General features: G+C 72.4%; 35 protein-coding genes (1 of these 35 running past the window's edge). 23 read left to right on the top strand and 12 right to left on the bottom strand.

Annotation, left to right across the window (positions count from 1 at the left end; translation table 11 throughout):
* The coding region (locus FB157_RS26705) for a DEAD/DEAH box helicase (RefSeq protein ID WP_145883213.1) at positions 1–2121 on the bottom strand (2121 nt) is incomplete at its 3' end.
* A gap of 506 nt (positions 2122–2627) precedes the next feature.
* Between FB157_RS26705 and FB157_RS26695 the strand changes: the two genes are divergently transcribed.
* Positions 2628–3374: a ferritin-like fold-containing protein gene (locus FB157_RS26695; protein ID WP_145883182.1), complete on the top strand. Its 747-nt coding sequence runs from the start codon at positions 2628–2630 to the stop codon at positions 3372–3374.
* Positions 3375–3490: 116 nt separating this feature from the next.
* Here the strand turns inward: FB157_RS26695 and FB157_RS26690 are convergent, their stop codons facing one another.
* The 4 genes from FB157_RS26690 to FB157_RS26675 all read right to left on the bottom strand — a co-directional run bounded on the left by FB157_RS26690 (position 3491) and on the right by FB157_RS26675 (position 5326).
* A complete protein-coding gene (locus FB157_RS26690; RefSeq protein WP_145883181.1) occupies positions 3491–3760 on the bottom strand; it encodes a hypothetical protein in 270 nt (89 codons plus the stop codon).
* 171 nt (positions 3761–3931) lie between these two features.
* Positions 3932–4159: a DUF3107 domain-containing protein gene (locus FB157_RS26685; protein WP_186581689.1), complete on the bottom strand. Its 228-nt coding sequence runs from the start codon at positions 4157–4159 to the stop codon at positions 3932–3934.
* A 134-nt stretch (positions 4160–4293) separates the two neighbouring features.
* Positions 4294–4935, bottom strand: a complete 642-nt coding sequence (locus FB157_RS26680; protein WP_145883179.1) for a TetR/AcrR family transcriptional regulator — start codon at positions 4933–4935, stop codon at positions 4294–4296.
* Between the two features lie 166 nt (positions 4936–5101).
* Positions 5102–5326 carry a hypothetical protein gene (locus FB157_RS26675; protein WP_145883178.1) on the bottom strand — a complete coding sequence of 75 codons (225 nt, stop codon included), beginning with the start codon at positions 5324–5326 and terminating at the stop codon, positions 5102–5104.
* Positions 5327–5547: 221 nt separating this feature from the next.
* Here FB157_RS26675 and FB157_RS26670 point away from each other — a divergent pair, with 221 nt between their 5' ends.
* The 12 genes from FB157_RS26670 to moeZ all read left to right on the top strand — a co-directional run bounded on the left by FB157_RS26670 (position 5548) and on the right by moeZ (position 20427).
* Positions 5548–6660 (top strand): alpha/beta fold hydrolase, encoded by a 1113-nt coding sequence (locus FB157_RS26670; protein ID WP_145883177.1) that lies wholly within the window; start codon positions 5548–5550, stop codon positions 6658–6660.
* A gap of 8 nt (positions 6661–6668) precedes the next feature.
* Positions 6669–8297, top strand: coding sequence for a DUF3152 domain-containing protein (locus tag FB157_RS26665; protein WP_145883176.1), 1629 nt, complete (start codon positions 6669–6671; stop codon positions 8295–8297).
* 56 nt (positions 8298–8353) lie between these two features.
* The gene (locus FB157_RS49475) at positions 8354–8449 is read left to right on the top strand and encodes an Ms4533A family Cys-rich leader peptide (protein WP_315903842.1); all 96 of its coding nucleotides are present in this window, start codon (positions 8354–8356) and stop codon (positions 8447–8449) included.
* A gap of 180 nt (positions 8450–8629) precedes the next feature.
* Positions 8630–10348, top strand: coding sequence for an ABC transporter substrate-binding protein (locus tag FB157_RS26660; protein WP_145883175.1), 1719 nt, complete (start codon positions 8630–8632; stop codon positions 10346–10348).
* Positions 10349–10352: 4 nt separating this feature from the next.
* Entirely contained in the window at positions 10353–11363 is a 1011-nt protein-coding gene (locus FB157_RS26655; protein ID WP_145883174.1) for an ABC transporter permease, read from the top strand.
* Positions 11360–12358 (top strand): ABC transporter permease, encoded by a 999-nt coding sequence (locus tag FB157_RS26650; protein WP_145883173.1) that lies wholly within the window; start codon positions 11360–11362, stop codon positions 12356–12358. Before FB157_RS26655 ends, FB157_RS26650 begins: the two co-directional genes overlap by 4 nt.
* Positions 12355–13947 carry an ABC transporter ATP-binding protein gene (locus FB157_RS26645; RefSeq protein ID WP_145883172.1) on the top strand — a complete coding sequence of 531 codons (1593 nt, stop codon included), beginning with the start codon at positions 12355–12357 and terminating at the stop codon, positions 13945–13947. The genes FB157_RS26650 and FB157_RS26645 overlap by 4 nt, the downstream gene beginning before the upstream one ends.
* 241 nt (positions 13948–14188) lie before the next feature.
* Positions 14189–15853: a glycosyltransferase gene (locus FB157_RS26640; protein WP_261386556.1), complete on the top strand. Its 1665-nt coding sequence runs from the start codon at positions 14189–14191 to the stop codon at positions 15851–15853.
* Positions 15854–15906: 53 nt separating this feature from the next.
* Positions 15907–17274 (top strand): hypothetical protein, encoded by a 1368-nt coding sequence (locus tag FB157_RS26635; RefSeq protein ID WP_398947306.1) that lies wholly within the window; start codon positions 15907–15909, stop codon positions 17272–17274.
* A 217-nt stretch (positions 17275–17491) separates the two neighbouring features.
* Entirely contained in the window at positions 17492–18451 is a 960-nt protein-coding gene (locus FB157_RS26630; RefSeq protein ID WP_145883170.1) for an NAD(P)-dependent oxidoreductase, read from the top strand.
* Positions 18439–19188: a spherulation-specific family 4 protein gene (locus tag FB157_RS26625; RefSeq protein WP_145883169.1), complete on the top strand. Its 750-nt coding sequence runs from the start codon at positions 18439–18441 to the stop codon at positions 19186–19188. Before FB157_RS26630 ends, FB157_RS26625 begins: the two co-directional genes overlap by 13 nt.
* A 60-nt stretch (positions 19189–19248) precedes the next feature.
* Positions 19249–20427 carry an adenylyltransferase/sulfurtransferase MoeZ gene (gene moeZ, locus FB157_RS26620; RefSeq protein WP_145883168.1) on the top strand — a complete coding sequence of 393 codons (1179 nt, stop codon included), beginning with the start codon at positions 19249–19251 and terminating at the stop codon, positions 20425–20427.
* Positions 20428–20514: 87 nt separating this feature from the next.
* On the opposite strand, the gene FB157_RS26615 is transcribed toward moeZ, so the two are convergent.
* The 4 genes from FB157_RS26615 to FB157_RS26600 all read right to left on the bottom strand — a co-directional run bounded on the left by FB157_RS26615 (position 20515) and on the right by FB157_RS26600 (position 27503).
* Positions 20515–20892 carry a hypothetical protein gene (locus tag FB157_RS26615; protein WP_145883167.1) on the bottom strand — a complete coding sequence of 126 codons (378 nt, stop codon included), beginning with the start codon at positions 20890–20892 and terminating at the stop codon, positions 20515–20517.
* Positions 20893–21227: 335 nt separating this feature from the next.
* A complete protein-coding gene (locus FB157_RS26610; protein WP_145883166.1) occupies positions 21228–22784 on the bottom strand; it encodes an alpha/beta hydrolase in 1557 nt (518 codons plus the stop codon).
* Between the two features lie 165 nt (positions 22785–22949).
* On the bottom strand, positions 22950–24494 hold the full coding sequence (locus tag FB157_RS26605) for an alpha/beta hydrolase (protein WP_145883165.1): 1545 nt from the start codon (positions 24492–24494) through the stop codon (positions 22950–22952).
* 99 nt (positions 24495–24593) lie between these two features.
* The gene (locus tag FB157_RS26600; RefSeq protein ID WP_145883164.1) at positions 24594–27503 is read right to left on the bottom strand and encodes a lysylphosphatidylglycerol synthetase family protein; all 2910 of its coding nucleotides are present in this window, start codon (positions 27501–27503) and stop codon (positions 24594–24596) included.
* A 185-nt stretch (positions 27504–27688) separates the two neighbouring features.
* On the opposite strand from FB157_RS26600, the gene FB157_RS26595 reads away from it, so the two are divergent.
* From FB157_RS26595 to nudC, 5 genes are all read left to right on the top strand, one after another.
* Positions 27689–28075 carry an MGMT family protein gene (locus FB157_RS26595; RefSeq protein ID WP_145883163.1) on the top strand — a complete coding sequence of 129 codons (387 nt, stop codon included), beginning with the start codon at positions 27689–27691 and terminating at the stop codon, positions 28073–28075.
* 266 nt (positions 28076–28341) lie between these two features.
* On the top strand, positions 28342–31968 hold the full coding sequence (locus FB157_RS26585) for an ATP-dependent DNA helicase (RefSeq protein ID WP_186581688.1): 3627 nt from the start codon (positions 28342–28344) through the stop codon (positions 31966–31968).
* Between the two features lie 115 nt (positions 31969–32083).
* Positions 32084–35704, top strand: coding sequence for a UvrD-helicase domain-containing protein (locus tag FB157_RS26580; protein WP_145883160.1), 3621 nt, complete (start codon positions 32084–32086; stop codon positions 35702–35704).
* An 81-nt stretch (positions 35705–35785) separates the two neighbouring features.
* A complete protein-coding gene (locus tag FB157_RS26575; protein ID WP_145883159.1) occupies positions 35786–37189 on the top strand; it encodes a dipeptidase in 1404 nt (467 codons plus the stop codon).
* A gap of 155 nt (positions 37190–37344) precedes the next feature.
* The gene (nudC, locus tag FB157_RS26570; protein WP_145883158.1) at positions 37345–38289 is read left to right on the top strand and encodes an NAD(+) diphosphatase; all 945 of its coding nucleotides are present in this window, start codon (positions 37345–37347) and stop codon (positions 38287–38289) included.
* Positions 38290–38402: 113 nt separating this feature from the next.
* On the opposite strand, the gene FB157_RS26565 is transcribed toward nudC, so the two are convergent.
* Positions 38403–38645 carry a mycoredoxin gene (locus FB157_RS26565; protein ID WP_145883157.1) on the bottom strand — a complete coding sequence of 81 codons (243 nt, stop codon included), beginning with the start codon at positions 38643–38645 and terminating at the stop codon, positions 38403–38405.
* 184 nt (positions 38646–38829) lie between these two features.
* On the opposite strand from FB157_RS26565, the gene FB157_RS26560 reads away from it, so the two are divergent.
* The 5 genes from FB157_RS26560 to FB157_RS26540 all read left to right on the top strand — a co-directional run bounded on the left by FB157_RS26560 (position 38830) and on the right by FB157_RS26540 (position 42723).
* Positions 38830–41025 carry an ATP-dependent DNA helicase UvrD2 gene (locus FB157_RS26560; RefSeq protein ID WP_186581687.1) on the top strand — a complete coding sequence of 732 codons (2196 nt, stop codon included), beginning with the start codon at positions 38830–38832 and terminating at the stop codon, positions 41023–41025.
* A 164-nt stretch (positions 41026–41189) separates the two neighbouring features.
* Positions 41190–41510, top strand: a complete 321-nt coding sequence (locus tag FB157_RS26555) for a hypothetical protein (protein WP_145883156.1) — start codon at positions 41190–41192, stop codon at positions 41508–41510.
* Positions 41511–41684: 174 nt separating this feature from the next.
* The gene (locus FB157_RS26550; RefSeq protein ID WP_023546912.1) at positions 41685–42053 is read left to right on the top strand and encodes a WhiB family transcriptional regulator; all 369 of its coding nucleotides are present in this window, start codon (positions 41685–41687) and stop codon (positions 42051–42053) included.
* Positions 42050–42373, top strand: a complete 324-nt coding sequence (locus tag FB157_RS26545) for a hypothetical protein (RefSeq protein ID WP_145883155.1) — start codon at positions 42050–42052, stop codon at positions 42371–42373. The genes FB157_RS26550 and FB157_RS26545 overlap by 4 nt, the downstream gene beginning before the upstream one ends.
* A gap of 137 nt (positions 42374–42510) precedes the next feature.
* A complete protein-coding gene (locus FB157_RS26540; protein ID WP_145883154.1) occupies positions 42511–42723 on the top strand; it encodes a hypothetical protein in 213 nt (70 codons plus the stop codon).
* Positions 42724–42826: 103 nt separating this feature from the next.
* On the opposite strand, the gene FB157_RS26535 is transcribed toward FB157_RS26540, so the two are convergent.
* Together FB157_RS26535 and FB157_RS26530 are read right to left on the bottom strand one after the other, a co-directional pair.
* The gene (locus FB157_RS26535) at positions 42827–44188 is read right to left on the bottom strand and encodes an AarF/ABC1/UbiB kinase family protein (protein WP_145883153.1); all 1362 of its coding nucleotides are present in this window, start codon (positions 44186–44188) and stop codon (positions 42827–42829) included.
* Positions 44181–45033 carry the 3' portion of a TOMM precursor leader peptide-binding protein gene (locus FB157_RS26530; RefSeq protein ID WP_145883152.1) on the bottom strand. It continues 362 nt past the right edge of the window, so 853 of the gene's 1215 nt are visible here — the last part of the coding sequence; the start codon falls outside the window, past its right edge; its stop codon occupies positions 44181–44183. The genes FB157_RS26535 and FB157_RS26530 overlap by 8 nt, the downstream gene beginning before the upstream one ends.

Here is a 45033-nt window from a genome sequence, read left to right as displayed (position 1 = left end):
GGCCGTGTCCACGGCGGCCTCGGCGGCAGCAGCGGCGGCGGTCTTGCGGGTCCGGCGCGGCTTGGCCTCGACCTCGGCCTCCACCGTTTCCGGGGCGGTTGCCGCGGTCTTGCGGGTGCGGCGCGGCTTGGCCTCGGTGGCCTCGGCCGTGTCCACGGCGGCCTCGGCGGCAGCAGCGGCGGCGGTCTTGCGGGTCCGGCGCGGCTTGGCCTCGACCTCGGCCTCCACCGTTTCCGGGGCCGTGGCCACGCTCTCCGGTGCGGCGGCCGCGGTCTTGCGGGTCCGGCGCGGCTTGGTCGCCGGGGCGGCTTCCTCCGTGCCTTCGGCCGTCGTGACTGCCGTTTCGGTGGCCGGCTCGGCCGTCTTGCGGGTGCGGCGGCGGGGCTTGGCCTCGGTGGCCTCGGCCGTGTCCACGGCGGCCTCGGCGGCAGCAGCGGCGGCGGTCTTGCGGGTCCGGCGCGGCTTGGCCTCGGTCACCTCCGCCGCGGGCGCGGCCTCGGCCTCGGTCGCCGGAGCCTCGGTGACCTGGACCTCGGCCGCCTCGGCCGACTTCCGGGTGCGGCGACGGCGCGGCTTCTCCGGGGTCTCCAGCGAGGCCGGGCCCTCCGCCGTGTCCACGGCTGCTTCGGGGGTCACGGTCGCGGCAGCGGCCGGCACCGCCTCCGCCGGGGCTCCGCCGCGCGTGCGGCGACGGCGGCGCGGGGTGCGGGTCGCCGACGGCTCCTCCACGGTGCCGGTCTCGGCGGCCGGCGCCGAGGCGGTCGTAGCGGGGGCGGTCGTAGCGGGGGCGGCGGCGTCCAGCGGCGCACCGTTGCGGGTGCGGCGGCGACGGCGCGGCGTGCGCGCCGGGCGCTCACGCTCGGCCGTGGCGGACTCGGCACGGCCGTCGCGGCCGCCCCGGCCACCGCGACCGCGTGCGTTGCGGCCACCGGTCTCGCCCAGGTCCTCCAGCTCCTCCGCTTCGAGCCCGGCGCGGGTGCGCTCCGAGCGCGGCAGAGTGCCCTTGGTGCCAGCGGGGATGCCGAGGTCCGAGAACAGGTGCGGAGAGCTGGAGTACGTCTCCACCGGGTCGTTGAACTCCAGCTCCAGCGCCTTGTTGATCAGCTGCCAGCGCGGGATGTCGTCCCAGTCGACGAACGTGATGGCCGTGCCCTTCGCGCCCGCGCGGCCCGTACGGCCGATGCGGTGCAGGTACGTCTTCTCGTCCTCGGGAGACTGGTAGTTGATGACGTGGGTCACGCCCTCGACGTCGATACCGCGTGCGGCGACGTCGGTGCAGACGAGGACGTCGACCTTGCCGTTGCGGAAGGCCCGCAGGGCCTGCTCACGGGCGCCCTGGCCGAGGTCGCCGTGGACCGCGCCGGAGGCGAAGCCGCGGCGCTGCAGCTGCTCGGCGATGTCGGCGGCCGTCCGCTTCGTACGGCAGAAGATCATCGCGAGACCGCGGCCGTCGGCCTGCAGTATGCGCGCGACCATCTCCGGCTTGTCGAGGGAGTGCGCGCGGTAGACGAACTGCTTGATGTTCGCGACCGTCGCGCCCTGGTCGTCCGGCGCGGTGGCGCGGATGTGGGTGGGCTGCGACATGTAGCGGCGCGCGAGGCCGATGACCGCGCCCGGCATGGTCGCCGAGAACAGCATGGTCTGGCGCTTGGCCGGCAGCAGGTTGATGATCTTCTCGACATCGGGCAGGAAGCCCAGGTCGAGCATCTCGTCGGCCTCGTCGAGCACCAGGCTCTTGATGTGGCTCAGGTCCAGCTTCTTCTGCCCGGCCAGGTCCAGCAGGCGGCCCGGGGTGCCGACGACCACGTCGACGCCCTTCTTCAGGGCCTCGACCTGCGGCTCGTAGGCCCGGCCGCCGTAGATCGCCGTCACGCGCACGTTACGGACCTTGCCGGCCGTCAGCAGGTCGTTGGTGACCTGGGTGCACAGCTCGCGCGTGGGGACGACGACGAGCGCCTGCGGGGCGTCGGTGAGGGCCTCGGGCCGCGCGCGGCCCGCCTCGACGTCGGCGGGGACGGTCACGCGCTCGAGGAGCGGAAGGCCGAAGCCGAGCGTCTTGCCGGTGCCGGTCTTGGCCTGGCCGATGACGTCCGTGCCGGTAAGGGCGACGGGGAGCGTCATCTCCTGGATGGGGAAGGGGGTGATGATGCCGACGGCTTCCAGGGCTTCGGCGGTCTCGGGCAGGATCCCGAGGTCTCGGAACGTGGTAGTCAGGGTTATGCCTCTTCTGTGTGCGCGGTGCGAGGCGAGCGCGGGGGTCATGACTGACCGTGCCGGGGACGTCGGCTGCCGTACGGACGAGCCACTCGGGCAAGCCGTAAGACACGGGACCACTGCCGACGCTCTAGCGCTCGTACCGCTGAGGGTGTCCCTCCGGTCGTCGTACGTAATGAGCCGTACGGCCAGGGAGGGCTGTCGGGTCGGAGCCGATCGGGCCACCGACCGGGCATCCTCAATGCGTGCAGCCTGTCGGAAGACGTCGAACATCGTCGACGCACTCTCAGCAGGCGCATTACCACCATACCCCGGATTGGCGCACATGCGATGGCCGATTTGGTCACGTAGTCGTGGTCACAGTGGTCGGCCGGGGGCTTCCGAGGTACGGCAAGCGGGCTATTGTGCGCCTCATGACTAGCTCTGACAAGCCTGAGAACGCGTCCGCCGCACCCGCCGAGCACACCGGTGTCGCCGCCCAGGACTGGGCGCAGGCCTCCGCCGACCCGCAGTACCGTGCCGCGGTCGTGGACCTGCTCGGCGCGCTCGCGTACGGCGAGCTCGCGGCGTTCGAGCGGCTTGCGGAAGACGCCAAGCTGGCGCCTACGCTCGCGGACAAGGCGGAGCTGGCGAAGATGGCCTCGGCCGAGTTCCACCACTTCGAGAGGCTGCGGGACCGGCTGACCGAGATCGGCGAGGAGCCGACCGCGGCGATGGAGCCCTTCGTGGCGGCCCTGGACGGCTTCCACAAGCAGACCGCGCCCTCGGACTGGCTGGAGGGCCTGGTCAAGGCGTACGTCGGCGACTCGATCGCGAGCGACTTCTACCGGGAGGTCGCGGCCCGCCTCGACTCCGACACGCGCGAGCTGGTTCTCGCCGTCCTCGACGACACCGGGCACGCCGGGTTCGCGGTGGAGAAGGTGCGCGCGGCGATCGACGCCGACCCGCGCGTGGGCGGCCGGCTGGCGCTGTGGGCGCGGCGGCTGATGGGCGAGGCGCTGTCGCAGTCGCAGCGGGTGGTCGCCGACCGGGACGCGCTGTCGACCATGCTCGTGGGCGGCGTCGCCGACGGGTTCGATCTCGCGGAGGTCGGCAGGATGTTCTCGCGGATCACCGAGGCGCACACCAAGCGGATGGCCGCGCTGGGCTTGGCCGCTTAGCGCTCCGTGGGGGTGGGTTGAGGCTGAGTCGCGGCTGGGGGTGGGCGGGGGCTGGTCGCGCAGTTCCCCTGCCCCTGGGGGCTTGCGGCTGCGCCGCTGCCGCCCCTTCCCGGCCGCTACGCCGTCGCTGATCGTCGGCGCAGGCGGGCTGACGGGCGCAGGAGCAGGGACAGGGACGCCGCCGAGACGATCGCCGCGCCCAGGAGGTTCAGCAGGACGCTGCCCGAGCCGAGGGCGCTGTGGGTGACGAAGTCACCGAAAAGGGCTCCGGCGACGCCTGTCGAGAGCACCAGGGGCCGGGCGGGCAGGCGGTGTGACAGCCGGTGGGTCGCCGCCAAGGCGAGGATCAGACCGAGCACGGCGGATCCGATTGCTTCCAGGATCATCTCGGGGGTCCCTCCCAGGGCCGGCCTGTGCTTCACGGTCGTAGCCGGTCATACCCGTGACCTGCGGATTGCAATCCTCCTCCGTGGGCGACCCGTGCTCCTTCCGCGCGCGGGCCGCACAGCCGGAAGGGCCCGGCGGCACTGTGCCGCCGGGCCCTTCCCGAACCGGGTCTAGAGAGTGCCGAAGCCCACCTTGCGGACCGTCGGCTCGCCGATCTCCACGTACGCCAGGCGGTCCGCCGGGACCAGGACCTTGCGGCCGCGCTCGTCCACGAGGCTCAGCAGCTGCGACTTTCCGGCCAGCGCCTCGGCCACCACGCGCTCGATGTCATCGGCGCTCTGACCGCTCTCCAGAACGATCTCGCGGGGCGCGTGCTGCACGCCGATCTTGACCTCCACGGCTATGTCCCTCCGACGGTCAGTGATGTGCGCGATCTTCCGCGCCGTACCCAGCACACATTAGCCCGGTGAGCGGACGTACACGCTGCGGGCCGGAACGCCAACAGCGAACACGGGGCGGGAACAAACGAGCGTCAGTGGTTCTCGGTGCCGTGCAGCGGGAAGCCGGCGATGCCCCGCCAGGCCAGCGAGGTCAGCAGCTGCACCGCCTGTTCGCGCGGCACGGTGCGGTCGCTGTGCAGCCAGGAACGCGCCACCACCTGGGCGAGGCCGCCGAGCCCGGAGGCGAGCAGCATCGACTCCGAGCGCGAGAGGCCCGTGTCCTCGGCGATGACTTCGCAGATCGCCTCGGCGCAGTCGTTGGTGACCTTGTCGACCCGCTCGCGCACCGCGGGCTCGTTCGTCAGGTCCGACTCGAAGACCAGGCGGAAGGCGCCGCCGTCGTCCTCGACGTACGCGAAGTAGGCGTCCATGGTCGCCCGCACGCGCTGCTTGTTGTCGGTCGTCGACGCGAGTGCGCCGCGCACGGCCTGGATCAGCGACTCGCAGTGCTGGTCCAGCAGGGCGAGGTAGAGGTCGAGCTTGCCGGGGAAGTGCTGGTAGAGCACCGGCTTGCTGACGCCCGCCCGCTCGGCGATGTCGTCCATCGCGGCCGCGTGGTAGCCCTGTGCGACGAAGACCTCCTGGGCGGCGCCCAGCAGCTGGTTCCGTCGGGCTCGGCGCGGCAGACGGGTGCCACGCGGGCGCGCCGCCTCGGTTTGCTCGATGGCTGTCACGCCGCCTCCCAGAGTCGTCCACATGCGGTGTAAGCCGCGCGGCCATCGTACTTTTCGGTAACCGTGGTGTGCGCGGTGCGAGCGCAGAATTTCACGTACCGGACGGCGACGAAAGCCACAAAGCCAGGCTTGCACGGCCGGAGGGGTGTCGAGTGGCCCCACGTGGTCAGCGGTAGTCCTCTTCGTCGATCGCCACCACGCGCGCCTGTTCGATGAGATCGGCCTCGTTCGCGCGGTCCGGATCCACTCCCGTGAGCGGGTCGTCGCGCTCCGGCGTGACGTCGGCGTGCTGCTCGACGGCGTCGCCCTCCGGGGCCTCCACGTCGATCGACGGGATGTCGTCGGCCGGCAGATCCTCGATCACGTCGGGCTCGATGGGGTCATAGGCCATGGTGGGCTCCCTTCCTACGAACGTCCCTGGAAACCGCAGGGGCCACATACGGGTGCCCTCGGTACGAGCCTAGGAGACACCTGATCCGGACGCCATGCCATGGGCGTCCGTTCGCCGTGCGGTTCCCCGGTCCGGGTCCCCCTCACGACAGGTGCCAACCTGTGACGGCGAACACAGGCGAACACATGAGCCACAGCGTGATCGTCTCGTAACATTGCCGCATGTCTTCGACCGAGTCGCCGTCCGTGACGGCTGCCAGCGTCCTCCCGAGGGTGGCGCCCGTCCGGGTCGGTGAGGGCGAGCGGCTGAGGTCGGTGGGGCTGCCGGGGGTCACCCTGTCCGTCCGTTCGCGGCGCCCCGCGCGCGAGGGGCTGCCGCCCGCGCTGTACATCCACGGGCTCGGCGGTTCCTCGCAGAACTGGTCCACCCTGATGAGGGAGCTGGACGGCGTCGTCGAGAGCGAGGCGGTCGACCTGCCCGGCTTCGGTGACTCCCCGCCCCCGGACGACGGCAACTACTCCGTCACGGGGCACGCGCGCGCGGTCATCCGCCATCTGGACGCCGCCGAGCGCGGACCGGTCCACCTCTTCGGCAACTCCCTCGGCGGAGCGGTCGCCACGCGCGTCTCCGCCGTGCGACCCGATCTCGTACGCACCCTGACGCTGATCTCGCCCGCACTGCCGGAGCTGCGCGTGCAGCGCACCGCGATGCCCACGGCGCTGCTGGGCGTGCCCGGGGTGGCCGGGCTCTTCACCCGGCTCACCAGGGAGTGGACGGCCGAGCAGCGCGTGCGCGGCGTGCTGGGGCTTTGTTACGGCGACCCCGGGCGCGTGTCGCCGGAGGCGTTCCAGCAGGCCGTGGAAGAGCTGGAGCGGCGGCTGCAGCTGCCGTACTTCTGGGACGCGATGGCACGCTCCGCGCGCGGGGTGGTCAATGCCTACACCCTCGGCGGCCAGCACGGGCTGTGGCGCCAGGCCGAGCGCGTGCTCGCCCCGACCCTTCTGATCTACGGCGGCCGCGACCAGCTGGTCGGCTACCGCATGGCCCGCAAGGCCGCCCGCTCCTTCCCCGACTCCCGACTCCTGTCCCTGCCGGAGGCGGGGCACGTGGCGATGATGGAGTACCCCGAGGTGGTGGCCGGAGCGTTCCGGGAACTCCTCGCGGAGAAGGGGGAGTTCGTCGGCGAGGGCGAGGGCGAGGGCGAGGGCGAGGGCGAGGGCGAGGGCGAGGGCGGGACCGCCGGCGCGGCCCGGGGCGCGGACGCCGCGGCGCCCGGTGCCGGATCCGGCACGTCCGCCGAGGGCGACGTCGCCGCCACGGGCGCGGGGAGCTGAGGGCCGAGGTGGGACGTCACAGCCGCCGCGGACCGGCCCCCAAGGACGACTCCGCCGACATAGCCGCCCGGCGAGGGGGACGGGGCTCTGCCTCCTCCACCCCGCGCGAGACGCGACAGCCCACCCTGCCCGGCCAGCGCCAGGCACCCGAGGGCGCTCCCCAGGGCTACGGCCCGCCGCGCACCGCCCAGGGCGCGCCCGGCTCCCCGCCGGGGACCCCGCCGGGAGGCGCACCGCGCGTCCCCGGCACGCCTGCCCAGGGGGTTCCGCGTCCACCCGACGACACCCCCGCCTCCGGCGTGCCCCGGCTTCCGGACGGCACACCCGCCCGTGGCGTTCCCCGGATCCAGGGCGGGCCGCGGACGCGGGGCGGCCGGCGTGCGCCCGAGGGGACTTTGGCCCACGGGACCCGGCGCCTGCCCGACGGCACCCCTGCCTCCGGCGTGCCCCGGCTTTCCGACGGCACTCCTGCCCGCGGAGTGCCGCGGCCCGGCGGTGGTGCCGGGCAGGCCCGGGGCGGGCATCCCGAGCAGCGTGAAGCCGGCGGCGGCTGGGGGGAGTTCGCGGGTGCGGCCGGGGCCGGCGTCGGGGCTGCTCCCGGAGGGCGGCAGGGCTCCGGCGGGACCGGTGCGGCCTTTCCGCGGCAGCGACAGGGCGGGCCGGGCCGTTCCGGCGGCGGGCCCCGGCAGGACTACCTCGAGGCCTTCGAGGAGGGCGCCGACGTCTTCGCGCCCCGGTCCGGCCGTACGAAGTCCGCCGAGGAGCAGGAGTCGTACGACGCCGGTGCCGAGCCGGCGGCCGACGGAGGCGAGACGCCGCCGGCCGGCCTGCCCGCGCAGCGTGGCGGCGGCAAGGGGCGGGCCTTCACCGGCATCGCGGCCGCGGCCGTGACCACGGTGCTCGCGGTCGTCGTCGCCGGGCAGGTCGCCGACCGCCACGACGGCGCCGGGGTACGGTCGCAGTCCGCCGGCGACCTGGCGCGCGGCACCCGGGTCCCCGGGCAGGGCGCCCCGTCCGCCGCGCCGAGCGCCGCGACGCTGACGTACGAGCAGAAGATGGACCGGAAGTACCCGCTCGGCGCCACGCTGCAGGGCTCCGGGAAGTTCGACACCGTCCCCGGGTTCGACAAGGCGCCCGGCAAGGGGCAGAAGTACACCTACCGCGTCGACGTCGAGCAGGGACTCGGCCTGGACGGCGAGCTGTTCGCCGCCGCGGTGCAGAAGACGCTCAACGACAGCCGCAGCTGGGCCCACGGCGGCGCCCGTACCTTCGAGCGCGTCTCCTCCGGCAAACCCGACTTCGTGATCACGCTCGCCAGCCCCGGCACCACCGCCAAGTGGTGCGCCAAGTCGGGACTGGACACCACGGAGGACAACGTCTCCTGCGACTCGGCGTCCACCGAGCGCGTGATGATCAACGCCTACCGATGGGCGCAGGGCAGCAAGACATACGGGGACAAGATCCACCCGTACCGGCAGATGCTCATCAACCACGAGGTGGGCCACCGGCTCGGGCACGGCCATGTGTCGTGCCAGAAGGACGGCGAGCTGGCGCCGGTCATGCAGCAGCAGACCAAGTTCCTCGACCACGACGGAATCCACTGCCTGCCCAACCCCTGGCCCTACCCCGGGAGTTGACAGGAGCCGCTCGCGTCACATTGACATGAGCAGCAAGTTCGTTCATATTTTTGCGCATGTGGTCTAGTCATGCCGTTTCCAACAGCGCCGCCATCGAGCTGGCGCTGATCGGTGTGACCGCGCTCTGCGTGGCCGACATCCACTGTCACTGACGCCGCCTCCCTGGCGTTCGCGTCGCGACTTTTCCCCTTTTTCCGTCCGTGACCGTGTCACGGATTTTCCGACGACCCGACGCCGGGGCCGACGTCTGTCCGCAGCCGTCTCACTCCTCGTCCACATGTCTCACTCTTCGAGAATTCCTCGATCAGTTCCCCCGAGAGGTCGTCTTTCCGATGCGTCAACCGTCCGTCATAGCGCGCCGCGTGGCAGCGGCATCCGTCAGCCTGGTCGTGGCAGCGGGCGCCGCCGCCTGCGGCCCGAAGGACAACGATGCCAAGGGCTCCGGTGGCGACTCCGCGCCGCACAAGGGCGGCACGCTGACCGTTCTGAACTCCGAACCGCAGCAGGACTTCGACCCCGCCCGCCTCTACACCTCCGGCGGCGGCAACGTCCCCTCGCTCGTGTTCCGCACCCTCACCACCCGCAACCGGGAGAACGGCGCGGCCGGCGCCAAGGTCGTCCCGGACCTGGCCACCGACACCGGGCGCCCCAGCAAGGACGCGACCGTCTGGACGTACACCCTGAAGAAGGGCCTGAAGTACGAGGACGGCACCCCGATCACCTCGGCCGACGTCAAGTACGGCATCGAGCGCTCCTTCGCCCCCGAACTCTCCGGCGGCGCACCGTACTTGAGGGACTGGCTGGTCGGTGCGGCCGACTACCAGGGCCCGTACAAGGACAAGAAGGGTCTCTCGGCGATCGAGACGCCGGACGCGCGGACCATCGTCTTCCACCTGAACAAGCCCGAGGGCGAGTTCCCGTTCCTGGCCACGCAGACGCAGTTCACGCCCGTCCCGAAGGGCAAGGACACGGGCACCAAGTACGAGGAGCACCCGATCTCGTCGGGCCCGTACAAGGTCGTGAAGAACGAGAACGACGGTGAGCACCTGGTGCTCGAGCGCAACACCTACTGGTCCACGACGGTCGACGCCGAGCGCAAGGCCTACCCGGACACCATCGACGTCCGCTCCGGCCTCGACTCCTCCGTGATCAACCAGCGGCTGTCCGCGTCTCAGGGTGCGGACGCGGCCGCGGTCACCACGGACACCAACCTCGGCCCGGCCGAGCTCGCCAAGGTGACCGGGGACAAGGAGCTGGCCGCGCGCGTGGGCACCGGCCACTTCGGCTACACGAACTACATCGCCTTCAACCCGAAGGTGAAGCCGTTCGACGACATCAGGGTGCGGCAGGCGATCTCCTACGCCGTCGACCGCTCGTCCGTGATCAACGCGGCCGGCGGCTCCGCACTCGCCGAGCCCGCCACCACCTACCTGCCCGACCAGAAGTCCTTCGGCTACGAGCCGTACGACCTCTTCCCGGCGGGCAGGGCCGGCAACCCGGCGAAGGCCAGGGAGCTGCTGAAGGAGGCCGGCCACAAGAACGGGCTGACCGTCACCCTCACGCACTCCAACGACAAGAACTTCGAGACCAGCCCGGAGATCGCCACCGCCATCCAGGACGCCCTGAAGAAGGCCGGCATCACGGTCAAGCTCCAGGGACTGGAGGACAACGACTACCGGGACAAGATCCACAGCGTGAAGACCGAGCCGGGCTTCTTCCTCGCCCACTGGGGTGCCGACTGGCCCTCCGGCGGTCCCTTCCTCGCCCCGATCTTCGACGGCCGGCAGATCGTCAAGGACGGCGCGAACTTCAACACGGGCCTGCTCGACGACAAGTCGGTCAATGACGAGATTGACGCGATCAACAAGTTGACCGACCTTGGCGCGGCCGCCCAGCGGTGGGGTGCACTGGACAAGAAGATCGGCGCACAGGCCCTGACCGTGCCGCTGTTCCACCCCGTCTACAAGCGCCTGTACGGCAAGAACGTCAAGAAGATCGTGATCAGCGACTGGACCGGTGTTCTGGACATCTCCCAGGTCGCGGTCAAGTAGCGCCGTGAGCGAGGCACTTGTCGCCACCCAGGCCCCTGGGACGGCCGCGCCCGTCCCGGGGGCCTCGGGGGCCCGTCAGTTCTGGCGGCGGCTGCGGGCGCAGCGCGCCGCCCTCGTCGCGGCGGTCGTCGTCGCGCTGCTCGTCCTGGTCGCGCTCGCCGCGCCGCTGCTCACCGCACTGGAGGGCCAGGACCCGACCACCTACCACCCCTCCCTGATCGACTCCGCGCGCGGGGGCGTGCCCATCGGCTCCTTCGGCGGCGCCGGCGCGGGCCACTGGCTGGGTGTCGAACCGCAGACCGGGCGCGACCTGTTCGCGCGGCTGGTCTACGGAGCGCGGGTGTCGCTGGGCGTCGCGCTGGCGGCGACCGTGGTGCAGGTCGCGATCGGCGTCGTGGTCGGCGTGGCCTCCGCGCTCGGCACCCGATGGGTTGATCAACTGTTGAGCCGGGTCACGGACATCATCGTCGCCATGCCGCTGATGATCATGTCCCTGGCGCTGCTGGCGATCGTGCCGTCGAGCTTTCCCCGGCCCGTCCTCGTCACCCTCGTCATCGGCCTCATCGCCTGGGGCAACATCGCGAAGATCGTGCGCGCCCAGACCCTCACCCTCAAGGGCCTCGACTACGTCTCCGCCGCCCGCCTGAGCGGGTGGGGCACCTGGCGGATCGCCCGCCGCGAGCTGCTCCCGGGGCTGGCCGCACCCGTCATCACCTACGCGGCGCTGCTCGTCCCCATGAACATCTCGGTCGAGGCCGCCCTCTCCTTCCTCGGCGTGGGCGTGAAGCCGCCCACACCGTCCTGGGGACAGATGCTCACCAGCGCCGACGTCTGGTACCAGGCCGCGCCGCAGTACCTGCTGCTCCCGGCCGGCGCCCTGTTCCTCACCGTCCTGGCCCTGACCGTCCTCGGCGACGGCGTGCGCACCGCACTCGATCCGCGCGCGGCCTCCCGCCTGCGCGTCGGCACCGGCCGGAAGAGCCGGAGCGGGACCGCGAAGGAGGAGACCGCATGAGCGGCTTCGGTGGTTTCGTGCTGCGCCGCGCCGTCGGCATGGCGGTCACCCTGCTCGCCATATCGGTGATCGTCTACGTCGTCTTCTACGCCACACCCGGCAACGTCGCCCAGATCACCTGCGGCCCGCGCTGTTCGCCGGAACAGGTGCACCAGGTCGCCGCGCAGCTCAGGCTCGGTGACCCGCTCTACCTGCGCTACTGGCACTTCCTGGAAGGCCTCGTCGTCGGCCGGGACTACTCGACGGGCACCTCGGTGGCGCACTGCTCCGCGCCCTGCCTGGGGATGTCGTACCAGAGCGACCAGCAGGTCATGGACATCATCCTGACCAAGCTCCCGGTCAGCCTGTCGCTCGTCCTCGGCGCGATGGTGCTCTGGCTCCTGCTCGGCGTCGGCACCGGCGTGCTCTCCGCCTGGCGGCGCGGCCGGATCTCCGAGCGCCTGCTGACCGCCCTCACCCTCGCGGGCACCGCCACGCCCGTCTTCGTCATCGGCCTCGTGCTGATGATCGTCGTCTGCGGCGAACTCCAGCTGCTGCCCTTCCCGCAGTACGTGAACCTCACCGACGACCCGGAGCAGTGGGCGTGGAACCTGCTGCTGCCCTGGCTCTCGCTCGCCCTCATCGAGGCGGCCGCGTTCGCCCGGCTCACCCGCGCCTCGATGCTGGAGACGCTCGCCGAGGACCACATCCGCACCTTCCGGGCGTACGGCGTGGGGGAGCGCTCGATCGTCGGCCGGCACGCCCTGCGCGGCGCGCTCGCGCCCGTCATCGCGCTGAACGCCAACAACGTCGGCTCGGCCGTCGGCGGCGCCGTCCTCACCGAGACCCTGTTCGGTCTGCCCGGCATCGGTCAGGAGCTGGTGCACGCGGTGAAGGTCGTGGACCTGCCGGTGGTCGTCGGCATGGTCCTGGTCGTCGGCTTCTTCGTCGTCATCGCCAACGCCGTCGCGGACGTCCTGTACGCGGTGGCCGACCGACGGGTGGTACTCGCATGAGCCTGGTGGAAGTCACCGACCTGACGGTCGAGTTCGGCTCGCTGCGGGCCGTGGACGGGCTCTCCTTCCGGCTGGAGCAGGGCGCCGCCCTCGCACTGGTCGGCGAGTCCGGCTCCGGCAAGTCCACGGTCGCCGGCGCCCTGCTGGGCCTGCACCGGGGCACGGGGGCGCGGGTCGGCGGCTCGGTGCACGTCGCCGGCACCGACGTACAGCAGGCCCCGGACACGGAACTGCGGCGGCTGCGCGGCGCCAGGGCCGCCATGGTCTTCCAGGACCCGCTGTCCTCGCTCGACCCCTACTACGCGATCGGCGACCAGATCGCCGAGGTGTACCGCGTACACACGCGCGCCTCGCGCCGCGCCGCACGCGCGCGTGCCGTCGAGGTGCTGGAGAAGGTTGGAATTCCGGATGCACGACGCCGGTCCAGGTCCCGCCCGCACGAGTTCAGCGGCGGCATGCGCCAGCGCGCCCTGATCGCCATGGCGCTCGCCTGCCGGCCGGACCTGCTGATCGCCGACGAACCCACGACGGCCCTCGACGTCACCGTCCAGGCCCAGATCCTCGACCTGCTGCACACGCTGCGCGACGAGACCGGCATGGGCCTGCTGCTCGTCACCCACGACGTGGGCGTCGCCGCCGAGAGCGTCGACGAGGTGCTGGTCATGCGGCACGGCCGGACCGTCGAACACGGCCCTGTCGGCACGGTCCTCGCGGCGCCCGCGCACACGTACACCCGCGAACTGCTCGACGCCGTCCCGCGCGTGGACGCGCAGCGCGCCCCCTCCGAGACGTCCGACGAGGTCGTACTGGAGGCCACCGGGCTCCGGCGCGAGTTCGGGCGCGGCAAGCGGGCCTTCGCCGCCGTGGACGACGTCTCGCTGACCGTCCGCCGGGGCGAGACCCTGGGCGTCGTGGGGGAGAGCGGCAGCGGCAAGACCACACTGGGCCGCATGCTGGTCGGGCTGCTCGAGCCGACCGCCGGCGAGATCCACCACGCGGGGCGCCCGCGCACCGGCGTGAACCCGGCCGTCCAGATGGTCTTCCAGGACCCCGTCTCCTCCCTCAACCCCCGCCGCAGCGTGGGCGAGTCCATCGCCGACCCGCTCCGCGCGCGCGGAGACCGGGAAGAGGAGCGGATTCGGGGACGCGTGGTCGAACTGCTGGAGCGCGTCGGGCTCGAAGCAGCCCACTACGACCGCTACCCGCACGAGTTCAGCGGCGGACAGCGTCAGCGCGTCGGCATCGCGCGGGCGCTCGCCGCCGACCCGCGCGTCATCGTCTGCGACGAGCCCGTCTCGGCGCTCGACGTCACGACGCAGGCCCAGGTGGTCGAACTGCTCGGGGAACTGCAGCGCGAACTCGGCCTCGCGCTGGTGTTCATCGCGCACGACCTCGCCGTCGTCCGCCAGGTCAGCGACCGGGTCGCCGTGATGCGCCGCGGACGGGTCGTCGAGTACGGACCCGCCGACGCGGTGTACGACGCCCCGCGCGAGCCGTACACCAAGCAGCTCCTGGCCGCCGTACCCGCGCTCGATCCGCAGCTGGCGGCGAAGCGGCGGGCGGCCCGGCGGGAGCCGGCCGCGGCGTAACGTTTCGTACGTGGCCGATCACCGTCCGGCCTCCTAGCGCGACAGAACGCGACCCGCACGCGAAAGTTACGACCGTTCACCCCTTTTGGTGGCGCGATGGACAACCGTCCGTCGCGCCACCGCCTTGTCCGCATACGTTCGTCCCGCTGCGAGCCGCCAGGACCAGGGCGGCTCCCACTCACGGGAGATCGGGGGTGCAGACGTGCGCATCGGACTACTTACGGAGGGTGGCTATCCGTATGTGAGCGGTGACGCCGGGCTCTGGTGCGACCGGCTCGTGCGCGGGCTCGCACAGCATGAGTTCGACCTCTACGCGCTCAGCCGCAGCCGACAGCAGGAGGACGCGGGCTGGGTCCCGCTCCCCGAGCAGATCAGCCGGGTCCGTACGGCCCCGCTGTGGACGGCCGAGGACGACGAAGTCGCATACGGCCGGCGCGGGCGCCGGCGCTTCACCGAGTGCTACGGGGAACTGGCCGGGGCCCTGTGCGCCGCACCCGACACCGCCGCCGAGGATGCGTCCGCTCATCAGGCGGACCGTTTCGGCAGCGCGCTCTACGGTCTCGCCGAACTCGCCCGCGAGGAGGGCGGACTGGTCGGCGCGCTCCGCTCCGACACCGCCGTACGCACCCTGGAACGCGCCTGCCGCGCCCCCGGCGCGCTGCGCACGGCACGCGAGGCGCGCGTACCCGACCTGCTCACCGTCACCGCGCACCTCGAGCGCGCCCTGCGCCCCCTCTCCCTCGACTGGTACGGCGACGACGGACTCGGCGCGGCCGACCTCTGCCACGCCACCGCCGGCGGCCCGGCCGCCCTGCCCGGACTGCTCGCCCGGCACTTCGCCGACGTACCACTGCTGGTCACCGAGTACGGCGTGCAACTGCGCTCGCACTACCTGGCCCTCGGCCCCGACGCCGCGGCCCCCGCCGTACGAGCCCTGCTCGCCGCCTTCCACGGCCGGCTGGCCACGGAGGTCTACCGGCGGGCCGCGATCCTCACCCCCGGCAACGCGCACACCCGCCGCTGGCAGGAACGGTGCGGCGCCGACCGCACCAGGATCCGTACCGTCCACCCGGGCATGGACGCCTCCCGCTTCGCGGAGGTCGGCGAGTCCCCGGACCGCGCCGACCCGGACACGCTCGTCTGGGTCGGACGCGTGGAACCCGCCAAGGACCTCGTCTCCCTGCTGCACGCCTTCGCCGAGGTCCGCAGAGAGGCGCCCAAGGCCCGCCTGCGGATCGTCGGCGCGCCCGCGGGCCCCGAGGGCCCGGCCTACCTGCGCCACTGCCGGGCCCTGGCCGCCCAGCTCTTCCCGGACGAGGCGGAGGGCGTGCACGCGGTCGGCGACAACCCGGTCTCCTTCGAGGAGATCGGCGGCCCCGAGGCCCCGACGCTGCCCGACGCGTACGCCGGCGGCTCCGTCGTCGTCCTCTCCAGCGTCGTCGAGGGCTTCCCGATCAGTCTGGTCGAGGCCATGTTCTGCGGACGCGCCACCGTGTCCACCGACGTCGGCGCGGTGGTGGAAGTCGTCGGCGGCACCGGCCTCGTCGTGCCCCCGCGCAATCCGCGGGCGCTCGCCGAAGCATGCGTGGCGCTGCTGCACGACCCCGAGCGCCGTGAGCGCCTCGGCGCCGCTTCCCGCGCCCGCGCGCTCGAACTGTTCACCGTCGAGCAGAACATCGCGGCATTTCACGGCATTTACCTGGAGATCGTCTCGCGCTGCCCGGTACGCCGCGTCGTCCTCGACGAGGCGGGCGCGCCCCTGCCGTTCGCCGCGCCGGCCGAGGCCCACGTCCCCGTCCGCTGGACCGGCCCCACGGCCCACGTACTGACCCGGGGCGTCCCGGGCTGGGCGGCGGGCGGCCCGGTCCGCGCGACCCCGCTGGCGGCTCCCGAGGGGGCGCGGTGAACGGCTCCGGCGGGCTGGACGACGCCCACGACACCCGCGACGACCGGGACGTCATGAGCCGGCAGGGCCGGCAGGACAGCCCCGCGATGCCGGGCGCCGCCGACGCCTGGGACGAGCGGTCGGGGGAGTGGCTGGCCGGCGCGGAGACGCGCGGCGGCGCGAGCGGTGCGGGAGCCGTGCGGGCGGAGGCTTCCCCCGGCGCGGAGCCCAAGCCGACCCCGGCGGCGGAGACTTCCTCCGGAGCGGCTCGCCCGTGGACGCCCTCGGTGCCGGTGGGGGCCGCAGCGGACTCCGGGTCCGGCAGAAGCCGCAGGCCCACCGCCCGGCGCGGTGCCGACCCCGTGAAAGCCCTGCTGCACCGGCACCGGGAGCTGTGCGAGCGGGCCGTGGACCCGCTGGAGATCGCCGCCGGGCTGGAGGCCCACGGCGTCACCGACCGCACCGCCGCCGGCTTCCGGCACCGCGACGTCTTCTCGCTCGCCGAGGAGCTGTACGCGCGCGTGCCCCGCGACGGCATCCCACGCCCCCAGCCCCAGCTCCTGCGCGCACCCCGTGTCCGTGCCGACTGGGTCCTGCTCACCCTCCTGCCCGGCGCGCTCGGCGCGGCCGTCGTGACCGGGCTGCACCTCACCCAGGGCCGAACCCGCCTTCCGGTGGTCCTCGGCGGCCTCCTGGCCGTCGGCCTCGCGGTCCGCACGGTCCTGCGCCGCGGCCCCCTCGCCACCGGACCCGGCACACCCCCGTGGCGGACGGCGACCGGCACGCGCGCGTGCACCCTCTGGCTGCTCGGGTACGCCCTTCTCGGCGACGGACTCCTGCACGCCGTCGTGGCAGGCGGCCCCGACGACCTGCCCACCGGCATCCCGGACGGCCCCTGGCCGGCAGCCGTCGCCCCCGCCCTGGCGCTCACCCTGGCCTGCGCCCCGGCCGCCTGGTGCGCCCACCTCCTCACCGCCGGTGCCCGCCGCAGGCTCGCCGGAAGCCGAGGTCTGGAGGACTTCACGGCCGCCGCCCGGCCCCTGCTGCTCGGCGCGGTCGCCCTGTTCCTGGCCGCCCTCGCCGCACTGCTCGCCCTGTGCGGCGCCGTCCTCGACGAGAGCGCGGCCTACCCGCAGTCCCTCACCCTGGGCACCCTCCTCCTGCTCGCCCGGCTCCTCACCGTGCACCACCACCGGCACGCCCCCGCCCTGACCCTGGGGGCGGCGGCAGCCGTCGAGGTGGCGGCCCCCGCCCTGCTCCTGGCCGGCCGGCTGCCCGGCTGCGCCTTCCTGGCGACCCCGGTCGAGACCCTGGTGGACGCCTGGGGCCCGGCCGCCGTCCCGGCGCTCGCCTGCGGCACAGCGGCCGTCGCCCTGCTGCTCCACGCCCTGCGCACCCTCACCCAGGCCTCGGCCCACGCGCCGACGGGAGCACCCGGGTGAACCTTCCGCCACCGCCCCGAACCGAGCCCGCCGCCACCCGCCCCGAGCGCGTGGCAGCACCTGGCCGCGGTCGAGGCCGCAGGCGCCCGGCCCACCGCCGGAGGCAACCGCATGACCCCTTCGAAGGAGAAGACGAGATGACCACCTCCCGACACGGAGCGCCCGGAGCGTCCGGAGCCTTGGGAGCAGCCGGAGCGCACACCCCGGGAGGCACCCGATGAGGGTCCTGCTGATCGGAGCCAACGGATACATCGGCCGCTTCGTCGCCGACCGCCTGCTCGCCGACCCGGCCGTCCAGCTCACCGCGCTCGGCCGCGGCGACGACGCCGACGTCCGCTTCGACCTCGCCACCGGCAGCCCCGGAGCGCTCACCCGCTTCCTGGACGCGGTCCACCCCGGAGTCGTCGTCAACTGCGCCGGCGCCACCCGCGGCGGCGCCCGCGATCTCACCCGGCACAACACCGTCGCCGTCGCCACCGTCTGCGAAGCCCTGCGCCGCAGCAGTTGCAGCGCCCGCCTGGTGCAGATCGGGTGCGGCTCCGAGTACGGCCCCAGCCAGCCCGGCTCCTCCACCGCCGAGGACGCCGTGCCCCGCCCCGGCGGCCCGTACGGCGTCAGCAAACTCGCCGCCACCGAACTGGTCCTCGGCTCCGGCCTCGACGCCGTCGTCCTCCGGGTGTTCTCACCCGCCGGACCCGGCACCCCGGCCGGCTCCCCGCTCGGCCGGCTCGCCGAGGCCATGCGCCGCGCCATGCAGTCCGGCGACGGTGAACTCAAACTCGGCGGCCTCGGCGTCCAGCGCGACTTCGTCGACGTCCGTGACGTCGCCCGCGCCGTGCACGCCGCCTCTCTCTCTGCAGCGCAGGGCGTCATCAACATCGGCTCCGGCCGCGCCGTCCGGCTCCGCGACGCCGCCGCCGTCCTCGCCCGGGTCGCCGGATACGGCGGCGCCCTCCACGAACTCGACGCCCCTCCCGGGCCGTTGCGGGGCACCATCGGGCACCCCCGCACCGACGCCGACCACGCCTCTCCCGTCGCCTACCCCTACCCGGACGGCTGCGGCAGCTGGCAGCAGGCCGACGTGCGCACCGCCCGCGACCGGCTCGGCTGGCGTCCCCGGATCAACCTCGAAGAATCCCTGGCCGACATCTGGATGGAGGCGGCATGCCGCATCTGACCAGCACCACAGCAGGTACCACCAGCACCGGCATCCGTACCGCCCTCGGCGTCCCCGGCTACGCGCATCCGCTCGTCGCCCCGGCCCAGTGGGCCGAACTCGCCCGCCCCGGCACCCCCCTGGACTGGGTCGTCCTCAACGTCGCCGCCGGGCCCGGCACCCGGCCCGACCCGCACTGTCTGGAAGCCGCGGGCCGGCTGCGCAACGCGGGCGTCCGCGTCCTCGGCCATCTGGACCACACCCACGGTGCCCGCCCCCTCGCCGGCCTGCTCACGGACGCGCACCGCCACCTCGACTGGTACCGCGTCGACGGCTTCCTGCTGGACCGCACCCCCGCGGACCGCGCCGCACTCCCCGAGGTCCGCCGCGCGATCGGCGCGCTCCGGTCGATCAGTGACACGCCCCACATCGTCCTCGGCCACGGCAGCCACCCGTACCCGGGTTACGCGGAGAACGCCGACCAGCTGGTCACCTTCTCCGGGCCCTGGTCCGACTACCGCTTCTCGCAGGCCGCCGAGTGGACCGCCGACTACCCGCCCGACCGCTTCTGCCACTTCGTGCACGGTGTGCCCCTCGGTCATCTGGAGGAGGCGCTGCGCATCGCGCGGTGGCAGGGCGCGGCGACGATCTACTTCACGGACCGCACCGACCGCGGTGGGCGCAGCGACCCGTGGGAGACGATGCCCGGCTACTGGGACGAAATCGTCTCGCGGGTCGGAACGGGTGTCTCGGAATGAAGAAGGCCGTGGCAGTGTTACGGGGAGAACCATAGTGATTGACCGACCAACGGAGTCCCCGTGTCGCTGCCACCCCTGGTCGAGCCAGCTGCTGAGCTCACCGTAGACGAGGTCCGCCGGTACTCCCGCCACCTGATCATCCCCGACGTCGGGATGGACGGGCAGAAGCGGCTGAAGAACGCCAAGGTGCTCTGTGTGGGCGCCGGCGGCCTGGGCTCGCCGGCGCTGATGTACCTGGCCGCCGCGGGCGTGGGCACCCTCGGCATCGTGGAGTTCGACGAGGTCGACGAGTCGAACCTGCAGCGCCAGATCATCCACAGCCAGGCCGACATCGGCCGCTCCAAGGCCGAGTCCGCGCGCGACAGCGTCAAGGGCATCAACCCGTACGTGAACGTGATCCTTCACGAGGAGCGGCTCGAAGCCGACAACGTGATGGACATCTTCAGCCAGTACGACCTGATCGTCGACGGTACGGACAACTTCGCGACCCGCTACCTGGTCAACGACGCCTGTGTGCTGCTGAACAAGCCGTACGTGTGGGGCTCGATCTACCGCTTCGACGGCCAGGCCTCGGTCTTCTGGTCCGAGCACGGCCCCTGCTACCGCTGCCTCTACCCCGAGCCCCCGCCGCCGGGCATGGTCCCCTCCTGCGCTGAGGGCGGCGTGCTGGGCGTGCTGTGCGCGTCCATCGGCTCCATCCAGGTCACCGAGGCGATCAAGGTCCTCACCGGCACCGGTGAGCCGCTGGTCGGCCGCCTGATGATCTACGACGCCCTGGAGATGCAGTACCGCCAGGTCAAGGTCCGCAAGGACCCGGACTGCGCGGTCTGCGGCGAGAACCCGACCGTCACCGAGCTCATCGACTACGAGGCCTTCTGCGGCGTCGTCTCCGAGGAGGCCCAGGAGGCGGCGCTCGGCTCGACGATCACTCCCAAGCAGCTCAAGGAGTGGATCGACGACGGCGAGAACATCGAGATCATCGACGTCCGCGAGCCGAACGAGTACGAGATCGTCTCCATCCCGGGCGCCAAGCTGATCCCGAAGAACGAGTTCCTCCTGGGCACGGCCCTGGAGGGCCTGCCGCAGGACAAGAAGATCGTCCTGCACTGCAAGACGGGTGTCCGCAGTGCGGAAGTCCTCGCCGTCCTGAAGTCCGCGGGCTTCGCGGACGCCGTCCACGTCGGTGGCGGCGTGATCGGCTGGGTCAACCAGATCGAGCCGCAGAAGCCGGTCTACTGATCAACCCCAATGGCGGGCCGCGGAGTTGCTCCGTGGCCCGCCGTTTTGCTGGGCTCTGGCCGTCGCCAACTGTGGTCGTCCGTGCGCCTACTTGATGTTCAGCGGGACCGAGTCGCCTTCGGTGAGGTTGTCCTGCGAGATCGTTCTGGAGAACGTCTGGGGCTTCTTGCCCGGTGCCTTGCACGTGACATCGACCGTGAGGCTGAAGCTTGAGTCCAACGGGGCGTCGAGGCTGATCGGGCCGAACGTCGCCCTGCGGTCGGCCGGGTTGTTGGTGGGACCCTGCGCATCGTCCTCACCGCTGTCCAGCGACACCCGGGTGGGGACAGAGTTGTTGGGGGCCGGGAATGCACTCTTGCAGGTCACCTTGCCACTGAAGGACACCTGCCCGACCGGAGGCGCTGCCGAGGCGGGACTGGCCGTCAGGAGACCCCCGGCCAGCACCGCGGTGACGATCGGGGCCATGGCTGCGAGAGTACGATTCCTGCGAGACATGCGCGTAGACATGGGAATCACCTGCTCGTTGGTTTATGACTAGTCCTGAGTAGGCCGACCCGGATGCCGGAATGACATGCGTGGCTCAGAGAGCGCTAGGTTTCGTGGGGTCGTCCGTGAAGGGGCGGGGAGCCGGACACCGTACTTTCACCAGCGCTTCGGCAGTCCCATAGGCCCGTCATTTACCACGATCCTACGGTGCCCACCGGCCTGCAACCGGAACGGATTCCTGATGCACCGCGCCCCTCATGACGAAGGGGTGCGTATTTGACTCTCCGTCATGGGCAGGCACCCGCAGGCCGTCGTCATGAGCAGACCGTGCCGTCCTTCGGTACCGACCCGTCGAGCAGGTAGGCGTTCACCGCCGAGTCGACACAGTCGCTCCCATTGCCGTACGCCCCGTGCCCCTCGCCCTTCCAGGTGAGCTCCACACCGACGCCCCTGCCCAGCTCGTCGGCCATCCTGCGGGCACCCTCGTACGGCGTCGCCGGGTCCCCGGTGTTGCCGACCAGGAGGATCGGTGCCGCACCCGGCGCGCTGACCTCGGGGGTGTCGTACTGGCCGGGCACCGGCCAGTCGTGGCACCAGCCGGCCGTGTCCCAGCCCAGGAAGTCCCCGAAGACGGGCGAGATCCGCTCGAACTCCGGCAGCAGCTTCTTCGTCCGCGCGAGCGTCGGCCGCTGCCTGTCGTCCAGACACGATATGACCCGTTGGGCATGGCCCCTCGTGCCGTAGTGCCCCGAGGCGTCCCGCTCGTTGTAGTCGTCCGCGAGCGCCAGCAGCTGCGAACCGTCACCCTGCTCGGCCGACTTGAGCGCGCTGGTCAGCCGAGGCCACCCGGCCTCGCTGTAGAGCGGCACGATGATGCCGGTGACCGCGAGCGTCTGGTTCAGCTTCCGCCCGGACGACGTCGGCAGCGGCTTCGAGTCGAGCCGCCGGAGCAGGTCCACGATCTTCCGCGAACCCTGCTTCGGGTCCTGGCCGGTGGACTTCAGGTAGTCGTCCAGGGCCCGTTGGAAGCCGCGGGCCTGGTTCTCGGCGTGGCCCACCGCGTCAGCGGTCGGGTCGACCACCGCGTCGAGGATCAGTCTGCCGACCTGCTTCGGGAACAAGTGGGCGTACACACCGCCCAGTTCGGTGCCGTAGGAGATGCCGAAGTAGTGCATCGTCCGGTCGCCGAGCACCTGCCGCATCAGGTCCATGTCGCGTGCGGTGTCGGTCGTCGAGACGTGCGCCATCAGCGGGCCGGCGGCCTTCTGGCACCCCTTGCCGAAGGCGGTGGCGTCCTGCAGGTACGCCTTCTCCTCCGCCGGGGTGTCCGGGGTGATGTCCACACCCTCCGCCGCCTCGATGTCCCGGTCGCCACGGCAGCGGATGCCCTCGCTCGCGCCGACCCCGCGCGGGTCCCAGCTCACCAGGTCGTAGTGCTCGCGCAGCTTGGAGACGGTGGCGCCGTAGTACGGCATGACCGACACGCCCGAGCCGCCGGGACCGCCGAAGTTGAACAGCAGCGAGCCGATCCGGTCGCTCCCGGTCGCCCTCGCGCGGACAAGAGCGAGGCCGATCGTCCTGCCCGCCGGCTTCGACCAGTCCAGCGGGACCTTGAGCGTGGCGCACCGCCACTCGTCGCTCGGCGCGCCCGAGTCCCCGGTGGCCTTGCAGCGGCGCCAGTCGAGGTGCTGGGAGGTGAGCGAGGCGGGGAGGTCCGCCGTGGACGGTGGCGCCGGTGCGGGAGTCCGGCCGGTCCCTGTGGCCGAGCCGGTCCCCTTGCCCTCGCCATGACCCCCGTCCGGCGAGCCGCCGCATCCGGCCACCAGCAGCGCCGCGGCCGCGGCGGCCGTCCACCGCAGGAATCGAGACATGCGCACCCCCTCGCAGGCCCTCCGCGTCGTGCCGCAGCGGGCGTTCAGGCCATGGTAGGCGGAGCGGGATCAGCCTGCGCGAGCCTGTGGATAACCATCTGACCTGCGGCTTTGCGAGGGTGGTCGGGTGTCCGTTCCGGGATTGCCGACAGGGATTGCCGGATTCTAGGAGCAGACCGTGCCGGCCTTCGGCACCTTCCCGTCCAGCAGGTAGTCGTTCACCGCGCTCTGCACGCACTTGTTCTTGCTGTCGTACGCCCCGTGCCCCTGGCCCTTGTACGTCAGCTCGACGGCGACGCCCTTGCCGAGCGCGTCCACCATCTTCTTCGCGCCCTCGTACGGGGTGGCGGGGTCGCCGGTGTTGCCGACGACGAGGATGGGCGCCGAGCCCGGCGCGCTGACGTCGGGGTGCTCGGCGGCCCCGGGCACGGCCCAGTCGGTGCAGCTGACCATCCCCCAGGCCAGATAGTCCCCGAACACCGGGGAGGCGGCACGGAACTCGGGCACCGCCTGCTGGACCTGGTCCGCGCTGTACCGCGGTTTCTCGTCGGCGCAGTTGATGGCGATGTTGGCCGCGGTGATGTTGCTGTACTCGCCGTTCTCGCTGCGCCCGTTCATCGAGTCGGACAGCAGCATCAGGATCTTGCCGTCGCCCTCGTAGGCCTGCTCGAGCCCCTCGGTGAGGTACTCCCAGAAGTCCTTGGAGTACAGGGACTGTGCGATGCCGTTGGTCGCCGCGGTCTGGGTCAGCTGCCGCGGGAAGATGCCGGGGATCGGCTTCTTCTCCAGGTCCGCCAGCAGCTTGGCGATGCGGTCCTTGACCTCCTGCGGGGTGTCGCCGATGGGGCACTCGGTCGTCTTCGAAGTGCAGTCCTCGGCGAAGTTGTCGAGCGCGAGCTGGAAGCCCCTGGCCTGTCCGAGCGCGCTCTGCTCGGGGTTCAGGGTGGGGTCGACGACCGCGTCGAAGACGGCCCGGCCGACGTTCTTCGGGAACAGGTGGGCGTAGACGCCGCCGAGTTCGGTGCCGTAGGAGATGCCGAAGTAGTGCAGCTTGTCGTCACCGAGGACCTGGCGCATCAGGTCCATGTCGCGGGCCGCGTCGGTCGTGCGCACATGCGGCAGGATCTTCGTGGAGTTCTTCTCGCAGGCCGAGTTGAACTGCCTGGTGCGGTCCAGCAGCTGGGCGCGTTCGGCGCTGTCGTCGGGGGTCGCGTCCTGCTGGAAGAAATCGTCGAGTTGGGCATCGCTCTCGCACTTCACGGGCGCGCTGCGGCCGACCCCGCGCGGGTCGAAGCTCACCAGGTCGTAGCGGGTGTTCAGGGCGGCGTAGTCCGCGCCGAAGGCGGGCAGCGTGGTGACGCCGCTGCCGCCGGGGCCGCCGAAGTTGAACACGAGCGAGCCGATCCGCCGGCTCGGGTCACCGGTGGCCTTGGCACGGATCAGGGCGATGTCGATGGTGGGGCCCTTGGGGTCGCTCCAGTCCCGGGGGGCCTTCATGGTGGCGCACTGCCACTTGGCGCCGCTGGGCAGCGGGGACGGAGAGGTGCCGCCGCCCTCCGCCGCGGACGGCACCGGGCAGTCCTTCCAGTCCAGCTTCTGTGCCGGCAGGTCCCCGTCCTTGGCACCCTCGCTGCATCCGGCCAGCAGAGCGGCCAGCACCACGGCGCTGGTGGTCAGAGCAGCGGCACGCAGCCGGAAGGGGTTCGCCATACATCCATCCTGCGCGCGCGCCCGCCGGGGCGCGCGGGACGCGAGCCGTACGAGGTACGCCCCTGGCCTGCTGTGCAGGCCTGTTCCGCGCCGCTGCTCCTACAGGGCACCCTTGCGCGTGAGCTGGTTGAAGGCGAGCCAGCCGGGCAGCACCGGCAGCCACAGCGTCAGCAGCCGGAACAGCAGGACGGCCGGCGCGGCGACCTCCTTGGGGAGGCCGACGGCGATCAGGCCGAGCGTCAGGCTCGCCTCGACCGCGCCGACGCCGCCCGGGGTGGGCGCCGCGGAACCGAGCGCGTTTCCGGCGAGGAAGACCACGGCGACACTGGCGATGCTCAGCGAGGTCGAGTTGTCACCGAACGCCCGGATGGAGGCGTCCAGGCACATCACGAAGCAGAAGGTCAGCAGCAGCATGCCGCCGATGCCGGTGACCAGCTTCTGCGGCCGCTGGAGCACGTCGAGCATGCGCGGCACGACACCGGCGAACAGCGACCTCACGCGCGTGGAGACGAATTTCCGCAGGAACGGCACCGAGGTCACCACGAGCACCAGAACCGCCACGGTCAGCAGCCCCGCGATGACCGTCCGGGACGGCGACAGCGACGGCGTCTTCTCGGTACCGGTCAGGTAGCCGAAGGACAGCAGCATCAGGATGTGGCAGCCGAGCCCGAACAGCTGCGACGCGCCGACACTCGCCACCGCGAGCCCCGGACGCACGCCCTGGCGCTGCAGGAAGCGCGTGTTCAGGGCGACACCGCCGACCGCCGCCGGCGCGACGATCTTCACGAAGGACCCGGCGACCTGGGCCGCCGCCGTCCGCAGGAACGGCACCCGCTCCGGTACGAACCCCAGCAGGGCCATCGCGGCGGCCACGTAGCTGAGCGCGGAGAACAGCACCGCGGCGAGCACCCAGCCCCACTGGGCGTTGGCGATCAGCGGACCGAACTCGATGTGGGTGAGCTGGGTCAGCAGGAAGTACGCACCGATGGCACCGGCGATGAAGCTGATCAGTGTGCGCGGCCGCACCCGCTCCAGACGGGCCGGCTCCACGGGGGCCTGCGGTCTGATCCGCAGCACCTCGTGGCGGATCTGCGTGAGCAGATCCTCCTCGCGGGCCTCGTCGAGTGCCTCGTCCAGGGCCCGCTTCTCCGCCCGCTGCTCGGCCCGGACCGTCTTCTTGTCGCGCTTCTCGAGCACGGGCCCGGCCGTCTCGGAGGCCTCCGCCGGCCGGGCCTGCTTGGCCTGCCGGGACGCCTCCAGCACCGCCTCGCGTTCCCGCTCGGCGCGCTCGCGGGCCAGCTTGCGCAGGGTCGCGCGCGTGGAGCGCGTCAGCGCGATGGGCTGCAGCATCGGCAGGCAGTCGGCGACCGCGTCCGGGCCGAGCACCCCGACGGCCGAGGCCACGGCCCGCTCGGCGCCCACCCGCAGACCGACCGTGGTGACCAGCTGCGCGACGTCCATGCGCAGCAGCAGATCGCCGGCCGCGATCTCGCCGCCGCGCAGCTCCGTGAGGATCACCTTGCCGGAACGATCCACCAGGATCGCGTCACCGGCCAGCCTGCGGTGCGCGATGCGCCGGGACTGCAGCGCCCGCACCTGGTGCCAGGTGTGGCGCAGCAGCTCGTCGGTGATCTCCTCGTCCGGCAGCGAGTCCAGCGTGCGCCCGCCGGTGTGCTCGTAGACGAGCATCACCGCGTCCGGACCGAGTTCCGAGGTGGCGATCAGCTTGGGTGCGTTGGCACCCGCGGCGATCGCCGCGTACGCGAGCAGAGCCTCCTGCTCCAGCGCCTGGCGCAGCGACTGGAGACTGGAGCGGGTGGCGAAGCCGCGCAGGGTCAGGTTGCGCCAGGCGCGGTAGAAGAAGCCCTGGGCCTGCTGCTCCCGGTCGACGACCGTGACGTCCAGCGGCGGGCCGTCCTCCAGGGTGACGAAGTAGCGCCGTCCGCGGTCGCCGTTCTCCGACTCCACGGACTCCTCGCGGGCCGCGCTGACCGGGTGGAAGCCGACGTGCCTGAGGCCCGCCATCAGGGTCCGGCCGGTGGGGCGGACATTGGGGGAGCCGACCGCGTACAGCGTGCCGTAGGCGACGGTCCAGCCGATCAGCACCGTCAGGATGATCGAGAACGGAGTCGTGTAGCCGGTGACCAGCATCGAGAACGCGTCGAGCAGCAGCACGATCCACAGCACCGCGCGCCATCTCGGTCTGCGGGACATGCCGACGGCCGTCATATAGGCGATGACGGGCGCGAGATAGCCGTGCACCGGGTCGGTCAGGGCGTGGATGTCGCCCGGTGAGGGCTGGGTCAGCGCCTCCTGGATGGAGTCCGGTGCGGCCTGGGCGACCCACAGGTCGGTGGCGAGGGTCACTCCGTGCGCGAGGACGGCCGCCAGGACGCCGTCGGCGATCCGCAGCCCGTCCCGTTTGATCAGCCGCTCGATCGCGAAGGCGACCGGCACCAGGAGGATCGCGATGCTGGACGCCAGTCCCGCGATCTTGATCAGCAGGTCCGGGGCCTGTCCGGTTCCCTTGTTGATGTCCTGTTCGAGGCCCGAGGTGGTGCCGTGCGCGAACGCGGCGATCGCGAGCAGCACGACGACGGCGAGCACGCCCACCAGAAAGCGCATGAGGTCGGAGGGACGGTGCACGCGCGCGGGGAGCAGCGGTTCGTCGCCCTCGACCTCCTCCGGATGAGGATCTTCGTCACCGGAGCCCGGGCCCTCGTCGGGGCGCGGGTTCCCGGGGACGGGTGCTTCCTCGGCGGCGCCGGTGACGTCGCCGCGCGCACGCGTGCCGTCGTCGCGCGCGCCGTCGTCCGTGTGCACGTCCTCGCCCGGAGTGCCCGGAGTGCCCGGAGTGCCCGGAGAACTGGTGTCGTCCGGGCCCGGAGAACCGGCCTCGTCCGGGGCCGTGGCGCCGGTGCCGACCTGGCCGGAGCGGGCGGTGTCGGGACGCGCGGCAGCGTCAGAGGTGCCCTCCGCGCCTTCGGGGTGCACGCCCTGCTGCATCATGGTCTCTTCTTGGTCTCGTATCACCGGTCACCGCCCGCACGATGGTGGCATGCCCCACCGGCACACGCGGGCATCAGGGTGCGGATGGGCGGTCGGACAGTCTGCCGGAAGCGCCGCGCGAGGGCGAGAGGGCCGTACCCGGACTTCGCGCCACGTTGTCGGTGGGGTGCGGCAGGATGGGGCGAATGAGCGAGCAGAGCCCTGCCGAGGACACCCGAGAGGGGTACGAGGACGCGTTGCCGGAGTACGCCGAGCGGGTCCTGGAGGTCGCCGAGCGCATTCCGCCGGGCCGGGTCATGACGTACGGCGATGTCGCCGAGTGGCTCGAGGAGGGCGGCCCGCGCCAGGTCGGCCGGGTGATGGCCCTCTACGGCGGAGCCGTCCCCTGGTGGCGTGTGGTGCGCTCCGACGGAAAGCTGCTCCCCGGCCACGAGCTGCGTGCCCTCGATCACTACCGCGCGGAGGGCACGCCGCTGAAGGAGGCGGGCAGGAGCACCGAGGGCCATCTGCCGCGGCTCGACATGAGACGCGCGCGATGGGACGGCGGCACGGTCGCGGAGGGTCACACCTGACAGCTTCCGCCATCGGATGCCGTCGAGGGGAACCCGTGGCCCGTACGAGGGACACGGGGGACGTCCGTGGCATGACGTACGTTCGTGTGGTGAGGGACCCACGTGACACGAGGGCCACGAGAGCCGCGAGGGAAGAAGCGGAAGCCCTGCTTCCGTCCGAGGTGGCGGCGTAGCGTCGGCTGCACGTGTCCACCTCACCCCGCGGCCACCGCCTCGCACGCGTGACCGCCTGCCCACCAGCACAACCACCAGGACCGGCGAACCACGTGAGCTCCTCTTCCTCCATCAGGCGCCTGCCGCACCCCCCGGTGCGGCAGGGGAGCCGTGGCGCTTACCGGCTGGTCCGTACCCCGCCTGCCGAAGTGGATCCCCCTCGTCTTGACGCGACACAGCGCGCCGTGGTTGACCACAAGACCGGACCGCTCCTCGTTCTCGCAGGTCCGGGCACCGGCAAGACCACCACCCTGGTGGAGTCCGTGGCCGCGCGAATCGCCCGTGGCGGGGACCCGGAACGGATCCTGGTCCTGACGTTCAGCCGCAAGGCCGCCGTCGACCTGCGCGACCGCATGGCCCTGCGCATCGGCGCGGCCCGCGCGCCCCGGGCGACCACCTTCCACTCGTACTGCTACGCCCTGGTCCGCGCCCACCAGGACAGCGGCCTGTTCGCGGAGCCGCTGCGCCTGCTCTCCGGCCCCGAGCAGGACGTCACCGTGCGCGGGCTGCTGGCCGGGCAGCCCGAGCTGGAACGGCTCGGCCTCGACCACGTGAGCTGGCCGGACGAGCTGCGCGCCTGCCTGACCACGCGCGGCTTCGCCGACGAGGTCCGCGCCGTCCTTGCCCGCAGCCGCGAGCTGGGCCTCGGCCCCGGCGCACTGGACGCCTTCGCCCGCCGCATCGGCCGCCCCGACTGGCGCGCGGCCGCCGCCTTCCTCGCCGAGTACCTCGACGTCCTCGACCTGCAGGGCGTCATCGACTACGCCGAACTGGTCCACCGTGCGGTGCTGCTCGCCCACCGCACCGAGGTCGCGGCACGGCTCGCCGCCCGGTACGACGCCGTGTACGTCGACGAGTACCAGGACACCGACCCCGCCCAGGTGCGGCTCCTGCAGGCCTTGGCCGGCGGTGGGCGCACGCTGGTCGCCTTCGGCGACCCCGACCAGTCGATCTACACGTTCCGGGGCGCCGACGTGAACGGCATCCTGGACTTCCCGGGGGCCTTCCCGCGCGCGGACGGCCGACCGGCCCCCGTCGAGGTGCTGCGCACCTCCCGCCGCTCCGGCGCAGCCCTGCTGGCCGCGACCCGCCTGATCACCCAGCGCATGCCGCTGACCCGGCTGCCCGCCGAGAAGGTACGCGCCCACCGCGAGCCGAAAGCCGTGCGGGACGGCGGCCGCGTCGAGGCCTACACGTACCCGACGGCAGGTACGGAACTGGACAACATCGCCGACATCCTGCGCCGCGCGCACCTGGAGGACGGCGTCCCCTGGAACGACATGGCCGTGCTGGTACGCGCCGGCTCCCGCTCCATCCCGGTATTCCGCCGCGCCCTCACCGCGGCCGGCGTCCCCCTGGACATCGACGGCGACGACCTGCCCCTGCGCCACGAGCCGGCGGTCGCCCCGCTGCTGACGGCACTCAGAGCGGTTGCCACGGCGGAGGCCGCGCGGCGCCCCGGCGAGGAGACGCGCGACGAGAAGACGCGCGACGAGGCGGAGGGGCCGGAGGCCGGCGCGGGCGGCGCTGCCGAAGCCGGCACGGATGCGCTTGCCGCGGCCGGCGTGGACGGTGCTGCTGCCGCCGGCGCCGACGTGGTTTCCGGGGCCGACGCGGAGCACCCTGTCGAAGCCGGTGGCGAAGCCGGCACGGACGGTGCTGCCGACTCCGGCATCGAAGCGGTCGCAGGCGCCGGCACGGACGGCGCCGCCGAAGCCGCCGCCCAGGCGCTCGCCGAGGCCGACGCGGACAGCCCTGCCGAGATCGGCACCCGTGCGCCCGCCGCCGAGCCGGCCGCCGACACGTACTGGCTCGACGCCGAGACCGCCCTCACCCTGCTCGCCTCCCCGCTCGCCGGCATGGACACCGCTGACCTGCGTCGACTCGGGCGTGCCCTGCGCGAGGAGGAGCGGGTCGCCGGGAACCCGCTGCCGCCGCCCTCGGACGAGCTGCTCGCGCGGGCGCTCGCCGAACCCGAGCGCCTGGTCGCGCACGACCCGGCATACGCGCGGGGGGCGCAGCGCCTCGGCGCGCTGCTCCGCAAGGCCCGTGAGCGACTCGCGGGCGGCGGTACGGCCGAGGAGGCGCTGTGGGACCTGTGGGAGGGCACGCCCTGGCCCACCCGCCTGGAGCGCGCCGCCCGGCGCGGCGGCGCGGCGGGCCGCAACGCGGACCGCGACCTGGACGCCGTGTGCGCACTGTTCGCCACCGCCGCGCGTGCGGAGGAGCGCATCGGAGGCCGCGGCGCCCTGAACTTCCTGGAGGAGATCGACGCCGAGGACATCGCCGCCGACACCCTCACCCGCCGTGCCGTGCGCCCCGACGCCGTACGCCTGATGACCACCCACCGCGCCAAGGGCCTGGAATGGCGGCTGGTGGTCGTCGCCGGCGTCCAGGAGGGACTGTGGCCCGACCTGCGCCGCCGCGGCTCCCTCCTGGAGGCCGACCGCATCGGCCGCGACGGACTCGCCGAACCCCTCACCCCGGGCGCGCTGCTCGCCGAGGAGCGCCGTCTGTTCTACGTGGCCGCCACGCGCGCGCGTGACCGTCTTGTCGTCACCGCCGTGAAGGCGCCGGCCGACGACGGCGACCAGCCGTCCCGTTTCCTGACCGAGCTGGGCGTCGAACCCCGGGACGTCACCGGCCGCCCGCGCCGCCCGCTGTCCGTGGCCGCGCTCGTCGCCGAACTGCGCGCCACCACCGTCGACCCGCGCGCCTCGGCGGCCCTGCGGGAGGCCGCCGCCCACCGCCTGGCGAAACTCGCCGCACTCGCCGACGAGGACGGCCGCCCCTTGGTGCCGTCCGCGCACCCCTACCGCTGGTGGGGCATGTTCGAGCCGACCGAGAGCAAGGTGCCGCTGCGCCACCACGACCAGCCCGTCGTGCTGTCCGGCAGTGCCCTCGACCAGCTCGCCAACACGTGCGCCCTGCAGTGGTTCCTGGGCCGCGAGGTGAAGGCCGACACGCCCGCCACCGCCGCCCAGGGCTTCGGCAACGTCGTCCACGTCCTCGCCGACGAGGTCGCCTCCGGCCGTACCCCCGCCGACCTCGACGTGCTCATGGAACGCCTGGAGTCGGTGTGGAACGCGCTCGCCTTCGACGCGCCCTGGAAGTCCGCGCAGGAGAAGGGCAACGCGCGCGCGGCCCTCGAACGCTTCCTGAACTGGCACGTACTGGACCGCACCGGCCGCACCCCGGTGACGAGCGAGCAGGACTTCGACGTCACCCTGGACGCGGGCGACTACCAGGTCCGCATCCGTGGCCAGATGGACCGCGTCGAGGCGGACGGCGAGGGCCGCGCCTACGTCGTGGACTTCAAGACCGGCAAGCAGGCACCCAGCGCGGCCGACGTGGCCCGCCATCCGCAGCTCGCCGTCTACCAGCTCGCCGTCCGTGAGGGCGCCGTGGACCACGCCTTCGACGGCGTACGTCCGGAGCCCGGCGGTGCGGAACTGGTGCACCTCAGACAGGGAGCGGCCAAGCGGGAGGGCGGCGAGAGCCTGCCCAAGGTGCAGGCACAAGAGCCGCTGGCGGGGGAGTGGGTCGGCGAGCTGCTGGCCACCGCCGCCGGAAAGGTCCTCGACGAGCGGTTCACCCCGACCGCCGGCCAGCACTGCACGCACTGCGCGTTCCGCGCCTCCTGCAGCGCCCGGCCCGAAGGGCGGCACGTGGTCGAGTGACCTGTGCCAGGGGCGAGGGTGACGTACGGCACCACAGGCGCTGACCTGCGTTTCTTCCCCCCGGGGTGGCCGATCTGTCCTCGGATGTCAGTGCCCGCCGCTAGCCTCTGACGACATGCCCGCCCGTATCACCGACCCCGAGCAGCTCAAGGAGCTCCTCGGCATCCCGTTCACCCCGGAGCAGACGGCCTGCATCACCGCGCCGCCCGCACCGCAGGTGATCGTGGCCGGAGCCGGCTCGGGCAAGACCACCGTGATGGCGGCCCGCGTGGTCTGGCTGGTCGGCACCGGCCAGGTCGCCCCCGAACAGGTCCTCGGCCTGACCTTCACCAACAAGGCCGCCGGCGAGCTCGCCGAACGCGTCCGCAAGGCACTGATCAAGGCCGGCGTCACGGACCCCGACGTCATCGACCCGGACAATCCGCCCGGCGAGCCGGTCATCTCGACGTACCACGCCTTCGCCGGCCGTCTGCTGACCGACCACGGCCTGCGCATCGGCCTCGAGCCGACCTCCCGGCTGCTGGCCGACGCCACCCGCTACCAGCTCGCCGCGCGCGTGCTGCACGAGGCCCCCGGCCCCTACCCGGCGCTGACCCGCTCCTTCGCCGACCTCGTCAGCGACCTGCTCACCCTCGACTCCGAGCTGGCCGAACACCTCGTGGCGCCCGACGAACTGCGTGCCTGGGACGCCGGCCTGCTGCGCACCCTGGAGGGCGCCAAGCTCACCAACGCCGACCTGCGCAAGGTCCCCGACACCGCGGCCGCCCGCCGGGAGCTCGCCGACCTCGTCGTGCGCTACCGGGCCGCCAAGCGCGAACGCGACCTGCTCGACTTCGGCGACCAGATCGCACTGTCCGCCCGCCTCGCCGGCATCCCCGAGGCGGGCCGGCTGCTGCGCGAGGAGTTCCGGGTGGTGCTCCTGGACGAGTACCAGGACACCTCCGTGGCCCAGCGCGTCCTGCTGTCGGGCCTGTTCGGCGGCGGCACGGGCCACCCGGTGACCGCCGTCGGCGACCCCTGCCAGGCCATCTACGGCTGGCGCGGCGCCTCCGTGGCCAACCTGGACGACTTCCCCGAGCACTTCGCCCACGCCGACGGCAGCCCCGCCACCCGTCAGGCGCTCAGCGAGAACCGCCGCAGCGGCGGCCGCCTCCTCGACCTCGCCAACGGCCTCGCCGAGCCGCTGCGTGCCATGCACGCGGGCGTGGAGGCCCTCCGCCCGGCCCCCGGCGCCGAACACGACGGCACGGTCCGCTGCGCCCTGCTGCCCACCCACGCGGAGGAGATCGACTGGATCGCCGACTCCATCGCCCACCTCGTGCGCACCGACAAGGCTCCCGGCGAGATCGCCGTACTGTGCCGCACGGCCACCGACTTCGCCGAGATCCAGGGCGCCCTCGTCGCCCGTGACATCCCCGTGGAGGTCGTCGGCCTCTCCGGCCTGCTGCACCTGCCCGAGATCGCGGACCTCGTCGCCGTCTGCGAAGTCCTCCAGGACCCCGGGGCCAACGCCTCCCTGGTCCGACTGCTGACCGGCCCGCGCTGGCGCATCGGCCCCCGCGACCTCGCCCTCCTCGGCCGCCGCGCCCGCCTGCTGGTCGCCCACGCGCGCGTGGACGACGCCGACGACCCCGACCGCAGGCTCGCCGAGGCCGTCGAAGGCGTCGACCCGTCCGAGGTGATATCGCTCGCCGACGCCCTGGACACCTTCCTGGAGGGACCCCCCGACGAGCGTGCCGGGGACGACGACGGGCTGCCGTTCTCCCCGGACGCGCGCGTGCGCTTCGCCCGCCTCGCCGCCGAACTGCGCGACCTGCGCCGTTCCCTGTCCGACCCGCTGATGGACGTCCTGCACCGCGTCCTCGCCGTCACCGGCCTGGAGGTGGAGCTGTCGGCGTCCCCGCACGCGCTCGCCGCCCGCCGTCGCGAGACCCTGTCCAACTTCCTGGACGTCGCGGCCTCCTTCGCGGCCGGCGACGGCGAGGCCACCCTGCTCGCCTTCCTCGGTTTCCTGCGCACCGCCGCCCAGTACGAGAAGGGCCTGGACAACGCCCTGCCCGGCGGTGAGAACACCGTGAAGGTGCTCACCGCGCACAAGTCCAAGGGCCTGGAGTGGGACGTCGTCGCCGTCCCCGGACTGGTGCACGGCACCTTCCCCAGCGCCCAGGGCCGCGAGAAGTGGACCGCGCAGGCCAAGGTGCTGCCGCACGCCCTGCGCGGCGACGCCGACACCCTGCCCGACGTCGACTCCTGGGACTCCCGGGGCATGAAGGCGTTCCACGAGGCAATGAAGGACCACCAGCACACCGAGGAACTGCGCCTCGGCTACGTCACCCTCACCCGCCCCCGTTCCCTCCTCCTCGGCTCCGGCCACTGGTGGGGTCCCAGCCAGAAGAAGCCGCGCGGCCCCTCCGACTTCCTCCGGGCCCTCCACGACCACTGCGCCGCCGGGTACGGCGAGATCGAGGCATGGGCCGACGAGCCCGCCGAGGACGAGGAGAACCCGGCCCTGCACACGGCCACCGCCGACACGGTGTGGCCCCTGCCCCTGGACGACGCGGCCCTGGCCCGCCGCCGCGCGGCCGCCGAAACCGTCCTCACCCACCTGGACACCCTGGCCGCCCGGCAGGACGGCCACCCGCCCGCCGCCCACGACCCCGCCGCCTTCGACGACCCCAACTGGCCCGCACCGCCGGACGAAGAAGACCCCGGCTGGCCCGCCCCGGCGGACGACGAGGACTCGTACGGCGAAGCGGTCCCCTACGGCGAAGCGGTCCCGTACGACGAGGACCCGTACGGCGAGGACCCGTACGGCGAGGACCCGTACGGCGAAGCGAGCCCGTACGACGAGGACCCCTTCGCCGGGGAGACGCCGTACGACGAGGGCGGCACGCCCCCGGAGGAACCCGCCGACCCGGGCTCCTGGACCGGCGAGCGGCCGACCGTCCCCCACCAGGCGACCGCCCCGGCCGAACCCACCCGGCCCCGCGAACGCGCCCCCGAACGCACCCCCGCCACCGAGCCCGGGCACCCCGCGCCCCTCACCCCCGAGGAAGCCCGCGCCATCGCCTCCTGGGACCGCGACCTCGATGCACTCACCGGCGAGCTGCTGCGCGCCCGGCAGGCCGTCACGGACGTCCCCCTGCCGGCCACGCTGACCGCAACCCAGCTGCTGCTCCTCGCGGAGGACCCGGACGGGCTCGCACAGGAACTCGCACGCCCCATGCCACGCCCCCCGCAACCCGCCGCGCGCCGGGGCACCCGCTTCCACGCCTGGGTCGAAGCACGCTTCGAGGAACTGACACTGCCCATGCTGGAGCCGGACGAGCTGCCCGGCAGCGAGGCCGAGATCGCCGACGAACGCGACCTCGAAGCCCTCAAGGACGCCTTCGAGCGCACCGAGTACGCCCAGCGCACCCCGTACCGGATCGAGGCACCCTTCCAGCTCACCCTCGCCGGCCGCGTCGTACGCGGCCGCATCGACGCCGTCTACCGCACCGGCGGCGGCGACACGGCGACCTACGAGATCGTCGACTGGAAGACCAGCCGCACCCGCAGCGCCGACCCCCTCCAGCTCGCCGTCTACCGGCTGGCCTGGGCCGAGCAGCAGGGCGTGCCGCCCGAGTCGGTCACGGCCGCCTTCCTGTACGTGCGCAGCGGCGAGGTCGTACGCCCCGCGAACCTGCCCGGCCGGGCCGCCCTGGAACGACTGCTCACCGGTGACCCGGCCGAGTGACACGCAAGAGCCACGCAAGGGATCCCCAGTGTGACGAACAGCCCCCCGAGGATGCCGGTGCGGGCCGATAGGCTCGTGAGCATGAGCCAGACCCCGGACAGCGCCGTCCGTACGTACATCGAGCAGCAGCGCACCGCCTTCCTCGACGACCTCGCGGCATGGCTGCGCATCCCCTCCGTGTCGGCCCAGCCCGACCACGCGCTCGACGTACGGGACAGCGCCGAATGGCTCGCCGCCAAGCTCGAGGAGACCGGCTTCCCGACCGCGGAGGTCTGGCCGACCCCCGGCGCCCCGGCCGTCTTCGCCGAATGGCCCTCGGGCGACCCGCAGGCGCCCACCGTCCTCGTCTACGGCCACCACGACGTCCAGCCCGCCGCCCGCGAGGACGGCTGGGACAGCGAGCCCTTCGAGCCCGTCATCCGGGACAACCGCCTCTACGCGCGCGGGGCGGCCGACGACAAGGGCCAGGTGTTCTTCCACACACTCGGCGTCCGCGCCCACCTCGCCGCCACCGGCCGCACCGCCCCCGCGGTCAACCTGAAGCTGCTGATCGAGGGCGAGGAGGAGTCCGGCTCCGAGCACTTCCGGGCCCTCGTCGAAGAACGCGCCGACCGGCTCACCGCCGACGCCGTGATCGTCTCCGACACCGGCATGTGGTCCGAGGACACCCCGACCGTCTGCACCGGCATGCGCGGCCTCGCCGAGTGCGAGATCCGGCTGTACGGCCCCGACCAGGACATCCACTCCGGTTCCTTCGGCGGCGCCGTCCCCAACCCGGCCACCGCCGCCGCCCGCCTGGTGGCCGCCCTGCACGACGAGCACGCACGCGTGGCCGTCCCCGGCTTCTACGACGGCACAGCCGAGCTGACCGACCGCGAACGCGAGCTGTTCGCCGAGCTGCCGTTCGACGAGCAGCAGTGGCTGCGCACCGCCAGGTCGCACGCCACCCACGGCGAGGCCGGACACACCACCCTGGAGCGCATCTGGGCCCGCCCGACCGTCGAGGTCAACGGCATCGGCGGCGGCTACCAAGGCCCCGGCAGCAAGACGATCATCCCTTCCTCGGCCATGGTGAAGCTGTCCTTCCGCCTGGTCGCCGGCCAGGACCCCGACCACATCGAGAAGGCGGTCCGCGCCTGGGCCCCCGAGCAGATACCCGCCGGGATCAGGCTCGAGATCAGCTTCGGCCCCGCCACGCGCCCGTGCCTGACCCCGCTCGACCACCCCGCGCTGCAGTCCGTGGTCCGCGCCATGGGCCGTGCCTTCCAGAGCCCGGTCCGCTACACCCGCGAGGGCGGCTCCGGACCCGCCGCCGACCTCCAGGAGGTCCTCGGCGCTCCCGTCCTCTTCCTGGGCATCTCCGTCCCCTCCGACGGCTGGCACGCCCCCAACGAGAAGGTCGAACTCGACCTCCTCCTCAAGGGCGTCGAAACCAGCGCCTACCTGTGGGGCGACCTCGCCGAGAACTGGCGTCACGAACCCTGACGGACAGGCGCCGTACGGGACGGCATCGCGTGCGGGGCACACTGGAAGGACCGCCCGCACACCCCACCCGAACCCGCCCCGGTGCCCTCCCGGCCCGTGCCCACCCGAACCGCCCGCCGAAGCGAACCTTTCCACTGGGGGAGTTGGAAGCACCTGTGACCACCTGGACCGACCACATCGCCGACCGACCCATCTCGCTGACCGCCCCGAGCGGCATCGACCGCGCCGCCCACCACCGGCTCGACGAGGCCTGGCTCGCAGCGGCATGGAGCCACCCCACCACCCGCTGCTTCGTGGTCTCCGGCGGCCAGGTACTCATCGACGAGACGCCCGACGGCCGGACCGAACTCGTCATGACCCCCTCCTTCGAGGCACCCCTCACCGAGGCCCACCGCTACTTCCTCGGCATCGACGAGGACGGCGTCAGCTACTTCGCCCTCCAGAAGGACGCGCTGCCCGGCCGCATCGACCAGTCCGCCCGCCCGGCGGGCCTGCGCGAGGCCGGACTCCTGCTCTCACCGCGGGACACAGGCCTCATGGTGCACGCGGTCGGCCTGGAGAACTGGCAGCGCACCCACCGCTTCTGCTCCCGCTGCGGCGAGCGCACGGTCATCGCCGCGGCCGGCCACATCCGCCGCTGCCAGGCCTGCGGCGCCGAGCACTACCCGCGCACCGACCCCGCCGTGATCATGGCCGTCACCGACGAGGAGGACCGGATCCTGCTCGGCCGCCAGGTCCACTGGCCCGAGGGCCGCTTCTCCACGCTCGCCGGATTCGTCGAGCCCGGCGAGTCCATCGAGCAGTCGGTACGCCGCGAGGTCTTCGAGGAGGTCGGCGTCACCGTCGGCCAGGTCGAGTACGTGGCCAGCCAGCCCTGGCCCTTCCCGTCCAGCCTCATGCTCGGCTTCATGGCCCGCGCCACCTCCACCGACATCGACGTCGACGGCGACGAGATCCACGAGGCCCGCTGGTTCTCCCGCGAGGAACTCCACGCGGCCTTCGAATCGGGAGAGGTGCTGCCCCCGTACGGCATCTCCATCGCCGCCCGCCTGATCGAGATGTGGTACGGCAAGCCGCTGCCGACGAGAAGCTTCATCTGAGACCACAGGCACGCGCTCCTACGGGACCCTCCTGTGGGACTGGACACAGAAAGGCGGCTCCGGAGGCACCACAGCCTCAGGAGCCGCCTTTCCCACAGGCCCGGAGCGGCCTGCTACGCGGCGAGCTTCTGCTTCACCTGCGCCAGCGACGGGTTCGTCAGCGTGGAGCCGTCACCGAAGAGCACGGTCGGGACCGTCTGGTTTCCGCCATTCGCCTTCTCCACGAAAGCGGCGGACGCCGGGTCCTGCTCGATGTTGATCTCGGTGTAGGCGATGCCCTCGCGGTCCAGCTGCTTCTTCAGCCGCTGGCAGTAGCCGCACCAAGTCGTGCTGTACATCGTCACAGTGCCCTGCATATCTCTCGCGCTCCTCAGGCAGCTCGGGGAAGGTCGTGCAGGAGCACAACGTAAAGGACGGGGGACCGCATTCCCGCCCGGGGTATCCGGCCCGGCTGTGACACCTGCCGCATTAGTACGACCGCAAGGGCCCGCCTGTGGACAACCGGCGCAGCAGTCCCGGACGACCTGGCAGCATTGCCGTGTGACAGCAGCAACGCACTCCACCCTCTTCCCGCAGACACCGGACTCGGCCGACGCGGTGCTCGAAGGGCTCGACCCCGAGCAGCGCGAGGTGGCCACCGCCCTGCACGGCCCGGTGTGCGTCCTGGCCGGAGCGGGCACGGGCAAGACCCGGGCGATCACCCACCGCATCGCCTACGGAGTCCGCGCCGGAATCCTCCAGCCCTCCAGCGTGCTCGCCGTCACCTTCACCAACCGCGCCGCGGGCGAGATGCGCGGCCGCCTCCGCCAGCTCGGCGCCCACGGCGTCCAGGCCCGCACCTTCCACTCCGCCGCACTGCGCCAGCTCCAGTACTTCTGGCCGAAAGCAATCGGCGGCTCCATGCCCCGGCTCGTCGACCGCAAGATCCAACTCGTCGCCGACGCGGCCGCCGCCTGCAAGCTCCGCCTGGACCGCGGCGAGCTGCGGGACGCCACCGCCGAGATCGAATGGTGCAAGGTCACTCAGACCGTCCCTGCCGACTATCCGTACGCGGCAGCAAAGGCAGGCCGCGACACCCCACGCGACCCCGCCGAGATCTCCCACCTCTACGCGGCCTACGAGGACCTCAAGCGCGACCGCGCGGTCATCGACTTCGAAGACGTCCTGCTGCTCACCGTCGCCATCCTCCAGGACCGGCACGACATCGCCGAACAGATCCGCACCCAGTACCAGCACTTCGTCGTCGACGAGTACCAGGACGTCAGCCCCCTCCAGCAGCGCCTCCTGGAACTCTGGCTCGGCAACCGCGACACCCTGTGCGTCGTCGGCGACGCCAGCCAGACGATCTACTCGTTCACGGGAGCAACACCCGACCACCTCCTCGACTTCCGCGTCCGCCACCCCGGCGCCACCGTCGTCAAGCTCGTCCGTGACTACCGCTCCACTCCCCAGGTCGTCCACCTCGCCAACGGACTGCTCACCCAGGCCAGCGGCCGCGCCGCGGACCACCGGCTGGAACTCGTCTCCCAACGCCCCCCGGGCCCCGACCCCGTCTACACCGAGTACACCGACGAGCCCGCCGAGGCCGAAGGCGCCGCCCGCCGCATCCGCGAACTCATCGACGCCGGCATCCCCGCCGCCGAGATCGCCGTCCTCTTCCGCACCAACTCCCAGTCCGAGACCTATGAACAGGCCCTCGCCGACGCCGGAGTCCCCTACCAGCTCCGCGGCGCCGAACGATTCTTCGACCGCCCCGAGGTGCGCAAGGCAGGCGTCGCCCTGCGCGGCGCCGCCCGCTTCGGCGGCAACGACTCCCTGCTCGACGACGCCGTCGACCTGCCCTCCCAGGTACGCGCCGTCCTCTCCGGAGAAGGCTGGACCAGCAACCCCCCCGCCGGCTCCGGAGCCGCCAGAGAACGCTGGGAATCACTCGCCGCGCTCGTCAACCTCGCCCACGACTTCACCGCCGCCCACCCCAAGGCCACCCTCGGCGACTTCGTGGCGGAACTCGACGAGCGGGCGAACGCCCAGCACGCCCCTACCGTCCAGGGCGTCACCCTGGCCTCCCTGCATGCGGCCAAGGGCCTGGAATGGGACGTCGTCTTCCTGGTCGGCATCGCCGAGGGCATGGTGCCGATCACCTACGCCAAGACGGACGAACAGATCGAAGAAGAGCGCCGCCTCCTCTATGTCGGCGTCACCCGCGCCAGAGAACGGCTCCACCTCTCCTGGTCCCTGTCCCGCTCACCCGGCGGCCGCCCCAACCGAAGGCCCAGCCACTTCCTCGACGGCCTGCGCCCCGGCTCCACCGCCACCGTCGGCCGCACCGGCACGGGAGCCGGCGGAGGCATCGAACGCGGCACCCTCACCGAGGTCCCGGCCGTCCCCCGCCGCACCCAACGCACCCCGGCCCGCTGCCGCGTCTGCGGCCGCACCCTCACCGACGCCGGCGAGATGAAACTGATGCGCTGCGAGGACTGCCCCTCCGACATGGACGAAGCCCTCTACGAGCGACTGCGCGCCTGGCGCTCCGTCCAGGCCCGCAGCAGCGGCCAGCCCGACTTCTGCGTCTTCACCGACCGGACCCTGATGGCCATCGCCGAGGCACGGCCCGACAGCCCGGCCGAACTGTCCCGCATCCCCGGCGTCCTCAGCCGCAAGCTGCAGCGCTACGGAACCGAAGTTCTGGCCATCTGCGCAGGTCAAGAAGGCGGAGAAGGCGACGAGGACGACTGATACGAACTCGTCGAAAAAATAGTTTGCGCATGCCCCAGCAATCCCCATAGGTTCTAGGCACGGAAACGGCGGCCTTCTCGAAGGCCCTGATCCCGTGATGTACTTGCATATCCGAACGGACTGGCTCACCCCAGTCCCCAAGACGCCGAGAGGAGGCGAGTCCAGTGATCAGCATCAACACCAGCTTCATCAGCACGGCCAAACTGACCGATCGCTCGACCGTCTCCACGTGCATGCTCGGCGCCTCGAACCAGGGCACCGGTCTGTCCGGCATCCGTGCCGACCGTCCGGCGTCCTCCCTGTCTCTCGCGGGTCTTCCCATCCGTGAGCGCAATGAGCGACCGACCAAGGCACTGGAAGCGGTAGTGGCACGGGCGCATGCCTATGCCTTCGCGGCAGCCGGTGCCGGATTCCGGAAGCAGACGACGCAGCACCACCTGATGTGGGCCTTCCGTGGGCCAGAACCCTGGAGTGATCCAGCCTGATCGTCGATCAGGCCGGCGCCTTCAGGGCCGCGGAACCCCACCCGGGATCCGCGGCCCTTCTGTTTGCCCCGAACGGGGACGACAGAGCGAAGGGGCCTCGGGACAAGGAAAGAACCCGGTACCACGCCGACACCCGGTCAACCGGCCGGAACGACCAGACGAGGAAAACCAACCGTGCAACTCGAAGCGCACGCCCCGTCCGTACCGCCTTCACAAACGATCCCCCCGCCCGGTCTCACGGAGGACTCCACCTTGACCCCCCTCACCGCGCTCACCGCGCTCGACGACGCCATCGAGAACCTCGGCGTACCCGTCCCCTGCCGCTCCTACGACCCGGAGGTCTTCTTCGCCGAGTCGCCGGCCGACGTCGAGTACGCCAAGTCCCTCTGCCGCACCTGCCCGCTGATCGAGGCCTGCCTCGCCGGCGCCAAGGAGCGGCGTGAGCCCTGGGGCGTCTGGGGTGGCGAGCTGTTCGTCCAGGGCGTCGTCGTCGCCCGCAAGCGGCCCCGTGGCCGCCCGCGCAAGAACCCGGTCACGGCATGAACACCGCAGGAACGATCGATCGCCCCCTCACGCACGACCCCAAGAAGCAGGCCCCGATGAAGCCGTCCACCAGCGAGCCCACCGGCTCCGCGACCCCAGACTTCACCATGAACGGCGCGACCGGCTCGCGTCAGAACAGGACCCGAGAGATGCAACTCATCCCAGAAGCCCTGGCCCGTGCGCATATGCATGAGCGCCTGCACGACGCCGAGCGGGAACGTCAGGCCCTGAGCCTGGTCACCGCCCGACGGATGCAGCGCCGGGCGGAACGCGCCTCGATGCGCGCCCGCCGTGCGCTCGCCATGGCCGTCATGCAGTAACCCGGCACACTCGAAGCGGTGGCCTCCCGGCACAGGGAGGCGAAGCCTTCCCCGCGGGGGCCGGTCCGACCGAACGGACCGGCCCCCGCGGTGCGTTGTGCACGGCGATCCACCGGTCGGAGAGTTATCGTCGGCACGTGACGAGCCCTTCCGGAGGAAGTGATCAGGGCGGCTCCACCACGGAGCCCCGCCCCCTCGTGTGCGCCCGCTGCGGCACCCCCGCCGGCGGCCCCCAGCCGACCACCTGGACCTGCTCCGTGGAGAACGGCATCCGTCAGTACTTCTGCGACGTCTGCTCCCGGGAGAACCTACGAGCGATCGAGGGGCGGCTGGACTCGTCCTGGTGGTGAGAACGCTTCTCCGGGGGCCCTCCCCCCGCCCCACCCCTCCCCACCCCCCACCAACACCGTGGCAGCCGGGCAGCCCAGCAGCCCGGCGGCTCAGCAGCCCCGGTCACGCCTCCGCGGCCGGTTCCTCCTCTGCCGGTTCGTCCTCGAGCACGAACCCGGGCAGCCATTCCTCCAGTTCGTCCCGCAGTCGTACCGTGGCCCCCAGTTGGCAGAGCACGCCGATGGTGCTCAGCGTCACCCGGTGTATCAGCAGATAGGCCGGCGGCAGGTTGAGCTGCTTGCCCAGCTGGTAGGCGGGGGAGCGGGGGTCGGCGATACGGGCGGCCTGGCTGCGCATCCATGAGCGGGTGAAGGTGAACGCCTCGGCCCGGGCGGGCTCGATGATCGGGAGCAGGTAGTCGAGGACCGCGTCGGGGTCCAGTTCTATGGACTCCTTGACGAACCCTTCCGCGCACAGCAGCTCGTAGACGGTTTCCGCCTCGTCGTCCAAGGTCATCCGCAGCGAGATGCCGATCGGTGTCGGCAGGCCGCCCGGGAGCCGGTCGACCGTGCCGAAGTCCAGGACGCCCAGGCGCCAGTCGTCGTCGCCGTCGGGCAGCAGACGGAAGTTGCCGGGATGCGGATCGGCGTGCAGCAGACCGGTGCGGGCCGGTCCGGAGAAGAGGAAGCGGGCCAGGAGCTGCCCGGCGCGGTCGCGCTGCTCCTCGGTGCCGTCCGTGATGATCTCCGACAGCGGGATCCCGTCGATCCACTCCGTGACCAGGATCTGATCGCACTGGTGCACCACGGCCGGGACCACCACGTCGGGGTCGTCCGCGAACTCCTGCGCGTGGGCGTCCTGGGCCTGGGCCTCCAGCGCGTAGTCCAGCTCCTCGGAGACACGGTCCCGCATCTCCGCGATCAACGGTTTGATGTCCATGCCGGGGATGAGCGGGCCCAACAGCCGTGCGAAACGGCTGAGTTGGCTCAGGTCGGACAGCAGGGCCTCGCCCGCGCCCGGGTACTGCACCTTGACCGCCACCTCACGGCCGTCGTGCCACACCGCCCGGTGCACCTGGCCGATGGAGGCCGCGGCCGCCGGCTTCTCCTCGAACTCCAGGAACAGGTCCCGCCAGTCCTCTCCCAGCCGCTCCTCCAGCACCGCGTGCACCGTGCGGGTCGGCATCGGCGGGGCCGCGTCCTGGAGCTTGGTCAGTGCCGCGCGGTAGGGGCCGGCGACCTCCTCCGGGAGGGCGGACTCGAAGACGGACAGCGCCTGCCCGAACTTCATGGCTCCGCCCTTCAGCTCGCCGAGGACTTTGAACAGCTGCTCCGCGGTGCGCTGTTGCAGCTCCCGGCCGACGATCTCCGCGGACTCGCCCACGATCCGCTTGCCCAGCCCCCAGGTCGCCCGGCCTGCGAAGCCGAGCGGGAGCGCGGCGAGCTTGGCGGTACGGGTGACCGCCTTCCGGGGAAGATCAGACATGCGCCCTCCAAGTCCCAGTCGGCCGCGCCGGGCCTGCCTCGCGTCGTCGCTCCGTCGGCGGCCGTTGCACCGCCATTGTCTCGCGTGGCTCCCCGTCGGTTGAGGAGTGCTCCCCATTTCCTCTCTCCGCGGTCCCGCACCCGCATGCGGGGTGCGGCCGCACCGGCCGGGAGCGCCAGTTCAGACCGGGCAGGGAGGCCTCCCAGCGGGTGCCGGTGCTGGACGGTGTCTCCCCGTCGAGGAAGGCGAGGGCGTGTGCGGCGGCCAGTCCCGCGACCGTGGTGGCGAGTGCCAGGTCGCAGGCGCCCACGCGGCGGGCCTTTCCGGAGCGCCACTGGGCGACCAGGCGGGGCCAGGCGGGGTCCCGGTCCGTGCGGTCCTGGTGCAGACAGCCGGCGCAGCTGGTCTCGCCGGGCAGGACGAGCGGTCCGACGATCCCGGTGCCTTCCACGACGCCTGCGTACAGGTGGGGTGTTCCGGAGGTCATGAGGGGTTCGGCGGTGAACGGGTCCGGTGTGTGCACGGCGACGTCGTCCCTGGGGGCGAGGATCACCAGGGAGAGTCCGGGGTCCTCCGTGCCGCAGCGGCTGGAGCGGGTACGGCGTGGCGGGCGGTCGGGGGCGGCGCGGCGGACGGCTGCCCGTGCCGCTTCGTCCCGGCGTTCGCGAAGGGAGTCGGCGGGCAGCCCGCCCGGGGCCACGTCCCACGGTTCCACGCGTCCCACGTCGCGTACGTCGACCTCGCCGACGCCGGCCCCGGACAGTACCGAGGCCAGTACGGCGCCGACCCGTCCCGCGCCTCGTACCTGCACGCGCAGGGAGCGGCGGGCCGCGAGCCGGCCGAGG

Source organism: Streptomyces sp. BK340 (genome assembly GCF_007827595.1).
Lineage (GTDB): Bacteria > Actinomycetota > Actinomycetes > Streptomycetales > Streptomycetaceae > Streptomyces.
The sequence above is the reverse complement of the archived record's forward strand: the minus strand, read 5'-3'. Positions and strand labels throughout refer to the sequence as shown.

Excerpts from the sequence above, each read along its gene's own strand:
- FB157_RS26695 (WP_145883182.1), top strand. The coding sequence starts at position 2,628 with ATGACTAGCTCTGACAAGCCTGAGAACGCGTCCGCCGCACCCGCCGAG.
- FB157_RS26690 (WP_145883181.1), bottom strand. The coding sequence starts at position 3,760 with ATGATCCTGGAAGCAATCGGATCCGCCGTGCTCGGTCTGATCCTCGCC.
- FB157_RS26675 (WP_145883178.1), bottom strand. The coding sequence starts at position 5,326 with ATGGCCTATGACCCCATCGAGCCCGACGTGATCGAGGATCTGCCGGCC.
- FB157_RS26670 (WP_145883177.1), top strand. The coding sequence starts at position 5,548 with ATGTCTTCGACCGAGTCGCCGTCCGTGACGGCTGCCAGCGTCCTCCCG.
- FB157_RS49475 (WP_315903842.1), top strand. The coding sequence starts at position 8,354 with ATGTGGTCTAGTCATGCCGTTTCCAACAGCGCCGCCATCGAGCTGGCG.
- FB157_RS26660 (WP_145883175.1), top strand. The coding sequence starts at position 8,630 with ATGCGTCAACCGTCCGTCATAGCGCGCCGCGTGGCAGCGGCATCCGTC.
- FB157_RS26650 (WP_145883173.1), top strand. The coding sequence starts at position 11,360 with ATGAGCGGCTTCGGTGGTTTCGTGCTGCGCCGCGCCGTCGGCATGGCG.
- FB157_RS26645 (WP_145883172.1), top strand. The coding sequence starts at position 12,355 with ATGAGCCTGGTGGAAGTCACCGACCTGACGGTCGAGTTCGGCTCGCTG.
- FB157_RS26635 (WP_398947306.1), top strand. The coding sequence starts at position 15,907 with ATGAGCCGGCAGGGCCGGCAGGACAGCCCCGCGATGCCGGGCGCCGCC.
- FB157_RS26630 (WP_145883170.1), top strand. The coding sequence starts at position 17,492 with ATGAGGGTCCTGCTGATCGGAGCCAACGGATACATCGGCCGCTTCGTC.
- FB157_RS26625 (WP_145883169.1), top strand. The coding sequence starts at position 18,439 with ATGCCGCATCTGACCAGCACCACAGCAGGTACCACCAGCACCGGCATC.
- FB157_RS26615 (WP_145883167.1), bottom strand. The coding sequence starts at position 20,892 with ATGGCCCCGATCGTCACCGCGGTGCTGGCCGGGGGTCTCCTGACGGCC.
- FB157_RS26610 (WP_145883166.1), bottom strand. The coding sequence starts at position 22,784 with ATGTCTCGATTCCTGCGGTGGACGGCCGCCGCGGCCGCGGCGCTGCTG.
- FB157_RS26605 (WP_145883165.1), bottom strand. The coding sequence starts at position 24,494 with ATGGCGAACCCCTTCCGGCTGCGTGCCGCTGCTCTGACCACCAGCGCC.
- FB157_RS26600 (WP_145883164.1), bottom strand. The coding sequence starts at position 27,503 with ATGATGCAGCAGGGCGTGCACCCCGAAGGCGCGGAGGGCACCTCTGAC.
- FB157_RS26595 (WP_145883163.1), top strand. The coding sequence starts at position 27,689 with ATGAGCGAGCAGAGCCCTGCCGAGGACACCCGAGAGGGGTACGAGGAC.
- FB157_RS26580 (WP_145883160.1), top strand. The coding sequence starts at position 32,084 with ATGCCCGCCCGTATCACCGACCCCGAGCAGCTCAAGGAGCTCCTCGGC.
- FB157_RS26575 (WP_145883159.1), top strand. The coding sequence starts at position 35,786 with ATGAGCCAGACCCCGGACAGCGCCGTCCGTACGTACATCGAGCAGCAG.
- FB157_RS26565 (WP_145883157.1), bottom strand. The coding sequence starts at position 38,645 with ATGCAGGGCACTGTGACGATGTACAGCACGACTTGGTGCGGCTACTGC.
- FB157_RS26545 (WP_145883155.1), top strand. The coding sequence starts at position 42,050 with ATGAACACCGCAGGAACGATCGATCGCCCCCTCACGCACGACCCCAAG.
- FB157_RS26535 (WP_145883153.1), bottom strand. The coding sequence starts at position 44,188 with ATGTCTGATCTTCCCCGGAAGGCGGTCACCCGTACCGCCAAGCTCGCC.